This is a genomic window from Curtobacterium sp. ODYSSEY 48 V2, from assembly GCF_023712625.1.
Taxonomy (GTDB): domain Bacteria; phylum Actinomycetota; class Actinomycetes; order Actinomycetales; family Microbacteriaceae; genus Curtobacterium.
In genome coordinates this window covers 508,787-549,402 of the sequence record NZ_JAMAXX010000001.1, presented here as the reverse complement: position 1 = coordinate 549,402, position 40,616 = coordinate 508,787, and the positions used below count along the sequence as shown (strand labels likewise).

Here is a 40,616-nt window from a genome sequence, read left to right as displayed (position 1 = left end):
CGATCGCCCGCCTCCTGCCAATTCGGGCAATCCTCGATATGCAGCACCTGGATCTTCATACGCCCATTCTCCCGCGCAACTCGCGGCGGCTGGCCACCCCGCACCTTCTTGATCAACACGCCCTAGGAAGACGGGCCATTGGTGCTTGCAATCTCACATGAGGCACCCCTATCGATACAAGTCAAGGTAGAGCTCTCCTTCCCGAATGAGGGTTGGCGTTTTTTCGGCGGCTACTTCTTCCCAAGGCGGGCTCGTCGCAGTTCTGCGACGATGCGTGCCCGCTCGGGGTCTCTGGCCAGCGTGCGATCGTCGACGACGTCCACGATGTGCTTGACCAGCTCCACGACCTGCTTGCGCAGGAGGAAGCCGAGCACGGCGAGGACGACCGTGATGACGCCGGTCAGGATGGTGCCGCCGAAGGCCGTCAGCATGTCCACCGTGGTGTCGGTGATGGGCATGTTGCCTCCTTCGGGTTTGGCCGTGTGGCCAGCCCGCCCGTTGTGGGCGGGGGTCTAGAGCGTCGGAAGCCGACGCGAGCGCCCGGTGGGCGAGTGGTACCCCTATGCGGGAGCGGTCGGCTTGCTGTGTGCTCGCGCGTTGCGGGCATGGAAAAGGCCGGCCCTGACGGGACCGGCCTGTTCGTGGTGCTCGGGTGCTGCGCTGAGGGCAGAGTCGTTCCGAGCGGTTCCAGCCTACGATTCAGGCCGGACATGACGAAAGCCAGTCCGATGGACTGGCTTTTTGCGCGCACTAATGACGCGTGCCACAGCATAGCGGGTTTGGGAACATACCTGCAAGCATGCGGATCGGGGCGTGCCGCTCCTGCTCAGGAGCCGGCGTGGGGGCTTCGGCGTTCGACGAGGACGTTGTCGCGCCACTGTCCGGCCCACGGCCCGAACGTCATGAGGCCGATGCGTTCGCGGGTGCCGAGTTCGCGGAACCCGTGGCGGGCGTGGAGGGCTCGGGAGGCGGTGTTCTCGGGGAAGATCCCGGACTGGATGGTCCAGATGCCGGCTGCCTCGGTCGACGCGATCAGTGCGTCGAGGAGCAGGTGTCCGACGCCGCGGCCGCGCGCTGCGGCGGCGACGTAGACGGAGTGCTCGACGACGCCCCGGTACACCGGCCGGGCGGAGGTCGGAGAGACCGCCACCCAGCCGAGGACCTCGTCGCCATCGACGGCGACGAACCGATACTCGGGCAGCTTCCCGTCGTCGAATGCCTCCCAGGTCGGCGGTTCCGCCTCGAACGTCGCGTTCCCGGTGGCAATGCCCTACCGGTAGATCGCCTCGACAGTTGGCCAGTCGGCGGCGGTCATCGGCCGAATGGAGACCGGGGTGTCGTCGGTCATGGGTGCAGGAGCTCGTCCTGGATGCGAGCGGCGACGGCGTCGCGCATGGGGCGTACGTCGTCGGGGGACCAGGAGTCCGGGTCCGGGAACGACCACTGCAACACCGTCCCGCGGGGCGTCGCGGGAAGGTTCAGGCCGGGCTTCATCAGCACGACGACGTCGGCCTGATCCAGCAGCTCGGGCGTGACCTGCCGTGGGGTGCGGTTGCTGATGTCGAGGCCGAGTTCCGCGACGGTCACGGCGATCGACGGGTTCACCTCGTTGGCGGGGGCGACCCCTGCGGAGGTGGCGGTGTAGCGGTCGTCGGCGGCGAGTTCGAGAAGGGCTGCGCCGAGTTGGGAGCGGCCGGCGTTGTGCTTGCAGATGAACAGCACGGTGGGCTTGTCGGTCATGTGGGGTCCGGTTCAGTTCGTGCAGCAGGAGCTGCTGGCGGGCGGCGCGGCCGGCGCGGGCGCGGCGCAGCACGACAACCCCTCAGCCGCTTCGGTCGTCGCGGGAACACCGCAGGAGGATGAGCCGCCGACATCGGTGGTGCAGACGCCGGTCTCGGGGAGCACGAGCTGCACGTCGCGGGCGGCCTGGTGGTCGCCGGCGAGTTCCGCGGCAATGGAGCGGACCTGCTCGTACCCGGTGAGGAGCAGGAACGTGGGGGCGCGGCCGTAGGACTTCATGCCGGCGATGAAGAAGTTCGGCTCCGGGTGCGCCAGCTCCGCGACACCGTGCGGCGGAACGGAGCCGCAAGAGTGCAGGTTCGGGTCGATCAGCGGCGCGAGCGCCCGCGGTGCTTCGACAATGTCGTCCAGGCCCAAGCGGATCTCGCGGAGCATGTCGAGGTCAGGCCGGAACCCCGTCGCGTTCACCACAACGTCCACGATGACGGTGAACGGCTCCCCGGAGCGGCGGCCGGTGACGGTGACTTGGTCGCCGTCAGGACGGACGTCGTCGATCTCGAACGAGGCAAGCTGGTCGACCTGCCCGGACTCGACGAGCCCGTGCACATTCGAGCCGAGCTGCCCGCGTGCGGCGAGCCCGTCAGCGGCGTCCGCGCCGAGGCGCGCAGTGCCGGCGTTCCGGATCGCCCACAGCAGCGTCGTGCCCGGTTCGTCCTTCGCGAGGGCGGCGAGCTTGATGAGCGTGTTCGCGGCCGAGTGGCCGGCACCGACGACGAGGACCCGCTTCCCGGCGAATCGTGCCCGGTCGACACCGAGCACGTCGGGCAGAGCGTGCGCGATGCGGTCGCCGAGGTCGGCTGTGGGGTCGAGGCCGGCGGCGGTGAGCGGGTTCGGGGACGTGTACGTGCCGGAGGTGTCGACGACGGCGCGGGCGGTGACGTCCTCGACGCCGTCCGCGGTGTGGAGGCGGAGGAGGAATGGGGTGTCGGCGCGGCCGGCGGAGCGGGTGCGGTCCATGCCCTGCCGGGACACCGCTTCGACGCGGACCCCGTACCGGATCACCGGTGCCAGCTCGGGCGTCTGGGCGAGGGGTTCGAGGTACTGGGCGACGAGGTCGTGGCCGGTCGGCAGCGACGACCGGCGCGGCTCAGCCCAACCGGTGGGTTCGAGGAGCCGGCGGGCTGCGTCGTCGATGACGTACCGCCACGGGGAGAACAGCCTGGTGTGCCCCCACGCACGGACGGACGTGCCGACCTGGTCGCCGGCTTCGTAGACGACGACGGGCAGACCCTGCTCGAGCAGGTGCGCGGCCGCGGCGAGCCCGACGGGGCCGGCGCCGATGACGGCGACGGGCAGCCGGGTGAGGCGGTCCGCGTCGGCATGGGGTGGGACGGTGAGGGTGAGCGTCATGGTCATGGTCCTTCCGGTGGTCAGGCGGATGCTTCGGCGGGCAGTAGCTCGGCCAGGAGCGCTTGCACGCGGGTCTTGATCTCGTCGCGGATGGGGCGGACGTCGTCGATGCCCTTCCCGGCGGGGTCGGTGAGGTCCCAGTCCTCGTACCGCTTGCCGGGGAAGATCGGGCACGCGTCGCCGCAGCCCATCGTGATGACCGCGTCGGACTCGCGGACGGCGTCGGTGGTGAGGATCTTCGGCTGGTTTGAGGCGATGTCGATGCCGTCCTCCGCCATCGCTTCGATCGCGACGGGGTTGATCTGGTCCTTCGGCGCGGAGCCTGCAGAGAGGACCTGCACGCGGTCGCCACCGAGGGTCTGGGCGTAGCCGGCGGCCATCTGGGAGCGGCCGGCGTTGTGGACGCAGACGAACAGGATCGTGGGGGTCGCGGTCATGGCGGTGCTTTCGGTAGGCGTGGGCGTGGTCATCGGATGAGGGTGAGCCAGCCGGCGAGGGCTGTCAGGGTGACGGCGAGGACGGGGACGGTCAGGACGATGCCGGTGCGGAAGTACTGTCCCCAGCCGATGTGGATGCCCTTCCGGTCGAGCACGTGCAACCACAGCAGGGTCGCCAGCGACCCGATCGGGGTGATCTTTGGGCCGAGGTCGGAGCCGATGACGTTGGCGTAGATCATCGCCTCGTGGGTGAGCCCGGTCGCGCCGGCTCCGCCGATCGCGAGGGCGGCGATGAGGACGGTCGGCATGTTGTTCATCAGCGACGCGAGGATCGCGATCACGAATCCGACCCCGAGCGCGGTGACGAGGACCCCGTGGTCCCCGAACACGTCGAACAGGCGGGCGAGGTAGTCGGTGAGGCCCTGGTTCTGCAGCCCGTAGACGACGAGGTACATGCCGATCGAGAACAGCACGATCTGCCACGGCGCCTCTCGAATCGTCTTCCACACCGGAATCACCCGCCCCGACCCACCACCGGGGCCACCACTGCCGGCGGTGACGGTGGCGGTGCCGCCGGTGGTGACGAGGACTGGGGACGCCGCCTGGCGGGCGAAGAGGAACGCGGGCTGCCGGGCGGCGACGAGCACGATCACGACCGCGCCGACACCAGCGACCGCGGCGAGGGGAACCCCGAGCGGGTCCGCGGCGAAGTAACCGACCAGCAGCACGGCGAGGACCACCCATCCGGCGCGGAACGTCGCCCGGTCCTTCACCGCGGCGGTGGGCCGGGTGAGGGCGAGGACGTCGTACTGCTTCGGGATGCTCCTGCCGAAATAGGCCAGCAGCATCCCGAGGGACGCCAGCACGGACACGATGCCGACGGGCACCATGACGGCGGCGTACTCGGCGAACCCGAGGCTGAAGTAGTCGGCGGAGACGATGTTGACCAGGTTCGACACCACCAGCGGGAGGCTGCCGGTGTCGGCGATGAACCCGGTGGCGAGGATGAACCCTAGCGCCGCCTTCGCCGGCATGTTCAGCGCGCGGAGCATCCCGACGACGATCGGGGTGAGGATCAGCGCGGCCCCGTCGTTGGCGAACACGGCCGCGATGACCGCGCCGAGGCCGACGATCAGCACGAACAGCAGCCGACCGTTCCCGCGACCCCACCGGGCCACGTGGAGAGCGGCCCACTCGAAGAACCCGGCCTCGTCGAGGATCAACGAGATCAGCACCACCGCGACGAACGTCAGCGTCGCGTTCCAGACGATCCCGACTACCGTCGGCACGTCCCCGAGCCCGACGACCGTGGTCGCGAGAGCGATGACGGCACCGATGAGCGCGGTGTAGCCGATCGGGAAGCCCTTGGGCTGCCAGATCACCACCACGAGCGTCGCGACGAAGATCGCCGCAGCGACGACAGCCAGCACCATCAGACGCTCACCCCGGCTGGGTTCGCTGCCGCGGCGGCGCGCTCCCAGCCCTGCGCGGCGACCTGCACGGCATCCCACGGGGACCCGAGCGGCGGCGTGTAGCTGAGGTCCAAGTCGATGACGTCGTCGACCGACAGGCCGGCGTGCAGGGCGGTGGCGAACGTGTCGATCCGCTTGCTGATCTCCGCGGTGCGTTCCCCGACGATCTGCGCCCCGAGGAGCCGTCCGGACGTGTGGTCGCCGGTGACGCTGATCGTCAACGGCACTGCACGCGGGTAGTACCGCTTGTGGTCGTCCGCGACCGTGACACGGGTCAGCGGCGACACGTCCAGCGGGGCGGTTTCGTGGTGGCGGAGGCCGGTGCGGGCGGCGACGAGGTCGAACACCTTCACCACCTGCGTCCCCACCGAGCCCGCGAAGGTCCGGGACCCGCCGAGCATGTTCTCCCCGGCGACGCGTCCCTGCTTGTGCGCGGTTGTCCCGAGCGGCAGCCAGGTCGTCCCGAGCAGGCGGTGGTGTGTCACGACGCAGTCACCCGCTGCCCACACGTGCGGCACCCCGGTGCGCATCTGCTCGTCGACGACGATCGCGCCGGCCTGCCCGAGCTGCGCACCTGCCGCGACCGCGAGATCCGTCACCGGCCGCACCCCGACACAGACCACCACGAGCGCGAACGTTCCGGCGGCGTCCCCAAACGTGGAGGTAGTCGCGACGCTCCACTGCCCGCCGCCAGCGGGCGTGATTCCGGTGACGGTCGCACCGGTCAGCACCGTCGCACCGTGCCGACGGACCTCCTCGGTGACCAGGGACCCGAGTCCCGGGTCGAGGGTGGAGAGCACTTCCGGGCCGCGCTGGATCAGCGTCGTGTCGAACCCGCGGGCGACGAGCCCCTCGGTCATCTCGAGACCGATGTAGCCGGCGCCGACGACCGCGACGCGGCTGCCGGCAGGCAGGAGCTCCAGGGCGGCGACAACCTACTCGGCGTCGGTCATCGAGTGCAGCAGGTGGATGCCGGGCTTACCGAACGGGATCCCGGCCGGGCGGACCGGCTCCGCGCCGGTCCCGATCAGCAGCTCGTCGTAGGCGATCTGCTCCTCACCGGCCGGGCCGGTGACGGAGAGCAACTGGCGGTCGACGTCGACGGCGGAAGCCCAGGTGGAGGAGCGGACGGTCATCCCGGCGGCTTCGAGGTCTCCGCGGGTGCGGTGCGCGAGAGACGCTTCCGTAGCGACGTCGCCGGAGACCCAGTAGGGGATGCCGCAGATGGAGAAGTTCGGGAACTCGTCGGCGAGGACCACCGTCACGTCGGTCGACGGGTCCAGCTCACGGGCGCGGAGCGCTGCGGCGATGCCGGCGTCGCTGCCCCCAACGGCAACAAGGTGAGTCATCGGGTCGGTCCTTTAGATCGATCGGAAGTCGAGCAGGAACATCGAAGCACGTCGATATCGATGAACGCAAATATAGACCTGCATCGAAGGGCGTGGGATGATGGTGCGATGACGACGATCGAGCTGCTTCCCATCCAGGACGTCACCGCATGCTGCTCGCCTGTCACGACGGAAGCGATGACGCAGGAGTCCGCCGAAGTCCTCGCGAAGTCGTTGAAGGCGATCGCTGACCCTGCGCGGCTCCGGCTGATCTCGATGGTTGCCGCGCACGAGGGTGCAGAAGCGTGCGTCTGTGACCTGCAGGAACCGCTCGGCCTGTCTCAGCCGACCGTGTCGCACCATCTCAAGGTGCTCGTCGACGCCGGCATCCTGCACCGGGAGAAGCGCGGCACGTGGGCCTACTTCTCCCTCGTCCCCGGCGCCCTCGAATCAGTCGCGGCACTGCTCACCTCACCCACCCGCTGAGATCACCAAACTCACCTCGCGATGAAGCCTCCGCACGGTGAGGATGAAGACATGACCGACGAGCAAGAATCCAACCCAATTGCGGACGCCCGTGCACAGATCCGTTGGATGATGGAGGAGCAACGCAAGCAGCCGAAGGTGTTCACCGAGGTGAAGGACAGAGACCTTGTCACCTTGATGGACCGATTCGCTGGATCGCTTGAGTTCAACTCGATGCTCGTTGCTTCGCAACTGATCGCGGAAGTCAGCCGACGACAACTGTGGGATGCCGTCATCGAGCGGCGCACCGCCATGCTTGCTTTGGGACATCCTGACGAGGACCGAGCGACACTCCGAGATCGTGCGCAGCTGGAGCTGGACCACTTCCGGAACGAGCACTTCCCAGTCGACCCTGACATCTTCGGTGATGACGGAGCAAAAGCAGAGGCAGCTTGGAACGGCTACATCCAATTCTGATCGAACGATCGAAACCCGCGTCCAGCAAAGCGGTAGAGCATGGGACCGTGGCGGCGACCACTCCCAACGAGCCCGACGACGGAGACGGCACGCTGAGTCAGCGACCAGTACGACGTCGCGGGAGGTTCGCGTGGCGACGGTAGTGCTCGAGATCCGCTATCAATGGCCGGCGCATCAGGTCGACCACTCTGCGGTCCGCCGTCACTTCAACGCTCCCCGCCTGACCGTCGCCGGCGAGGAGAACGGGCCAGAGACGTTGCGGTTCCAACCCGATGCGACTCAACGGGCCACTCTGACGTGGGTCCTCGGGGACCGAACCATGTGGACGATTGAGCCACCCGGCGAGACGCTGCCGGAGCCTGCGGAGGCATGGGACGACTGGCAGAAGCAGGCGGACATGGCGCTGTGGATGTTCCGCGGCGATCTCGCCAGCAGAGGTAAACGTCACTCAGTGGTCTACGCCCTACTGACCGGTGAGGTTGTGTTTTACGCAGCGGACGGAAACACCATCATGCGGTACCCCCATGAACCAATCCCGGACGAGACGCCGGAACCCGACGGCTACGTCGCAAGTGAGCTCGGAAAGGCGTGGGCCGACAACTGGGAGTTCGGTTTCGAGCCCTTGTCCGGCGATGAACGCGACTACGTTGGCCTGATTTGGCAGGCAGATGAACATCGATGGCTGGATGCTGGCACGTACAAACCGGTCGACAAAGACGAATACCCGGAGCTAATCAGCTTCGCCGAGCAGGATCTCCAGCGCATCCGCCGCGCTGAAGAGATCGCAGATGAGTGGTACGAGGCGTACCTACTGGTCCTCATCAACCTGTTCCCTGGCGGAGTCAGCATCGAGCATCGACGACGGGCAGTTCGGCACGACGATCTGAGCGCCGGGCTGGCGTAACGCCGAGTAGGGACACACCACTCCTCGCGGGCGCCGAGGTAGCGAGCGGTCACGACGCCACCGCGTGGTCACTCAGGTCTGAGGAAGACCGGCGGGACTGCCAAATAACGTGTCCACCTCCGTATTTCAGGACACGTTGTGTGGCAGTTGGACACGTTCGTTGGCGGACGACAACAACGACGCCCTACTGCGGCATGTCGACGAACCGCGAGAACATCCCGTGGAACGCCACCGTGATGGTGTCCGTCGGGCCGTTGCGGTGCTTCGCCACGATGAGGTCCGCCTCACCCTGACGCGGGTTGTCCTTCTCGTACGCCGACTCACGGTGCAGCAGGATGACCATGTCGGCGTCCTGCTCGATGGAGCCCGACTCCCGCAGATCCGAGATCATCGGCTTCTTGTCGGCGCGCTGCTCGGGACCACGGTTCAGCTGCGACAGCGCGATGACCGGCACGCCGAGCTCCTTCGCCATGAGCTTCAGCGCACGCGAGAACTCCGAGACCTCCTGCTGACGGCTCTCGACCTTCTTGCCCGAGGTCATCAGCTGCAGGTAGTCGATGACCACGAGCTTGAGGTTGTGCTGCTGCTTGAGCCGGCGGCACTTCGCCCGGATCTCCACCAGGGTCATGTTGGGGGAGTCGTCGATGAAGAACGGGGCGTCGTTGATGCGCCCGCGGGTCTGCGCGATGGTCGTCCAGTCGCGGGAGTCGACGGTGCCCTTGCGCATGTTCTGCAGCGGCACGCTCGACTCGGCGGAGAGCAGGCGCATCGCGATCTCGGCGCGACCCATCTCGAGCGAGAAGAACGCGGCGGTCTGGTCGTGCTTGAGCGCTGCGGCGCGGCACAGGTCGAGGGCCAGGGTCGACTTGCCGAGCGCGGGTCGGGCGGCGACGATGATGAGCTGCCCGGGGTGGAAGCCGTTCGTCAGGGCGTCGAGGCCGCTGAACCCCGTCGGGACGCCGGTCATCTGCCCGTCGCGCCCCTTGGCGGCCTCGATCTCGTCGATCGCGGCGCCGATGGCGTCGGTCAGGGGCACGTAGTCCTCGGTCTGCACGCCGCCGGCGACGTTGTAGACCTCCGCCTGCGCGCTGTTCACGAGGTCGGTGACCTCACCCTCGGACGCGTAGCCCATCTGCACGATGCGGGTGCCCGCGTCGACCAGACGGCGGAGCACGGCCTTCTCGGCGACGATCGCTGCGTAGTACCCGGCGTTCGCCGCGGTCGGCACCATGCTCGTGACGCTGTGCAGGTACTCGGCGCCGCCGGCCCGGGAGAGCAGTCCGGTCTTGGTCAGCTCGTCGGTGACGGCGATCACGTCGGTGGGCTCACCGTGCGAGTACAGCGACAGGATCGCGTCGAAGATGACCTCGTGCTTCGGGATGTAGAAGTCCACCCCGCGCGCGGTCTCGATGACGTCGGCGACGGCGTCCTTCGACAGCAGCATGCCGCCGATGGTGGACTGCTCCGCGAGCAGGTCGTGCGGCGGCGTCCGCTCCGAACCCCGTTCGGACAGGTCCTGCGGGGACGGATCGAGATGCGCGATCGACACACGGACTCCCTCTTGTCGTGACGGTGCGGGCCTCGGCCCACACCGGCTTTCCTACCCCGGACGACCGACATCCCCTGCCCTCCGCCGAGTCGCTGGGCCAAGCTACGGGGACAGAGTTATCCCCAGCAAACGGCCCTGTGGATAACTCTGTGGAGAGGATGCGGAACACGCCGGACACGCATGTGCACAACTGTGGATGGACGTGTGGACAAGTCGGCATTCGAACACGTGTTCTTGCCCCGGAACTGGGCTTTTCCGCTCCACACCGTGTGTGGAGAACCGCGGTTCAAGTACACCTTGAAGGTTCCGATTCGGGGCGTTTCGACTGTGTAAAACGACTTGACAACGGGCCCTCCTGTGGGGAGCGTTCTCGGTTCGTTCCCAGCAAGCCCGGACGGGCGCGAGGGGTAACCGGCCAACGCAGCAACACCTGTCCCACAGCAACACCCGCGCGCGCGGCGAGCCGCGCGCACGACGAAGGGCGGGCCTCCCGGAGGAGACCCGCCCTTCGACGGTGGTGACGCTGCTTACTTGGCGGCGACGACCTGCAGGGAGATCACCGCGGTGATGTCCTCGCGCAGACGCACGGTGGCCTCGTGGTCACCGACGGTCTTGATGGTCGCGGGGACCTCGACCTTGCGCTTGTCCAGCGAACCGACGCCCTGCGCCTGGACCGCGTCGGCGACGTCCGCCGGGCGGACCGAGCCGAACAGGCGGCCGTCCTTGCCGGCCTTGACGGTCAGCTTGATGGTCGCGTTCTCGAGCTTCATCTTGAGGTCCTGGGCCTCTTCGATGGTGGCGAGCTCGCGAGCGGCACGGGCCGCACGGATCGACTCGACCTGCTTCTCGCCGCCCTTGGACCACGCGACGGCGAAGCCCTGGGGGATGAGGTAGTTGCGGGCGTAGCCGTTCTTGACGTCGACGACGTCACCGGCGGAACCGAGGCCGGAGACCTCGTGGGTGAGGATGAGCTTCGACATGGTGATCCTCCTGATCAGCGGCCGGAGCCGGCGTAGGGGAGGAGCGCCATCTCACGGGCGTTCTTCACGGCACGGGCGATGAGGCGCTGCTCCTGGACGGAGACGCCGGTGATGCGACGGGCGCGGATCTTGCCACGCTCCGAGATGAACTTGCGCAGGGTCGCGACGTCCTTGTAGTCGATGACGCCGACCTTGATCGACTTCGCGGGAGCGGCGTTCTTGCCGCCCTTGCCGCGAGGCTTCCGGCGGTCGCCGGTGCTCTTTCCAGCCATTGTTTGTCCTTAGAGAAGAAGAAGTTGTGTGTCCGTCAGACCGCTGAGGATCAGAACGGGGTCTCGTCGTCGTACGAGCCGCCGGGCTGGCTCCACACGTCGTTCGACTGTGCGTTGCCGCCCTGCTGGCCGCCCTGGGGCGACCACGGTGCGTCCGACTGACCGCCGCCGCTGTTGTTGTTCCAGCCGCCGCCGTTCCCGCCCTGGCCACCGCCGGAGGCGTTGCCGCCGCCGACCTGGCCACGACCGCCACCGGAGCCACCCGCAGCGCGGGTGATCTGGGCGGTCGCGTAGCGGAGCGACGGGCCGATCTCGTCGACCTCGAGCTCGATGCTCGTGCGCTGCTGGCCCTCACGGTCCTGGTAGGAGCGCTGACGGAGACGACCCTGCGCGATGACGCGCGAGCCCTTCGTCAGCGAGCCCGCCACGTGCTCGGCGAACTCGCGCCACACGCTCGCACGGAGGAACAGCGCGTCGCCGTCCTTCCACTCGTTCGCCTGACGGTCGAACGTGCGAGGGGTGGAGGCGATGGTGAAGTTCGCCACCGCGAGCCCGTTCTGCGTGTACCGCAGCTCCGGGTCTGCGGTGAGGTTGCCCACCACCGTGATGACGGTTTCGCCGGCCATGAGCTACTCGGCGCTCGCGGTCGCGTTCGCGGCCTTGCGGGCCGCGCGGGCCTCGTCGCGCTGCTTCTGCGCGGCGACCTGGGCGATCGCCTCTTCGGCGCGGAGGACCTTCGTGCGGAGCACGGCCTCGGAGAGACCGAGCTGACGGTCGAGCTCCTTGGCGGCCTCGGGCGTCGAGGTGAAGTCGACGACGGCGTAGATGCCCTCGGACTTCTTCGCGATCTCGTAGGCCAGGCGACGACGGCCCCAGACGTCCACGTTGTCGACGGTGCCACCGTCGTTGCGGATGACCGCGAGGAACTTGTCCAGGCTGGGAGCGACGGTGCGCTCGTCGATCTCGGGGTCGAGGATCGCCATCAGTTCGTACTGGTGCATGCGGAACCCACCTCCTTTGGTCTCGGCGGCTCCGGGCGGTTCCCGGAGCAGGAGGGTTGATGCATGTGTCCGGACGCGCAGGAGCGCGTGGACAACTCGAGTAGCTTAGCCCACGGCCTGGAGGCGCGCCACCGGTCGTGCAGAGCGGCCGGCGTCGTCAGGCGGTCGCGCCGTCAGGCGGTCGCGTCGCGCTCGGCCCACCAGGCGCGCAGGCGCTGCTCGGCCTCGTCGGCGCCGAGGGGACCTTCGTCCATGCGGACCTCGAGCAGGTGGCGGTACGCCTCGCCCACGGCACGCCCCGGCGGGATGCCGAGGATCCGCATGATGTCGTCGCCCGTCAGGTCCGGACGGATCGAGTCGAGTTCCTCCTGGTCGGCCAGCGCCGTGATGCGGTCCTCGAGGTCGTCGTACGCGAAGCCGAGCCGGTCGGCCTTCCGACGGTTCCGCGTCGTGACGTCCGAGCGGGTGAGCTCGTGCAGGCGCTCGAGCAGCGGGCCGGCGTCCCGGACGTAGCGGCGGACGGCGGAGTCGGTCCAGGCACCCTCGGTGTAGCCGAAGAACCGCAGGTGCAGCTCGATCAGTCGGGAGACGGCGGCGATGGTGTCGTTGTCGAACCGCAGCGCCCGCAGTCGCTTCTTCGCGAGCTTCGCGCCGACCAGGTCGTGGTGGTGGAAGCTGACGGCACCGCCGGGCTCGAGCTTGCGGGTGGCCGGCTTGCCGATGTCGTGCAGCAGGGCCGCGAGCCGGAGCACGGTGTCGGGGGCCTCGCCCGGGTGCCGCTCGGCCTCGTACCCGATGGCCTGGGACAGCACCGTCAGCGAGTGCTCGTACACGTCCTTGTGGTGGTGGTGCTCGTCGATCTCCAGCCGCATCGCGGGGAGCTCGGGCAGGAAGCGCTCGGCGAGCCCCGTGTCCACGAGCAGACGGATGCCGGGGACCGGCTCGGACGTGTTCAGCAGCTTCACGAGCTCGTCACGCACCCGCTCGGCCGACACGATGTCGATCGAGTCGGCGAGGTCCGTCATCGCGGCACGCACCTCGCCGGACACCGTGAAGCCCAGCTGCGCGGTGAAGCGTGCGGCGCGCATCATGCGCAGGGGGTCGTCGCGGAACGAGACGGGCGCCGCCTGCGGGGTGTGCAGGCGCCCGGCGAGCAGGTCCTCGACCCCGCCGTGCACGTCGACGAGCTCACGCTGGGGGAGGCGGAGCGCCATGGCGTTCACCGTGAAGTCACGGCGGAGCAGGTCGTCCTCGATGGTGTCGCCGAACGCCACCTCGGGCTTGCGGGTCTCGCCGTCGTACACGTCGCTGCGGTAGGTCGTGATCTCGACCTGCTCGCCGGCGACCCGGGCGGCGATGGTGCCGAACTGCCGACCGACGTCCCACGTCGCGCTCGCGATCGGCTCGACGATGCGCAGGACGTCGTCGGGGCGGGCGTCGGTCGTGAAGTCGAGGTCGGTGACGGCACGGCCGAGGAAGGCGTCGCGGACGGGGCCGCCGACCAGCGCCAGCTCGTGTCCGGCGTCGGCGAACGCCCGAGCGAGGACGGCGACGGGCTCGGTGGCTGCGAGTGCGTCGAGTCGTTCGACGGCCTGGGCAACGGACTGCATGACGGACCTCATCCTCCCAGATCGGTGCGCCGAGTTCTCCACACGGCCCGCGCGCACGGGATCGTCCCCGTCCGCCCCTCGTACACTCGTGCTCGGCCGGAACCGACCCTCGGGCCCTCCTGTATGCACATCCTCCGCTCCACGCTCGCCGCCGCTGCCACGGCCCTCGTCGCCGTCGGCCTCGTCGTCACGCCCGCAGGTCCGGACCCGGCGCACGCCGCCTCGGTCGACCGCACCACGACGCGCACCGCTGCTCCGGCCGCAGCCGACCAGGGGAAGACCACCGTGTCGATCGCCCCGGCCGACCGCGGGATCGTCCGACGGGACGAGGACCTCCAGGTCAGCGTCACGGTGACGAACGACACCGACACGGACGTCCCCGCCGGGTCGGTCGAGCTCGACATCTTCCGCTCCGAGAGCACGCGCGACGTCCTCTCCGACTGGCTGTCCGACACCACCACGACCGGTTACCTCGGCGCCCCGATGGACTCGGCGGACGTCCCGATCGTCCCGGCGCACCGCTCGGTGACCCAGACGGTGACCATCGTGCCGGGCAACGTCGCACTCGGCGGCTACTCGTCCTTCGGCGCCCGACGCATCGCGGCCGAGTACACCGCGGGCGACACCTTCGCCGTCGCCCGGTCCGCGATCACCTGGTACCCGGACTTCCAGCAGACCCCGGTCGGTGTCTCGGTCGCGATGCCGATCACCCTGCCGAGCACGGCTGACGGCGTGATCGGTGCCAACGACCTCGCGGCGGCGACCGCAGTGGACGGCACCCTCACGCAGCAGCTCGACGCCGCCGTGGACCACAACGTGGCCGTCGGCGTCGACCCGAGGATCATCGCCTCGATCCGGCTGCTCGGCGAGAACGCCCCGTCGAGTGCGCGCAACTGGCTCGACCGGCTCGAGGGGCTCCGGAACGAGACCTTCGCGCTGTCGTACGCCGACGCCGACGTCACCGGGCTGCGCCAGGCCGGCGCGGACGGGATCCCGGGCGTGATCTCGCTCGACCAGGCGGTCAAGGAGCAGAACTTCCCCGGTGCCAGCACGCCGACCCCGACCCCGACGGCCACCGGGACGCCGACGGCCTCGGCCAGCGCGGGTGCCCCCGTCGACGAGACCCCGGACGCGACACCGACCCCCTCGGACGACGCGACCGCCGGCACCCAGGACGGCACAGGTCAGGACGGCTCGGGGCAGGACGACACCGACGGCACGACCACGACGCTGCCGACCACCGCCAGCCTGCTGGACTTCCCGTACGCACTCGACGACGTCGCGTGGCCGGTCGAGAACACCGTGGCCACCGACGACCTGCCCGCACTCGCGAAGGCCGGCACCGAGACGACGATCATCGCGAGCGGCAACACCTCCGCCGGCCCGGACACCACCGTCTCCGCCGCCGAGCGCATCGGCGACCAGAAGGTCCTCGTCGCCGACCAGGGCATGTCTGCCCTGCTGCGGGACGCCGCCGACGCCACCGACCAGCGCGCCTACGACGCGGCCGTGGCGGAGCTCACCGCGACCCTGGCGACGGCGGCGCGTGCCGGTACCGCGCAGAGCCCCGTGCTCCTGACCCTCGGCCGCAGCTGGCCGACCGAGACCGGTCGACTGAGCGCCGTGCTCGACGCGCTCGAGGACACCCCGTGGGTGTCGCCCTCGGACCTGTCGACCGCGGCGAAGGCGACCGCCGGCTCGCTCACCCTGGCGCCGGCCGACGACGGCGACGCCCGCCTCGACCGCCTGCGGACCCTGGTGGACAGCGAACGCGAGCTCGTCGCCTTCGCATCGGCCGTCGACGACCCCGCGACCGTCACCGCCCCTGCGCGGCTCCAGCTGCTCGCCCTGGCGTCGAACGCCTGGCGGGACGAACCCGACGCCCTCACCACCGCCGTCGACCGGCAGGCCCGGTCCTGGACGCAGACCACCGACCAGGTGAGCATCCCCGACTCCAGCTCGCTGACGCTGCTCGGGGACCGATCGTCGCTGCCCGTGTCGGTCCGCAACCGGACGGACTACCCGGTCACCGTGCGCCTCAACGTCCAGCCGTCGAGCTCGGCGCTGCAGGTCGTGCGGAACGACATCGAGGTGAAGCTCCAGCCGCAGTCCTCCGCCCGCACGACCATCCCGGTCCGGTCGGTCGCGAACGGCACGGTCAACCTGACGATGTCCCTGACCACGCCGACCGGGGTCACCGTGTCGCAGCCCACCACGGTCGAGCTCAACGTGCAGGCGCAGTGGGAGACCGTGATCACCGCGGTGGCCGCGATCGGCCTCGTCGCGATCTTCGGCTTCGGGATCTTCCGCAGCATCCGGAAGCGCATCCGCCGCCGCAACGGCGAGCTCGACGACGAGGACGACGACGACCCGAACCGTCCGCTCGCGGTCCAGCCCGATGCCCCCGGCGCCCCTGCCCGATCGGGAGGCCCGTCCCACGTCGCACAGGCGGCGCCCGCCGCCGCCGTGGTCGGCACCACTGCCGCGTCCGGTCCCGCGCGCGTCGCACCGCAGCAGGCCGGTGCGCGCCCTGCGGACGCGACGGTGCGCGACGGCGGCGAGCCGCGCCTCCAGGCCGGCCGTCCGGACCAGGACGACACCCCGCCAGATCCCGAGGAGCCGACCATCAGCACGCAGCAGCAACCCGCCGTCGACGCGGAGCCCGCGGCCGAACGGAACCTCGGTCGGGCGAGCGCGATGCTCGCGGCGGGCACGATGCTCTCGCGGGTCCTCGGCTTCGGCAAGACGTTCGTGCTCGCCTACGCGATCGGCCAAGCGAAGTCGCCCGGCGCCGACGCGTTCGCGCTCGCGAACCAGCTGCCGAACAACATCTACGCGCTCATCGCCGGTGGTCTGCTCTCCGCGGTGCTCATCCCGCAGATCGTCCGGTCGATGCGGGAGAGCAGCGACGGCGGTACGGCCTACGTCAACAAGATCGTCACGCTCGGCGCGACGGTGTTCGTGGTGATCACGATCGTCGCGACGGTCCTCGCACCGTTCCTCGTGTTCGTCTACAGCCAGCAGGCGACCGGGGACGGCAAGGGCTTCACGCCGGCACAGACCGACCTGGCCGTGGCGTTCGCCTTCTGGTGCCTTCCGCAGATCCTCTTCTACGCGCTGTACTCGCTCCTCGGTGAGGTCCTCAACGCCAAGCAGGTCTTCGGCCCCTTCACGTGGGCACCGCTCATCAACAACGTCATCGCCATCGCCGGTCTCGTCGTCTTCATCGCGATGTTCGGCGGTCAGGACGTCAACTCCTCGGTCGACGGCTGGACACCGCTGAAGATCGCGGTGCTCGCGGGGAGTGCCTCGCTCGGCGTCTTCGCGCAGGCCGCGTTCCTGCCGTTCTTCTGGCGGCGCGCCGGCCTGTCGTTCCGCCCGGACTTCCGTTGGCGCGGCGTGGGCCTCAAGGCGACGGGTACGGCGGCCGGCTGGCTGTTCGCGATGATCCTCGTGACGCAGCTGGCGGGCATCGTGCAGTCGCGCGTCGCGTCGCTCGGTACGGGCGCCGCAGGCAACGCGGTGCTGCAGAACGCGTGGCTGCTGTTCATGCTGCCGCACTCGATCTTCGCGGTGTCGATCGCGACGGCGTACTTCACGCGGATGAGCCACGACGCCGGCCGCGGCGACCTCGACGCCGTCCGGCGCAACCTGTCGCTGTCCCTGCGGATCGTCGGACTGTTCACGGTGTTCGCGTCGGTGGCGCTGATCGTCGTCTCCGTGCCGTTCGGTCGCATGTTCGCCGGCACCTTCGAGCAGGCGCTCTCCATCGGCGCGGTGCTCCTCGCCTACATGCCCGGCCTGGTGCTGTTCAGCATGCTGTTCATCATCCAGCGCGTCTTCTGGGCGATGCACGACCACCGCACGCCGTTCCTCATGCAGTGCGTGCAGTCGGTGCTGTTCGTCATCGGAGCCCTGGCCGTCGCGACGTTCCCGCAGAGCATCGTCGGCGTCTCCATCGCGGCGTGCACGACGCTCGCCGGCACGGCGCAGACGATCATCGCGCTCGTGCTCGTCCGTCGTCGCCTGAACGGCATCGAGGGCCCCGTGGTCACCCGCTCCCACGTGCAGTTCGTCATCGCGGCACTCATCGCCGGCGTCGCCGGGGCGGCCGTCGTCACCGCCCTCGGGACCTTCTCGCCCGACGGCTTCGCCATGTCCGACCGGACGGGCGCGCTCGTCACCATCGCGCTGACCGGAGCCGTCATGGCGCTCGTGTACTTCGGCGCCCTGGTCGTGTCGAAGAACGGCGAGATCGCGAACGCGGTCGCGCTGCTCCGCAAGCGGCTCGGACGCTGACCGCCGATCGTCCGCACACCGGCTGTCCGCTCATCGGTTGTCCGCTCACCGGTGGGCCGGAATGTCCCGCCGCTACCATGTGTTGACCCGGTCAGCACTCAACGGAAGGGCAGCGAGGCATGCGCCAGCTCATCATCATCGGTTCCGGTCCCGCCGGGTTCACCGCCGGCATCTACGCCGCGCGCGCGGAGCTCAAGCCCCTGATCGTCGCGTCCAGCGTCGAGACCGGCGGCGAGCTCACCAAGACCACCGAGGTCGAGAACTTCCCGGGCTTCCCCGAGGGGATCCAGGGCCCGGACCTCATGATCAAGATGCAGGAACAGGCCGAGAAGTTCGGCGCCGAGGTCCTGTACGACGACGCGGTCTCGGTCGACCTGACCGGTGAGGTCAAGAAGGTCACCGTCGGGTCCGGCGAGACGTACGAGGCCCTCTCGGTCATCTACGCGACCGGATCGGCGTACCGCCACCTCGGTCTCGCCGACGAAGAGCGTCTGTCCGGCCACGGCGTCAGCTGGTGCGCCACGTGCGACGGGTTCTTCTTCCGGCAGAAGAACATCGCCGTCGTCGGCGGCGGCGACTCCGCGATGGAAGAGGCCACGTTCCTCACCCGGTTCGCCGACAAGGTGACGGTCATCCACCGCAAGGACAGCCTGCGCGCGTCGAAGATCATGCAGGACCGTGCGATGAACGACCCGAAGATCGAGTTCGCGTGGAACAAGGAGGTCACCGGCATCACGGGTGACTCCTCGGTCGAGGGCGTCACCCTCCGCGACACCGTCACCGGGGAGGAGTCCTCGTTCCAGCTCGACGGCCTGTTCATCGCGATCGGCAACGACCCGCGGACGCACCTCATCCACGGGCAGATCGACCTCGCTCCCGAGGGCACGATCGCGGTCCAGGGTCGTTCGTCGAAGACCAACCTGCCCGGGGTCTTCGCCGCGGGCGACGTCATCGACCCGACCTACCGCCAGGCGATCACGGCAGCCGGTTCCGGTACCGTCGCCGCCCTCGACGCGGAGAAGTACCTCGCCGAACTCGACGACGCGCTGGTCGACCAGGCCGAGGGCGTCACGCCCGAGGGCCCGGCGATCATCGACGTCGAGGCCGCACGGGCCTGACCCAGTCCGGAATACCGCAGCGGCCCAACCGTTGCACCAACTGAACTTCTCGAAGGAGCACACATGTCCAACGCCAAGGCCGTCACCGACGCCACCTTCTCGGACGAGGTCCTCAAGTCCGACAAGACCATCCTCGTCGACTTCTGGGCCGAGTGGTGCGGCCCGTGTCGCGCCGTGTCCCCGATCCTCGACCAGATCGCCGCGGAGCACGCCGACAAGATCGAGATCGTCAAGCTCAACGTCGACGACAACCCGCAGTCGGCCATGAACTACCAGATCACGTCGATCCCGGCGATGAAGGTGTTCAAGGGCGGCGAGGTCGTCAAGACCGTCATCGGCGCCAAGCCGAAGCCGGCGCTCGAGGCCGACCTCGCCGAGTTCCTGGCGTAGTCCGACCGACAGACCGCGAACGGCCCCGCTCTCCTCGGAGGGCGGGGCCGTCGCCGTTCCCGGATGCCGGCTGCGCGCGCCAGGGCCACAGCTTCAGGATCGGCCCCCGCCTCCCACCGCGGATCCGGCAACGCATGTCGTAGTGTGGCGGGAATGTCCCACTGAACGGAGCACACGATGACGAACGGCAACAGCCTCGACCCCTGGTACGACTCCTACGCCCAGCGCACCGCCGGGCTGAGCGCCTCCGAGGTCCGAGCCCTGTTCGCCGTGGCATCGCGGCCCGAGGTGGTCTCACTCGCCGGCGGCATGCCGTACGTCTCGGCGCTCCCGCGAGAGCTCGTCACGGGGTCCATCGACCGCGTGATGACCGAGGACGCCGCGATGGCGCTGCAGTACGGCGGTGGGCAGGGCCTGCGCTCCCTCCGTGAGCACATCGTCGACGTGATGAGCCTCGAGGGCATCCGTGCCAGCGCCGAGGACGTCGTGGTCACCACCGGCTCGCAGCACGCGCTCGACCTCGTCACGCGGCTCTTCATCGACCCGGGCGACGTCGTGCTCGCCGAGTCGCCGTCGTACGTCGGCGCCATCGGGGTCTTCCGCTCGTACCAGGCGGAGACCGTCCACGTGACCACCGACGAGCACGGCCTGGTCCCCGAAGCGCTGCGCGAGGCGATCGCGAACCTGCGCACGCAGGGCAAGCGGATCAAGTTCCTCTACACGATCCCGAACTTCCACAACCCGGCGGGTGTCACGATGAGCCGTGAGCGCCGCATCGAGGTCCTCGACATCTGCCGCTCGAACGGCATCCTCGTGCTCGAGGACAACCCGTACGGCCTGCTCTGGTTCGACGAGCCCGCTCCGCAGGCGATCCGGTCGATCGACGACGAGGGCGTCGTGTACCTCGGGTCCTTCTCGAAGACCCTGGCTCCAGGCTTCCGTGTCGGTTGGGCCCTCGCCCCGCACGCCATCCGCGAGAAGCTCGTGCTCGCCAACGAGTCGGCCGTCCTCGCGCCGAACTCGTTCGGTCAGTACGTCGTCAACGCCTACCTGGACGCCGCAGACTGGAAGGGGCAGGTCGACACCTTCCGGGGCCTCTACGCGGAGCGCAGGGACGCGATGATGGCCGCTCTGGGGGAGTTCCTGCCGGACCTCACCTGGACGAAGCCGAACGGTGGGTTCTTCGTCTGGCTGACGCTGCCCGACGCCCTCGACTCGAAGGGCATGCTGCCCCGTGCCGTGAAGGAACTCGTCGCGTACACACCGGGGACCGCCTTCTACGCCGACGGCCGTGGCGGCGGCAACATCCGCCTGTCCTTCTGCTACCCGACCCCCGATCAGATCCGGGTCGGCGTCAAGCGCCTGGCCACCGTCATCAACGACGAGCTCGAGCTCCTCGAGACCTTCGGACACACAACCCGTCCGAGCGCGGTGTCCGAGTCGCGCTCCACCGTCGTCGCGCCGCCGCCGAACGTGTCCTGATCAGCACTTTCATCATTCGCTCTTCCCGGAGGACCCTCGCATGGCCGAGCTCACCCGTCGTCACGTCGTCGTCGTCGCGGGAGGGATCTCGCACGAACGAGACGTCTCCCTGCGGTCAGGGCGACGCGTCGCCGACTCACTGACCGGTTACGGCTGGACGGTCGACCTGCGCGATGCCGACGCGTCGCTCCTGCCCGCGCTGCGCGAGTCACGCCCGGACGTCGTCTGGCCGGCCCTGCACGGCGCTTCCGGCGAGGACGGCGCGCTGCGGGGCATCCTGGAGGCGCTGGACATCCCGTTCGTCGGCTCCCGTTCCACGTCAGCCCGGCTGGCATGGGACAAGCCCACCTCGTCCGCGCTCGTCGCGCGGGCCGGTGTGCGGACCCCTCGGTCGGTCACGTTGTCGCACGACGTCTTCCGCGAGCTCGGTGCCGTGGGCGTCCTCGACGCCATCGCCGCGGAACACCCGGTGCCGCTCGCCGTGAAGCCGGCACGAGGCGGGAGCGCACAAGGGGTCACGCTCGTCGAGGACGCACACGATCTCCCGCGTGCAATGGTCAGCGCGTACACCTACTGCGACGACGTCGTGGTGGAACAGCTCATCCGCGGCACCGAGGTCGCCGTCGGGATCATCGACACGGGTGACGGCCCCGTGGCGCTCTCGGCGGTCGAGATCGTCCCGAAGAGCGGGACGTACGGGTTCGAGGCGCGCTACAACGCGGGGGAGACGACCTTCTTCACGCCCGCCCGACTGTCGGGCGACTTCGCCTCCGCCGCCGCAGACGCAGCCGTGTCAGCGCACAAGGCGCTCGGTCTCCGCCACATCTCGCGCGTCGATCTGATCATCGATGCGGCAGGGACGCCGTGGTTCCTCGAAGCCAACGTCCTCCCGGGTCTGACCGAGACCTCCCTCGTTCCGCAGGCGCTGAGTGCCTCCGGCTTCGACCTCGGTTGGACCTACGCGGAGCTCGCCGAACAGGCCATCCGCGACCACCGCAGCTGACCAATGTCAGTACGACGCAGGGGCAGTGTTCCACGTGGAACACTGCCCCTGCTCGTTGTGGCCGTCCCGTTGGGCGCTGCCGCGATCGTCGGCGAGGTTGCTCATGCTGTGGCATCGATGACTGCGCGGCGCGCGCTCGGCACGATTCCGACTCGCACCGCAGGGAGGACAGCGGGCACCGGAGCGGTGACGGCCATCGTCGTCCTCGGTTTCGCGAATGCAGGCCCCGACCCGAACGCGGTGAACCGATGGCGCGCCCGTATCGCCGTGCGCACCGCGCGGCGGTACGAAGCAGCGGGTGACACCGCCATCATCGTGTGCTGCGGCGGAGCGGTGCGCGGGGCGTTCCCTGAGGCTGATCTGCTCGAGAATGCGGTGCGCCGGCTCGGGTGGACCGGTGCGGTCAGGAAGGACCGCGACAGCGTCTCCACATGGGAGAACATCGCGAACGCGAGGCCGATGATCGCCGCCGCAGACCGCGTCGTCATCTGCTCGAACGGACTCCACGCCGCGAAGGGGCGAACGTACCTCCGCCGCCAGGACGCGCACCTCGCGTCGAAACTGGCCCCAGCGCTGGACTATCGCGTCGGAGAGATGCTCTGGGCGAAGCCGGTCTTCGCCGCCGTCGGAATCTGGAAGCTCCTCCGGACCCGCCGTTCCACGTGAAACACTCCGACGAGTGGTCGCCGGATGCACTGTCGCCCGTCGTGGGACGGTTGACGAGGACGTCTCCGGGGAGCGCACCGAACCAGGTGATCCGGACGCGGGGAACAGAGCCGGCGTGCGTTCGTCATCTCCATCGGGCGAGGGGCGCGGAGGCCGATCACGCTCACCAGCGCGGTAGGGCTACTGCATCGCCGGTTCCCAAGCGGAGATTGCGCCGATCGGTCCCTCTGCTGCTGACCGGGTGCGGACGGCTCTCGCACGACGGTCGTCGTCGAGGTGCACCGCGCCGCCGATTCTCCAACCTCGACCCTTCGTGCAGCCCCGAGCCTCGCATTGTTTCAGGAGCGGACTCAGGGCGCCTCGTGCACCACGGGCAAGCCGGTCGTGAATTGGTGCATCCGGAGCACAGGTGCCGCACATCGCTCCGGTCCTGGTCGACCCCGACGGTGGCCTCCGGGCGTCGCAGGATGCATCGGGTTCGCGCTCGCACCGCCGAACGGCTTGGCTCGAGCCTCACCTGAGCCGATGCCGTCGGTCGCAGCGATCCTCGTCCTCCTCGATGAACCCCCGCCAGCCCAGAGACGGTATCCCGCGGCCCGGTTCACTCCGCGCGCGTCGCGGGCCGAGCGGGGGAGATCGGCGCTGCAGAACGATCAGTGCGGACGAGTTCGAGTAGAGCGAGCCCCTTCCGATCCTGATGCAGCGCAGCCACGGGATGCGGGCCATCCGCACGACACCCTTCGCAGGTCGCCTCCCGTGGATGGCCCGGGCATCTGCATCCTCATCCCGGACGTCCCGCTACCGTCACCAGGCGGCGAGGTAGGCATCACCTGGCGCCGTCGAGGTCGTCGCACCACCACCGACCGTCCGCGGCGCCCGACGGTGCTGCCGACGGCCAGGGAGCCGTGCCACCCGTAGCCGCAGACGGACCGCTCGGTGTCACACCTTGCGCACATCCGGGTTGGGCCGACCTACTCAGTTCGAAGTCCACAGCGCCAGCTCGCTCGTACCGCCAGCGTGAGGACGAAGGATGCGCTGCCCGCTTACGGTGTGAGGTCGGGTCTCAGCACCAAGCCACGCGGCCGTCGTCCGCCCGAGGTCCGGCGTCGCACCCGTTCCGGGTGTTCTGATCGAACGCCGTCACAAGCATCGCTGCGCCGCCGCCGTCGCCGTTGCCAGGGAGGCCGAGCACCAAGCCGTTTCTGTCGCGCACGACCACTCGTTGGATGGGCGCACAGCCGGTACCGCGAACACGAGGATCGTGGTCGAGGTCGAGGTCGACGACCGACGCACTCGGAGGACAAGAGGGAGAGAGACCATGGAGCAGTGATGCTGCCAGCACGTCCGGTGGCCCTTCATCGCGTACCGACCATGCGATCCGCGTACTGCCGCCCGCTCACCCCAGCTGCACTCCGCGAGCCGTACGCCGGCGCAGACTCCGATCGGTAGCACCGGAAGAACTCGGCGACGTACGCAGCCTTCTCCAGCTTGCAGGGACCACCGGCAGGCAAGCAGGCACATCGGCACATCGGCACATCGGCACATCGTCGAGATGTGCAGGCCGCGAGAGCCCGAGCACCCTCGGGAGACGAGACGGCTGACCCGAACAACCGGATCCAGACGTTTCACGTGGAACACTGCCTCAGACGGCCTTGGCGAACGCGCGAGCGCAGCTGTCGCCCTCGACGCCTCGTCAACGCCGCCGTACGCCCCGCAGGCGGCCGAACAGGTCCGACCGGGGACTGGATGACGGGGACGCACAGTACGCTCCGCACACGGCCAAAGGGCGCCATCCCTGCACCAACGACGGCCTCCGAGCGCGTCTAGCCAGCGATGTCGCTGATGCCCAGCTCGCCGAGGATGCGGTTGAGATCATCGCCGTTCGCGAAGTCGATCGTCACCGAGCTCTTGCGAGCACCAACCGCGATCTTCACGCGTGTGTTCAACCGATCACCGATGCGCTCGGCGAGGTCGTTGAAGTGCGCCTGTCGCTTCGTCGGCTCCGCCTTCGGCTTCACCGGCGTCTTGGCCGACAACTGCTGCGCGATCGCCTCTGCGGCCCGGACGGAGAGGTCCTCGTTGACGATCTTCTCGGCGAGGTACTCCATCGCCTCGGCGTCCGGTGCCGCGAGGACGGCACGTGCGTGTCCCGCGGACAGCACACCGGCAGCGACGCGGCGCTGGACGGGGGAGGGCAACCGGAGCAGACGGATCGTGTTCGTGATCTGCGGACGCGACCGGCCGATGCGCTGCGCGAGCTGCTCCTGCGTGATCCCGAAGTCCGCGAGCAGCTGCTGGTACGCCGACGCCTCTTCCAACGGATTGAGCTGTGCACGATGCAGGTTCTCGAGCAGCGCGTCCCGAAGCATCGCGTCATCAGGGGTGTCCTTGACGATCGCGGGGATGGTCGCGAGCCCGAGCTCCTTCGTGGCACGCAGACGACGCTCACCCATGATGAGCTCGTACTGCGCCTCGGTGCCTGATGCGCCGGCGATCGGACGGACGACGATGGGCTGGAGCACACCGATCTCGCGGATCGAGTGGACGAGCTCCTGGAGCTCCTCCTCGCGGAACTCCTTGCGCGGCTGCTGTCCGTTCGGCACGACGTCGAGCGGATTGAGGTTCGCCAGACGTGCGCCGGGAACGGCGACGAGGTCCTCAGCGGTCGCACCGGCGGAGGGTGCCGAGGCCGGGGAGCCGCCCGTCGGGAAGAACACGTCGACGGGCCGGTCCTGCTGGTCCGACGCCGTCGGGATCAGGGCGCCGATGCCTCGTCCGAGTCCAGTTCGCTTGGGTGCCATCAGTCCTGCGCTCCTCGTGCTGCGATCTCGGCGGCTGCCTCGAGGTACGAGAGCGAGCCCGACGAGTTGACGTCGTACGACACGACGCTCTGTCCGTAACTCGGTGCTTCGCTGACGCGCACCGACCGGGGGATCACGGCCTTCAGCACCTGCTCGCCGAAGTGCTCACGGACGTCCGCTGCAACCTGGTTGGACAGGTTCGTGCGTCCGTCGAACATCGTGAGCAGGATCGTCGACACCCGGAGGTTCGGGTTGAGGTGGCGTTCGATCAGCTCGATGTTCCGCAGGAGTTGGCTGAGGCCCTCGAGCGCGTAGTACTCGGTCTGGATCGGGATCAGCACCTCCTGCGCGGCGACGAATGCGTTGATCGTCAGGAGGCCGAGGGAGGGCGGGCAGTCGATGAAGACGTAGTGGTACGGCTCCTCGAGCGACGACAGGTACTGGTCGAGCGCCGTGCGCAACCGCTGCTCGCGCGCCACGAGGGAGACGAGTTCGATCTCCGCACCCGCCAGGTGGATGGTCGCCGGGACACACCAGAGCGTCTCGGACTCTGGCGATCGCTGAACAGCATCGGCGATCGGCGCCTCGTCCACGATCACGTCGTAGACGCTGGTCACTTCGGCCTGGTGCTCGACCCCGAGCGCGGTCGAAGCATTGCCCTGCGGATCGAGGTCGATCACCAGGACACGGGCACCACCGTGCGCGAGGGCAGCCGCGAGGTTCACCGTGGTGGTCGTCTTCCCGACGCCACCCTTCTGGTTCGACACGGTGAACACGCGAGTCTTCGCGGGGAGCGGGAACTGCTGCGTGGCGATCGCTCGCCGCCGCCGGTTGAGGTCAGCGATCTCGCGAGCCAGGGGCGTCGACGAGTCGTAGTCGGTCGATGAACTCAACGAAGACCTCTTCCCCGGGTCAGTGTTCCACGTGGAACGTCGGGCTCTCTGGTCCAGCACAGCCGGACCCAGCCGCGGCGTCAGTCAACTGTAGCCCGGAAGACTCGCGTGGTCTCCTCGACCACACCGTCTCCGAGCTCGAGCACCTCGACATCGGCCAGGCGCTTCCGGAGGATCACCTTCCGAGCCTTCTCGATCTCTTCGTCGACCCGCGCACCCTTCATCAGGATGAGCTGACCGCCCGACCGCACCAGCGGGACCGTGAGCGGGATGAGCTTCGACAGCGCACTCACCGCACGAGCCGTGACCTGGTCGACGACGACCGAGTCTGCGACGTCCTCGGCCCGCCCGCGGAGGACGGTGACGTTCCCCAGCCCGAGTCGCTCGGATTCGGCGTTCAGCCAGTCGCAGCGACGCTCCATCGGTTCGATGAGCGTGAACGAGACGTCGGGACGGGCGATCGCGAGCACCAGGCCAGGCAGCCCCGCTCCGGAACCGACGTCCGCGACGCGACCATCGGCCTCCAGGAGCGGCGCGAGCAAGGCAGAGTTGAGGATATGTCGCGTCCAGAGACGGGGGAGTTCGAGGGGTCCGATGAGGCCCAGTTCCTCGCCGCGACGAGCGAGCTCGGCCGTGAAGGACCGTGCGACCTCGATCCGGTCGCCGAACAGCTGCGCAGCGGCAGCCGGCTCCCGCTCGAGGACCGGCGTGACCTCGTCGGTCATCGCGTGACGACCGTGTGGCGGTCTCGTCCCTCGCCCTCGGACTCCGAGTGGAAGCCCTTCTCGGCAACCAGGTCGTGCACGAGCTTGCGCTCGTAGGACGACATCGGGGGGAGCGCCGCCGACGTCGAACCGCTCTCGATGCGCTCGACAGCCGTGTCGACCAGACGCTGGAGCTCCGTCGCTCGGGCGTCACGCGAGCCACCGACGTCCAGGATGAGGCGGCTGAACTCGCCGGTCTCGGCCTGCACGGCGATGCGGGTCAGCTCCTGCAGGGCCGACACCGTGTCCGGCTTCGAGAGCACCCGCAGTGCGCCGCCCTCGTCGCTCACGGACAGGTACACCCGTCCGCCACGCTCCTCGATCTCGATGTCCCCGTCGAGGTCGCAGATGTCGAGGAGTTCCTCGATGTAGTCCGCCGCGATGTCCGCTTCGTCGCGGACCTCGTCGGTCTCGGTCTCCGCCGCGGCGTCGACGGTGGGTGCGGTGTCCTGCTCGGTCACTTACTTCTTCCCGTTCTTCTTGGAGCGGTTCTTGCCGACGGGCTGCTGACGCTGCGTGGTCACGCGGACGGGCTCGACCTCGACCGCGGTGGAGCCAGCGCCGGCCTCGGCGAGCACCGGGGTGCCGCGACGCTGGGCCTTCTTGGCCAGGCGGGCCTCACGGGCGAGTGCGGCCTCGGAACCCGGGGTCGGCATGCTGCGGATGACGAAGTACTGCTGCGCCATCGTCCAGATGTTGGAGGCCAGCCAGTAGAACATGACGCCGAGGGGGAAGCTCAGACCCGAGATCACGAACACCAGCGGGAGGATGTACAGCATCATCTTCTGCTGGCGGTACATCGGCGACGCCTTGGTCTCCGGCGACATGTTCTTCGCCACGAGCTGCAGCTGGGTGACGAACTGCGACGCGGTCATCACGACGATCATGAAGCCCGCGATGACCCGGACCTCCCACCCGGAGGCGTTCGTGAAGGTCTCGTGCAGGGGAGCGCCGAACAGCGCCGCGTTGCCGAAGTCCTGCGCCAGGGTGTTCGTGAGCAGACCGATGCCGGTCTTGTTGATCTGCGCCTCGTGCAGCACCGAGTACAGCGAGAAGAAGATCGGCATCTGGATGAGCAGCGGCAGGCAGGAGCTCAGCGGGTTCGTCCCGGTCTCCTTGTAGAGGGCCATGGTCTCGCGGCTCATGGCCTCACGCGAGAACTGGTCCTTCTTGCCCTTGTACTTGTCCTGGATCTTCTTCAGCTGCGGCGCCACCTCGAGCATGCGTCGCTGCGACTTGATCTGCCGGACGAAGATCGGGATGAGCGCGGCCCGCACCACGAAGGTGAGGAAGATGATCGACAGCACCCAGGTGATGCCGGCCGACGGGTCCATGCCGATCGACTCGAAGATCCAGTGGAAGGCCACGAGGATCGCCGAGACCACCCACTTCAGTGGCCAGAGGATCGTTCCGATGAAGTCCATGAGGACGGTCACGCCTTTCGAGTGCGCTGGGGGAGCAGGACCGGACGACGGGCATCGCCGGACGGCTGGGGGTGCAGCTGGGACGGGGGGAGCACGAACCCGAACCGGGTCAGGCGGTAGGGGCGGCGGCGACCACGCACGTCGTCGATCCCGCCTGCGGCCCACGGGTTGCACCGCGCGATCCGCCAGGCCCCCATCGCCGACCCGCGCACGACGCCGTACTGCTGGATGGCCTCGAGCGCGTACCGTGAGCACGACGGGTGGTAGCGGCAGACGTTCCCGTACAGGGGAGAGATGACCGCGCGGTAGGCGCGCAGCACGACGACGCACACGTTGCGCGGGAGCAACGCGACGACCCAGGCCAGTCGGTTCAACGCCAGCCGGGTCCACTGGATGCGGTTCATGCTGCCTTCTCCACCCCGCGCGCGAAGGAGCGCGAGACGTCTCCGAGCAGGCTAGGCCATCCGGCCTGCGCCGCGGCTGGCAAGGCCCTGATGACCACGTCGTGGCCGGTCGGCACCTCGGTCAGCAGATCGTGGGCGATCGCCTTGAACCGACGTCGCACCGTGTTGCGGGTGACGGCGTTGCCGACCGTCTTCGCGACGATGAACCCGAAGCGGGTCGGGTCGTCCGGACCGGGCTCGGCCCCGACGGGTCGACGGACCGGTAGTCCTCACCGCGGACGATGCGGTTGGCGCGGGCCAACACGATCGCTACCGGGTTCCGATTCGGGACCGGATCAGGCGCTGCCCCGAGGGGCGCAGCCCGATCAGGCGCTGAGCTCGGTGCGGCCCTTGCCGCGGCGCGCGGCCAGGATGGCGCGGCCGGCACGGGTGCGCATGCGGGCGCGGAAGCCGTGCTTCTTGGCGCGACGACGGTTGTTCGGCTGGAAGGTGCGCTTGCTCATGATGATCTCCACACGGCTGCGCTCGAGGACGGGCTCAGCGCGAGCCGACACGTATGTCTGGACAGCCGCTCGACGAGGCCGAACGACACGATGGGCGCGACCAGGTGGCCGCAGTCAACTGGTTAACGGTACGTGACAGCGGCGGTGAGGTCAAACGGCGACGACGGGCGCCCTCGTCCGAGGTGAGCGCACGATCATCATCCACATTGGGGAAAACGTGCGTTCGGTACGACTCGGTCGGACCCTTTACAGTGGTGTGATCGATCGGCCCGTTCCGCGGAGCGACGGGGGAGTCACCTCACCGTCCGCAGCCGGGCCACCGTGGACAGGACTGTGGACAACCCTGTGGATCACCGCCACGGCGTGACGGCGGTCCGGCCCGTGGATCGGCCGCGCCGGACACCACTCGCGGAGCGGCACCGACCCGGCGCGCCGGAGTCCCGCCGTTCCGGGCACCGAGCACCGAGCACCGAGCACCACGGCACGGGACCGGCGCCACGACACCAGCACACCGACACCAGACCAGGAGACCAGCGCGAATGACGATGCCGGCCGACCCCGTCGAGGACCTCTGGTCCTCCGTCCTGGGCCTCCTCTCCGAGGACGACCGCATCACCCCGCAGCTGCACGGCTTCCTCAACCTGGTCGAACCGAAGGGCGTGCTCGCCGGCACCCTCTACCTCGAGGTCCCCAACGACCTGACACGGGGCATGCTCGAGCAGCGGATCCGCGTCCCGATCACCGAGGCCGTGTCGCGGGTCGGTGACGACTCGGTCGCGAACTTCGCCATCACGGTGAACCCGGACATGGCGTCGGAACCGCGGGTCGAGGCGGTCGTCCCGAGCCACGTCCCCGAGTACGCGGAGCCGGTGCAGGCGCCGGTGGAGCAGAGCGCGGCACCCCGCCAGTACATCGAGGCACCGTTCGTCCCGAGCCAGATCGACTCCCCGGGCACCGGTGGTCGCCCCGAGTCGCGACTCAACCCGAAGTACAACTTCGACAACTTCGTCATCGGCTCGTCGAACCGCTTCGCCCACGCCGCCGCGGTCGCGGTCGCCGAAGCTCCGGCCAAGGCGTACAACCCGCTCTTCATCTACGGCGACTCCGGTCTCGGCAAGACGCACCTCCTCCACGCGATCGGCCACTACGCCGAGAGCCTCTACCCGGGCATCCGTGTCCGGTACGTGTCGAGCGAGGAGTTCACCAACGACTTCATCAACTCGATCGCGAACAACCGGTCGAACCAGTTCCAGCAGCGCTACCGCGACATCGACATCCTGCTGATCGACGACATCCAGTTCCTGCAGGGGAAGGACTCCACGCAGGAGGCCTTCTTCCACACGTTCAACACGCTGCACGACCACAACAAGCAGGTCGTGATCACGTCGGACGTCGCGCCGAAGCACCTGACCGGCTTCGAGGACCGGATGCGCTCACGGTTCGAGTGGGGCCTCATCACCGACGTGCAGGCGCCGGACCTCGAGACGCGCATCGCGATCCTGCGCAAGAAGGCGCAGTCCGACCACCTGCAGGTCCCCGACGACATCCTCGAGTTCATGGCGTCGAAGGTCTCGAGCAACATCCGTGAGCTCGAGGGGACGCTCATCCGCGTCACGGCGTTCGCGAGCCTGAACCGGACGGCCGTCGACATGGCCCTGGTGCAGACGGTCCTCAAGGACCTGATCACCCTCGACGACGACAACGTGATCGCGCCGACGGACATCATCAACCACACCGCGGAGTACTTCAAGCTCTCGGTCGACGACCTGTACGGCTCGTCCCGGTCGCAGGCGATCGCGACCGCGCGGCAGATCGCCATGTACCTGTGCCGTGAGATGACGAGCCTGTCGCTGCCGAAGATCGGGCAGCTGTTCGGCAACCGCGACCACACCACGGTCATGTACGCGAACAAGAAGATCACCGAGCTGATGAAGGAACGACGGTCGATCTACAACCAGGTCACCGAGCTGACGAGCCGCATCAAGCAGGACCGCCGCTACCGCTGACGCGGACGCGAGCAGGACGCGGACGCGAGCAGCTGACGGACGGGAGGCACGGTGCGACTCGGCACCGTGCCTCCCGTCCGTCGTCTCCCCTCGACCCGACATCCGTCGCACCGGTGTCCGACCGGGAGGCCCGCCCCACGGCCTCGGAGAGGCCCACCTCGGCGCGCATCCACCATCTGAGACGGTTCCATGCGCCGAGTTTCCCCCAGTGTGGAAAGCCTGTGGATAACTGTGGAGGACACGCGGTCCGGTTGTTCACAGTTCTGTACCCACCTGTGGAGACTGGGGATGGAAGCGGATAGATGAGATTTGTTCATCCAGACGCTGCCAACACGGGACTCACAACTCACACGTGTGTAGTTCCCTGTGGAGAAGCGGGATGCACAGAGTTATCCACACTGTGCACAGGCGTTAACACCATTGATCCTGGTTAACGATGAAGTTCCGCGGGCCAACCTTGTGGACGGCGGGATGACAAGAAATCCGGGCCCTGCTCCGCTGTGCCACAATGGGGCGGCCGGACAGTCCGCACCGATCGACAGGGGTCCCAGCTGTGAAGTTCGAGGTCAACCGGGACGTCTTCTCCGAAGCCGTCTCCTTCGCGGTGAAGCTCCTCCCACAGCGCACGACCCTCCCGATCCTGTCCGGAGTCCTCATCCACGCCGAGGGCGATCGGCTCACGCTGTCGTCGTTCGACTACGAGGTCTCGGCGCAGACCTCGATCACGGCGCAGATCGACGAACCGGGCACCGTGCTCGTCTCCGGCCGTCTGCTCAACGACATCTCGAGCCGACTGCCGAACGCCCCGGTGACCTTCACCACCGAGGACACGAAGATCTCCGTCACCTGCGGATCGGCGCACTTCACGCTGCTGTCCATGCCGGTCGAGGAGTACCCGACGCTGCCGGAGATCGGTGAGCAGACCGGGGTCGTCCCCGGCGACGCCTTCTCCGAGGCCGTGTCCCAGGTGGCCGTCGCCGCGAGCCGCGACGACGTCACCCCGGTCATCACCGGTGTGCAGCTCGAGGTCGGCGACAACGACCTGTCGCTCATCGCGACCGACCGCTACCGCGTCGCGGTCCGCACGATCGCGTGGGACTCCGGTCGTGTCGGATCCGACCCGCTGCACGCGCTCGTCCCCGCCCGCACCCTGCAGGAGGTCGGCCGCACGTTCGGGTCGGCGTCCACGGTGTCGGTCTCGATCAGCGGGTCGTCGGACCGCGAGCTCATCGCGTTCCACGCCGACGACAAGACCGTGACCTCGCTGCTCATCAAGGGCAACTACCCGCCGGTCCGCCGGCTCTTCCCCGAGACGGTGAACGACCACGCGGTGATCAACACCGCTGAACTCGTCGAGGCCGTCCGACGGGTCTCCCTCGTCCTGGAGCGCGAAGCGGCGCTCCGGTTCTCCTTCTCGGTCGACGGGCTCACGCTCGAGGCGATCGGATCCGAACAAGCGCAGGCGTCAGAGTCGATCAGTGCGTTGCTGACCGGGGAGGAAACGGTGGTCTCGCTGAAGCCCGCCTTCCTCCTGGACGGGTTGAACGCGGTGCACTCCGAGTTCGTCCGCATCTCCTTCACCAAGACGGAGAACCCCAACAAGCCGGGTCCGGTGCTCATCACCGGGCAGACCTCGCAAGAGGCCGCGGCGACGGACGGATACCGGTACCTGCTGCAGCCCAATCTCCTGCTGCGATAGCGCAACAGCCGTACCACTGCGCTGACGCGCCTCTGGCCACCAGCGCGACGACGAACAGAAGAGGAAATCATGCACATCGGTCTTGTCGGCCTCGGTCGCATGGGCAACAACATGCGTGCCCGTCTCCGCAACGCAGGCATCGAGGTCACCGGGTACGACGCGAACCCCGCCGTCTCCGACGTCGCGGACCTCGGCGCCCTGGCAGCCGCACTGCCCGAGGGCAAGAAGCTCGTGTGGGTCATGGTCCCGCACGGCAAGATCACCGACGACGTGATCACGGACCTCGCCGGCGTCCTGGGCGAGGGCGACCTCGTCATCGACGGTGGCAACTCGAAGTGGCTGGACGACACGATCCACGCCGAGCAGCTCGACGCCAAGGGCATCCGGTACATGGACGCCGGTGTCTCCGGTGGTGTCTGGGGCAAGGACAACGGCTACGGCCTGATGGTCGGTGGCGCCCCCGAGGACGTCGAGTTCGCCATGCCGGTCTTCGACGCGCTCCGTCCCGAGGGCCCCCGCGAGGAGGGCTTCTCGCACGCCGGCCCCGTCGGCGCCGGTCACTACGCCAAGATGGTCCACAACGGCATCGAGTACGCGATCATGCAGGCGTACGGCGAGGGCTACGAGCTCCTCGAGGCCAAGGACATCATCAAGGACGTCCCCGCGGTCTTCGCCGGGTGGCAGCGCGGCACCGTCGTGCGCTCCTGGCTGCTCGACCTGATGGTCCTCGCGCTGAACGAGGACCCGAAGCTCGACGCCATCGAGGGTTACGTCGACGACTCCGGCGAGGGCCGTTGGACGGTGGAGGAGGCCATCGAGCACGCCGTGCCGATGCCGACCATCTCCGCGTCGATCTTCGCGCGCTTCGTCTCGCGTCAGGGCAGTGCGTCCCCGACGATGAAGGCCGTCGCGGCCCTGCGCAACCAGTTCGGCGGTCACGCCGTGAAGAAGGCGTAGTTCAGGTCACCACCTGAGCTCGTCCCGGCCCGCGTGCACGTCGACCACCTGCAACTCACCGACTTCCGGAACTACCGGGAGGCGGACGTCGACCTCGCACGCGGGCCGAACCTGTTCGTCGGGCGGAACGGACAGGGCAAGACCAACCTGGTCGAGGCGATCGGCTACCTCTCGACCCTCGGGTCGCACCGGGTCCCGACCGACGCCGCCCTCGTCCGTCAGGGCTGCGACGCCGCGATCGTGCGCGCTCGACTGGCGCACGAGGACCGCAGCATCCTGGCCGAGGTGCAGATCAACCGCACCGGGTCGAACCGCGCGCAGGTCAACCGGGCCGCGATCAAGCCCCGCGAACTGCCGCGGTACTGCACCAGCGTGCTCTTCGCCCCCGAGGACCTGGCCCTCGTCCGCGGTGAGCCCTCGGGCCGTCGGCGCATGCTCGACGAGCTGCTCGGCCAGATCGCACCCCGGATGCAGGGCGTGCTCGCCGACTACGACCGGACGCTCAAGCAGCGGAACACCCTGCTGAAGTCGGCACGGGCGAGCGGTGCGCGGTCCGGCTCCCTCGCGACGCTGGACGTCTGGGACGACCGGCTCGTCGCGTTCGGTTCCGAGATCATCGCGGCCCGCGACCACCTCACCCGTCGGCTCGCGCCGTTCGTCACGGAGGCCTACGCCACCGTCGCGGGCGAACGGCACGAGGCGACCATCTCGGGTGTGCTCAGCGTGCGCGGCGGTGACCCCGAGGACGCTGCCGCGACCGACCCGGTGCTCGGGACGCCGGACGAACCGGTGTCCGTCGCCGCTGCGGCCGAGGCCTTCCGTGGTGCGCTCGAGCGTCGGCGTCGGGACGAACTCGACCGCGGACTGACCCTCGTCGGACCGCACCGCGACGACGTGCTCTTCCAGCTGAACGGGTTACCTGCGCGCGGGTACGCCAGTCACGGCGAGTCGTGGTCGTTCGCCCTCGCGATCAAGCTCGCCGGCGCCGCGGTGCTCCGGGCGGAGTCGACGCTCGGCGACCCGATCATCATCCTCGACGACGTGTTCGCCGAGCTCGACGAGTCACGGCGTGAACGGTTGGCGGGGGCGGTCGCCGACTACGAGCAGGTGCTCATCACCGCCGCGGTGCTCGGGGACGTGCCCGACCAGCTCGCCGCCCACACCGTTCGGATCGAGGCGGGCACGATCGTGACGGACGAGGCTCGCGCCTGATGCCCAAGCCGTGGAAGCCCTCCGAGCCCTCGCGGGTGTACCGGCACCTGCGCGCCGTGTTCGGCGACCCGTCCCTCCGCACCGTCGACGCCCGACGTCGCCGGTCCCGCGAGCTCGACGCCGACACGGTCCCGTACGGCAAGGGTCGCGAACCCCGGGGGCTCGGCGACGTGGTCGGCGCGCTGGCCCAGGAACTCGGGTGGTCGGAGCCGTTGGCGCGCTCGGAGCTCTTCGTCGACTGGCCCGCCGTGGTGGGCGACGAACTCGCGAAGCACTCGCGCCCGATGACGATCGACGACGGCACGCTCGTCATCCGCTGCGACTCGACGGCGTGGGCGACGCAGCTCCGTCTGATGCGCGCGACCGTGACGACGACGATCGCCGAGCGGCACCCGGGAGCGGGCGTGCAGTCGATCCGGGTTTCCGGCCCGGACGTCCCCACCTGGAAACGCGGTCCCAGGACCGTCCAGGGGCGTGGTCCTCGCGACACCTACGGTTGACGCGACGAAATCGTCCTCGGGGATGAAGAACACCCGTCCAGCGGGCGGATGAGCCCCGTGGAGAGGGGCTCCTGCGGTAGACTGGCGAGTGCAGTGTGCGGGCGTTCCGCGCGCAGGCAGGAGCAATCCCGACATGGCATCAGAATCTGACGACGACCGGACGATCCCGCAGGACGAGACCGAGCAGGCTCCACCGACGGAACCATCGTACGGCGCAGACCAGATTCAGGTGCTGGAGGGGCTCGAGGCGGTCCGCAAGCGCCCGGGCATGTACATCGGCTCGACGGGTCCGCGCGGTCTCCACCACCTGGTGCAGGAGATCGTCGACAACTCCGTCGACGAAGCACTGGCCGGCTACTGCGACACGATCGACGTCACCATCCGCGAGGACGGCGGCGTCCGCGTGGTCGACAACGGCCGTGGCATCCCGGTCGACACCCACGCGGCCGAGGGCGTCTCGACGCTCCAGGTCGTCCTCACCGTCCTGCACGCCGGCGGCAAGTTCGGTGGCGGCGGGTACGCGGTGTCCGGTGGTCTGCACGGCGTGGGCTCCTCCGTCGTGAACGCCCTGAGCTCCGAGCTCGACGTCGAGGTCCGCCGCCAGGGCCACGTCTGGCGCCAGAGCTACACCGACGGCGTCCCGGTCGCCCCCGTCTCGAAGGACGAGGAGACCGACGTGACCGGCACCACGATCACGTTCTGGCCGAACGCCGACATCTTCGAGACCGTCGAGTTCGACTACGAGACGCTGCGCACGCGCTTCCAGCAGATGGCCTTCCTCAACAAGGGCCTCCGCATCAACCTCACCGACGAGCGCACCCCGGACGAGGGCGAGGAGTCGCGCCGTGACTCCTTCCGCTACGAGCGCGGGCTGCCCGACTACGTCGAGTACCTCAACGCGCAGAAGAAGGCGGACCTCGTCCACCCCGACGTCATCGCGATCGAGGCCGAGGACACCGAGCGCAAGATCGCGCTCGAGATCGCCATGCAGTGGAACACCTCCTACCAGGAGAGCGTCCACACCTTCGCGAACACGATCAACACGCACGAGGGCGGCACCCACGAAGAGGGCTTCCGTGCGGCCCTGACGAGCCTGGTCAACCGGTACGCCCGCGAGACCAAGATCATCAAGGAGAAGGACGACAACCTCACGGGTGACGACATCCGCGAAGGGCTGACCGCCGTCATCTCCGTGAAGCTCGGCGAGCCGCAGTTCGAGGGCCAGACGAAGACCAAGCTCGGCAACACCGAGGCGAAGTCGTTCGTGCAGCGCGTCGTCGGCACCGAGCTCACCCACTGGTTCGAGAGCAACCCGTCCCAGGCGCGCGACGTCGTGCGGAAGGCGATCCAGGCGTCGCAAGCCCGGCTCGCCGCCCGCAAGGCCCGCGAGACCACCCGGCGCAAGGGGCTGCTCGAGTCGGGCGGCATGCCCGGCAAGCTCAAGGACTGCCAGTCGAAGGACCCGACGCTGTCGGAGATCTTCATGGTCGAGGGCGACTCCGCCGGTGGTTCCGCCGTGCAGGGTCGCAACCCCATGACCCAGGCGATCCTGCCGCTGCGCGGCAAGATCCTCAACGTCGAGAAGGCCCGCCTCGACCGCGCCCTGGCCAACCAGGAGATCCAGTCGATGATCACGGCGTTCGGCGCCGGCATCGGCGAGGACTTCGACCCGGACAAGGCCCGGTACCACAAGATCGTGCTGATGGCCGATGCCGACGTGGACGGTCAGCACATCACGACGCTGCTGCTCACGCTGCTCTTCCGCTACATGCGTCCGCTCATCGAGCGCGGGTACGTGTACCTCGCACAGCCGCCGCTGTACCGCCTGAAGTGGTCGAACGCGGCACACGAGTACGTGTTCAGCGACCGGGAGCGCGACGCCCTGATGCAGGCGGGCATCGCCGCCGGCAAGCGCATCCCGAAGGACAACGGGATCCAGCGCTACAAGGGTCTGGGCGAGATGGACTACAAGGAGCTCTGGGACACCACGATGAACCCGGACACCCGCACGCTCCTGCAGGTCACGCTCGAGGACGCCGCCGCGGTCGACAGCGTCTTCGCGACGCTGATGGGTGAGGACGTCGAGTCGCGACGCCAGTTCATCCAGCAGAACGCCAAGGACGTCCGCTTCCTCGACATCTAGTACCGGCCTGGAGGCGCGGTGCCAGCCGCGTCGACCAGTCCCGACCCCCTGTGGTCGCGCCCGGCGCGACCGACGGAACCAGTGCCTCCCGGCCGACGACCGGAGGGCCACCAGAAAGGTGACCAAGCCACATGGCTGACGACAACGAGAACGGCGCCGACGAGCAGCCCGAGATCGTGCACGGCGAGGTAGGCGACATCGTGGTCTCCGGCGACCGCATCTCGCAGGTCGACCTGCAGCTCGAGATGCAGCGGTCGTACCTCGACTACGCGATGTCCGTCATCGTCGGACGTGCGCTGCCGGAGGTCCGTGACGGCCTGAAGCCGGTCCACCGCCGCGTCATCTACGCGATGTTCGACGGCGGCTACCGGCCGGACCGGGCGTTCTCGAAGTGCTCCCGCGTCGTCGGCGACGTCATGGGCCAGTTCCACCCGCACGGCGACAGCGCGATCTACGACGCGCTCGTCCGCCTCGTGCAGCCGTGGTCGCTCCGGTACCCGCTCGCGCTCGGCCAGGGCAACTTCGGGTCCCCGGGCAACGACGGCGCCGCGGCCCCGCGGTACACCGAAACCAAGATGGCACCGCTCGCCATGGAGATGGTCCGGGACATCGACGAGGACACCGTCGACTTCCAGGACAACTACGACGGCCGCACGCAGGAGCCGTCGATCCTGCCGGCGCGCTTCCCGAACCTGCTGGTCAACGGGTCGGTCGGCATCGCGGTCGGCATGGCCACGAACATCCCCCCGCACAACCTGCGCGAGGTCGCCGAGGGCGCCCAGTGGGCGCTCGCACACCCGGACGCGACGCGCGAGGAGCTCCTCGGCGCGCTCATGCAGCGGATCAAGGGCCCGGACTTCCCGACCGGCGCGCAGATCCTCGGCACGAAGGGCATCCAGGACGCCTACCGCACCGGTCGTGGCTCGATCACGATGCGCGCGGTCGTCAACGTCGAGGAGATCCAGGGCCGCACGTGCCTGGTCGTCACCGAGCTGCCGTACCAGGTGAACCCGGACAACCTGGCGATCCGCATCGCCGAGGGCGTGAAGGACGGCAAGCTCGCCGGCATCGCGGACATCCGCGACGAGACCTCCGGCCGCACCGGTCAGCGCCTGGTCATCGTGCTGAAGCGCGACGCGGTGGCGAAGGTCGTGCTCAACAACCTGTACAAGCACACGCAGCTGCAGGAGAACTTCGGCGCGAACATGCTCGCCATCGTCGACGGGGTGCCGCGCACGCTGTCGCTCGACGGCTTCATCTCGGCGTGGGTCGACCACCAGATCGACGTCATCGTCCGCCGTACCCAGTACCGGCTCCGCGAGGCCGAGAAGCGCGCGCACATCCTGCGCGGCTACCTCGCGGCGCTCGACGCCCTCGACGAGGTCATCGCGCTCATCCGTCGGTCGCCCGACGTCGAGGAGGCGCGGACCGGCCTGATGGACCTGCTGTCCGTCGACGAGATCCAGGCACGCGCGATCCTCGAGCTGCAGCTCCGCCGCCTGGCCGCCCTCGAGCGCCAGAAGATCCACGACGAGGCCGAGGAACTCGAGCGCAAGATCGCCGACTTCCAGGACATCCTGGCGTCGGAGACCCGGCAGCGCACGATCATCGGCGACGAGCTCGCCGAGATCGTCGACCGCTTCGGGGACGACCGTCGCAGCGAGATCATGCTCGGCTACGACGGTGACATGTCCATCGAGGACCTCATCCCGGAAGAGGAGATGGTCGTCACCATCACCCGCGGCGGGTACGTCAAGCGCACGCGGAGCGACAACTACCGGTCGCAGCACCGCGGCGGTCGCGGCGTCAAGGGTGCGCAGCTCCGCGCGGACGACATCGTCGAGCACTTCTTCGTCACGACGACCCACCACTGGCTGCTCTTCCTCACCGACCAGGGTCGCGTGTACCGCGCCAAGGCGTACGAGCTGCAGGAGGCGAGCCGTGACGCCAAGGGGCAGCACGTCGCCAACCTGCTCGCCATGCAGCCCGACGAGCAGATCCAGCAGGTGCTCGACATCCGCGACTACGAGGCGGCGCAGTACCTCGTGCTCGCGACAGAGCAGGGTCTGGTCAAGAAGACCGCGCTGACCGAGTACGACACCAACCGCACCGGCGGCATCATCGCGATCAACCTCCGCGAGGGCGACAAGCTCCGCCAGGCACTGCTCGTCGACGAGACCGACGACCTGCTGCTCGTGTCGAAGCACGGCATGTCGCTCCGCTTCACGGCGACCAACGACACCCTCCGTCCGATGGGCCGGTCGACCTCCGGCGTGAAGGGCATGTCCTTCCGCGGCGACGACGCACTGCTCGCCGCACGTGTGGTGTCGGACGACGGCTACGTGTGGGTGATGACCGAGGGCGGCTACGCCAAGCGCACCTCGGTCGACCAGTACCGGGTGCAGGGCCGCGGTGGTCTCGGCATCAAGGTGGCCAAGCTGGCCGCCGATCGGGGCGACCTCGTGGGGGCGCTCATCGTCGGCGAGGACGACGAGGTGCTCGTCGTGCTGCAATCGGGCAAGGTGGTAAGGTCTGCCGTGTCCGAGGTGCCCGCCAAGGGTCGCGACACGATGGGTGTGGTCTTCGCGAGGTTCGCGGAGAACGACCGGATCATCGCGGTGGCCCGGAACAGCGAGCGGAACCTGGATGACCAGGACGACGCCGACCCCGAGATCGAGCCTGCGGGCCCGGTGGAGACGGTGAGCCC

36 protein-coding genes and 2 pseudogenes (1 of these 38 cut by a window edge) are annotated in these 40,616 nt (G+C 68.7%); 16 read left to right on the top strand and 22 right to left on the bottom strand.

The genetic code is table 11. From position 1 onward, the window contains the following. Positions 1–230 precede the first annotated feature (230 nt). The 8 genes and pseudogenes from M3666_RS02690 to M3666_RS02655 all read right to left on the bottom strand — a co-directional run. The gene (locus M3666_RS02690) at positions 231–458 is read right to left on the bottom strand and encodes a hypothetical protein (protein WP_175325514.1); all 228 of its coding nucleotides are present in this window, start codon (positions 456–458) and stop codon (positions 231–233) included. 368 nt (positions 459–826) lie between these two features. After that, positions 827–1,348: pseudogene (locus tag M3666_RS02685) on the bottom strand (N-acetyltransferase family protein). Beyond that, complete coding sequence (locus M3666_RS02680) at positions 1,345–1,740, bottom strand: low molecular weight phosphatase family protein (protein ID WP_175325516.1); 396 nt, start codon at positions 1,738–1,740, stop codon at positions 1,345–1,347. Before M3666_RS02680 ends, M3666_RS02685 begins: the two are co-directional and overlap by 4 nt. Positions 1,741–1,752: 12 nt before the next feature. After that, positions 1,753–3,150 (bottom strand): FAD-dependent oxidoreductase, encoded by a 1,398-nt coding sequence (locus tag M3666_RS02675; protein ID WP_251154404.1) that lies wholly within the window; start codon positions 3,148–3,150, stop codon positions 1,753–1,755. Between the two features lie 20 nt (positions 3,151–3,170). After that, positions 3,171–3,587, bottom strand: a complete 417-nt coding sequence (locus M3666_RS02670) for an arsenate reductase ArsC (RefSeq protein ID WP_175325518.1) — start codon at positions 3,585–3,587, stop codon at positions 3,171–3,173. A 29-nt stretch (positions 3,588–3,616) separates the two neighbouring features. After that, positions 3,617–5,020 carry an arsenic transporter gene (locus M3666_RS02665; RefSeq protein ID WP_175325519.1) on the bottom strand — a complete coding sequence of 468 codons (1,404 nt, stop codon included), beginning with the start codon at positions 5,018–5,020 and terminating at the stop codon, positions 3,617–3,619. Further along, positions 5,020–5,460 (bottom strand): hypothetical protein, encoded by a 441-nt coding sequence (locus tag M3666_RS02660; protein ID WP_251154419.1) that lies wholly within the window; start codon positions 5,458–5,460, stop codon positions 5,020–5,022. Before M3666_RS02660 ends, M3666_RS02665 begins: the two co-directional genes overlap by 1 nt. A 30-nt stretch (positions 5,461–5,490) precedes the next feature. Continuing rightward, a pseudogene (locus tag M3666_RS02655) lies at positions 5,491–6,408 on the bottom strand (FAD/NAD(P)-binding oxidoreductase); the annotation flags it as partial. A 108-nt stretch (positions 6,409–6,516) separates the two neighbouring features. Between M3666_RS02655 and M3666_RS02650 the strand changes: the two are divergent. From M3666_RS02650 to M3666_RS02640, 3 genes are all read left to right on the top strand, one after another. After that, a complete protein-coding gene (locus M3666_RS02650) occupies positions 6,517–6,873 on the top strand; it encodes a helix-turn-helix transcriptional regulator (RefSeq protein ID WP_058724395.1) in 357 nt (118 codons plus the stop codon). A gap of 51 nt (positions 6,874–6,924) precedes the next feature. After that, the gene (locus M3666_RS02645) at positions 6,925–7,329 is read left to right on the top strand and encodes a hypothetical protein (RefSeq protein ID WP_175325521.1); all 405 of its coding nucleotides are present in this window, start codon (positions 6,925–6,927) and stop codon (positions 7,327–7,329) included. 130 nt (positions 7,330–7,459) lie between these two features. Further along, complete coding sequence (locus M3666_RS02640) at positions 7,460–8,233, top strand: hypothetical protein (protein WP_251154403.1); 774 nt, start codon at positions 7,460–7,462, stop codon at positions 8,231–8,233. Between the two features lie 184 nt (positions 8,234–8,417). On the opposite strand, the gene dnaB is transcribed toward M3666_RS02640, so the two are convergent. From dnaB to M3666_RS02610, 6 genes are all read right to left on the bottom strand, one after another. Beyond that, positions 8,418–9,782: a replicative DNA helicase gene (gene dnaB, locus M3666_RS02635; protein ID WP_066657525.1), complete on the bottom strand. Its 1,365-nt coding sequence runs from the start codon at positions 9,780–9,782 to the stop codon at positions 8,418–8,420. Between the two features lie 527 nt (positions 9,783–10,309). Next, positions 10,310–10,762 carry a 50S ribosomal protein L9 gene (rplI, locus tag M3666_RS02630; RefSeq protein WP_058728351.1) on the bottom strand — a complete coding sequence of 151 codons (453 nt, stop codon included), beginning with the start codon at positions 10,760–10,762 and terminating at the stop codon, positions 10,310–10,312. A 14-nt stretch (positions 10,763–10,776) separates the two neighbouring features. Continuing rightward, the gene (gene rpsR / locus M3666_RS02625) at positions 10,777–11,034 is read right to left on the bottom strand and encodes a 30S ribosomal protein S18 (RefSeq protein ID WP_017887834.1); all 258 of its coding nucleotides are present in this window, start codon (positions 11,032–11,034) and stop codon (positions 10,777–10,779) included. A gap of 50 nt (positions 11,035–11,084) precedes the next feature. Next, positions 11,085–11,660 (bottom strand): single-stranded DNA-binding protein, encoded by a 576-nt coding sequence (locus M3666_RS02620; RefSeq protein WP_209684775.1) that lies wholly within the window; start codon positions 11,658–11,660, stop codon positions 11,085–11,087. A 3-nt stretch (positions 11,661–11,663) separates the two neighbouring features. Continuing rightward, positions 11,664–12,035: a 30S ribosomal protein S6 gene (rpsF, locus tag M3666_RS02615; RefSeq protein WP_058728349.1), complete on the bottom strand. Its 372-nt coding sequence runs from the start codon at positions 12,033–12,035 to the stop codon at positions 11,664–11,666. Positions 12,036–12,208: 173 nt separating this feature from the next. Further along, positions 12,209–13,645 carry a CCA tRNA nucleotidyltransferase gene (locus M3666_RS02610; RefSeq protein WP_251154402.1) on the bottom strand — a complete coding sequence of 479 codons (1,437 nt, stop codon included), beginning with the start codon at positions 13,643–13,645 and terminating at the stop codon, positions 12,209–12,211. Positions 13,646–13,768: 123 nt separating this feature from the next. On the opposite strand from M3666_RS02610, the gene M3666_RS02605 reads away from it, so the two are divergent. The 6 genes from M3666_RS02605 to M3666_RS02580 all read left to right on the top strand — a co-directional run bounded on the left by M3666_RS02605 (position 13,769) and on the right by M3666_RS02580 (position 22,603). Further along, positions 13,769–17,944 (top strand): DUF6049 family protein, encoded by a 4,176-nt coding sequence (locus M3666_RS02605; protein WP_251154401.1) that lies wholly within the window; start codon positions 13,769–13,771, stop codon positions 17,942–17,944. A 119-nt stretch (positions 17,945–18,063) separates the two neighbouring features. Next, entirely contained in the window at positions 18,064–19,062 is a 999-nt protein-coding gene (gene trxB, locus M3666_RS02600; protein WP_251154400.1) for a thioredoxin-disulfide reductase, read from the top strand. Positions 19,063–19,125: 63 nt separating this feature from the next. Further along, the gene (gene trxA / locus M3666_RS02595; protein WP_022832611.1) at positions 19,126–19,452 is read left to right on the top strand and encodes a thioredoxin; all 327 of its coding nucleotides are present in this window, start codon (positions 19,126–19,128) and stop codon (positions 19,450–19,452) included. Between the two features lie 177 nt (positions 19,453–19,629). Continuing rightward, a complete protein-coding gene (locus M3666_RS02590) occupies positions 19,630–20,934 on the top strand; it encodes a PLP-dependent aminotransferase family protein (RefSeq protein ID WP_209684773.1) in 1,305 nt (434 codons plus the stop codon). A gap of 40 nt (positions 20,935–20,974) precedes the next feature. After that, positions 20,975–21,937 carry a D-alanine--D-alanine ligase gene (locus M3666_RS02585; RefSeq protein WP_251154399.1) on the top strand — a complete coding sequence of 321 codons (963 nt, stop codon included), beginning with the start codon at positions 20,975–20,977 and terminating at the stop codon, positions 21,935–21,937. 117 nt (positions 21,938–22,054) lie between these two features. Further along, a complete protein-coding gene (locus tag M3666_RS02580) occupies positions 22,055–22,603 on the top strand; it encodes a YdcF family protein (protein ID WP_251154418.1) in 549 nt (182 codons plus the stop codon). A gap of 1,823 nt (positions 22,604–24,426) precedes the next feature. Here M3666_RS02580 and M3666_RS02575 read toward each other — a convergent pair. From M3666_RS02575 to rpmH, 8 genes are all read right to left on the bottom strand, one after another. Next, a complete protein-coding gene (locus tag M3666_RS02575; protein ID WP_251154398.1) occupies positions 24,427–25,404 on the bottom strand; it encodes a ParB/RepB/Spo0J family partition protein in 978 nt (325 codons plus the stop codon). Beyond that, positions 25,404–26,297: a ParA family protein gene (locus M3666_RS02570; protein ID WP_066657539.1), complete on the bottom strand. Its 894-nt coding sequence runs from the start codon at positions 26,295–26,297 to the stop codon at positions 25,404–25,406. The genes M3666_RS02575 and M3666_RS02570 overlap by 1 nt, the downstream gene beginning before the upstream one ends. An 80-nt stretch (positions 26,298–26,377) precedes the next feature. After that, positions 26,378–27,022 (bottom strand): 16S rRNA (guanine(527)-N(7))-methyltransferase RsmG, encoded by a 645-nt coding sequence (gene rsmG, locus M3666_RS02565; protein ID WP_251154397.1) that lies wholly within the window; start codon positions 27,020–27,022, stop codon positions 26,378–26,380. Continuing rightward, positions 27,019–27,522 carry a R3H domain-containing nucleic acid-binding protein gene (locus M3666_RS02560; RefSeq protein WP_251154396.1) on the bottom strand — a complete coding sequence of 168 codons (504 nt, stop codon included), beginning with the start codon at positions 27,520–27,522 and terminating at the stop codon, positions 27,019–27,021. Before M3666_RS02560 ends, rsmG begins: the two co-directional genes overlap by 4 nt. Continuing rightward, complete coding sequence (gene yidC / locus M3666_RS02555) at positions 27,523–28,485, bottom strand: membrane protein insertase YidC (protein WP_066658860.1); 963 nt, start codon at positions 28,483–28,485, stop codon at positions 27,523–27,525. It lies immediately after the preceding gene. Positions 28,486–28,493: 8 nt separating this feature from the next. Further along, entirely contained in the window at positions 28,494–28,889 is a 396-nt protein-coding gene (gene yidD, locus M3666_RS02550; RefSeq protein WP_251154395.1) for a membrane protein insertion efficiency factor YidD, read from the bottom strand. Next, the gene (locus tag M3666_RS16980) at positions 28,886–29,092 is read right to left on the bottom strand and encodes a ribonuclease P protein component (RefSeq protein WP_374109567.1); all 207 of its coding nucleotides are present in this window, start codon (positions 29,090–29,092) and stop codon (positions 28,886–28,888) included. Before M3666_RS16980 ends, yidD begins: the two co-directional genes overlap by 4 nt. 162 nt (positions 29,093–29,254) lie before the next feature. Beyond that, positions 29,255–29,392: a 50S ribosomal protein L34 gene (gene rpmH / locus M3666_RS02540; RefSeq protein WP_043595303.1), complete on the bottom strand. Its 138-nt coding sequence runs from the start codon at positions 29,390–29,392 to the stop codon at positions 29,255–29,257. A 539-nt stretch (positions 29,393–29,931) separates the two neighbouring features. Between rpmH and dnaA the strand changes: the two genes are divergently transcribed. The 7 genes from dnaA to gyrA all read left to right on the top strand — a co-directional run. Further along, complete coding sequence (gene dnaA / locus M3666_RS02535; RefSeq protein ID WP_066651121.1) at positions 29,932–31,398, top strand: chromosomal replication initiator protein DnaA; 1,467 nt, start codon at positions 29,932–29,934, stop codon at positions 31,396–31,398. 553 nt (positions 31,399–31,951) lie between these two features. Next, a complete protein-coding gene (gene dnaN / locus M3666_RS02530; protein ID WP_066651122.1) occupies positions 31,952–33,097 on the top strand; it encodes a DNA polymerase III subunit beta in 1,146 nt (381 codons plus the stop codon). Between the two features lie 69 nt (positions 33,098–33,166). Further along, positions 33,167–34,054 carry a phosphogluconate dehydrogenase (NAD(+)-dependent, decarboxylating) gene (gnd, locus tag M3666_RS02525; protein ID WP_066651124.1) on the top strand — a complete coding sequence of 296 codons (888 nt, stop codon included), beginning with the start codon at positions 33,167–33,169 and terminating at the stop codon, positions 34,052–34,054. Between the two features lie 33 nt (positions 34,055–34,087). Beyond that, on the top strand, positions 34,088–35,266 hold the full coding sequence (gene recF, locus M3666_RS02520; RefSeq protein ID WP_251154394.1) for a DNA replication/repair protein RecF: 1,179 nt from the start codon (positions 34,088–34,090) through the stop codon (positions 35,264–35,266). After that, positions 35,266–35,766 (top strand): DUF721 domain-containing protein, encoded by a 501-nt coding sequence (locus M3666_RS02515; RefSeq protein ID WP_066651128.1) that lies wholly within the window; start codon positions 35,266–35,268, stop codon positions 35,764–35,766. Before recF ends, M3666_RS02515 begins: the two co-directional genes overlap by 1 nt. Positions 35,767–35,899: 133 nt before the next feature. Then, on the top strand, positions 35,900–37,909 hold the full coding sequence (gyrB, locus tag M3666_RS02510; protein WP_245172033.1) for a DNA topoisomerase (ATP-hydrolyzing) subunit B: 2,010 nt from the start codon (positions 35,900–35,902) through the stop codon (positions 37,907–37,909). A gap of 131 nt (positions 37,910–38,040) precedes the next feature. Next, positions 38,041–40,616, top strand: the 5' portion of a protein-coding gene (gene gyrA / locus M3666_RS02505) for a DNA gyrase subunit A (protein WP_066651131.1). The gene runs 88 nt beyond the window's last position; only the first 2,576 of its 2,664 coding nucleotides appear in the window; its start codon is at positions 38,041–38,043; the stop codon falls past the right edge of the window.

What these genes read in the sequence shown, in the direction of transcription:
- gyrB (WP_245172033.1), top strand. Translation starts at nt 35,900, where the DNA reads ATGGCATCAGAATCTGACGACGACCGGACGATCCCGCAGGACGAGACC.
- M3666_RS02580 (WP_251154418.1), top strand. Translation starts at nt 22,055, where the DNA reads ATGACTGCGCGGCGCGCGCTCGGCACGATTCCGACTCGCACCGCAGGG.
- M3666_RS02680 (WP_175325516.1), bottom strand. Translation starts at nt 1,740, where the DNA reads ATGACCGACAAGCCCACCGTGCTGTTCATCTGCAAGCACAACGCCGGC.
- M3666_RS02645 (WP_175325521.1), top strand. Translation starts at nt 6,925, where the DNA reads ATGACCGACGAGCAAGAATCCAACCCAATTGCGGACGCCCGTGCACAG.
- M3666_RS02590 (WP_209684773.1), top strand. Translation starts at nt 19,630, where the DNA reads ATGACGAACGGCAACAGCCTCGACCCCTGGTACGACTCCTACGCCCAG.
- M3666_RS02670 (WP_175325518.1), bottom strand. Translation starts at nt 3,587, where the DNA reads ATGACCGCGACCCCCACGATCCTGTTCGTCTGCGTCCACAACGCCGGC.
- rpsR (WP_017887834.1), bottom strand. Translation starts at nt 11,034, where the DNA reads ATGGCTGGAAAGAGCACCGGCGACCGCCGGAAGCCTCGCGGCAAGGGC.
- rpmH (WP_043595303.1), bottom strand. Translation starts at nt 29,392, where the DNA reads ATGAGCAAGCGCACCTTCCAGCCGAACAACCGTCGTCGCGCCAAGAAG.
- M3666_RS02650 (WP_058724395.1), top strand. Translation starts at nt 6,517, where the DNA reads ATGACGACGATCGAGCTGCTTCCCATCCAGGACGTCACCGCATGCTGC.
- M3666_RS02515 (WP_066651128.1), top strand. Translation starts at nt 35,266, where the DNA reads ATGCCCAAGCCGTGGAAGCCCTCCGAGCCCTCGCGGGTGTACCGGCAC.
- M3666_RS02610 (WP_251154402.1), bottom strand. Translation starts at nt 13,645, where the DNA reads ATGCAGTCCGTTGCCCAGGCCGTCGAACGACTCGACGCACTCGCAGCC.
- gnd (WP_066651124.1), top strand. Translation starts at nt 33,167, where the DNA reads ATGCACATCGGTCTTGTCGGCCTCGGTCGCATGGGCAACAACATGCGT.
- M3666_RS02575 (WP_251154398.1), bottom strand. Translation starts at nt 25,404, where the DNA reads ATGGCACCCAAGCGAACTGGACTCGGACGAGGCATCGGCGCCCTGATC.
- M3666_RS02620 (WP_209684775.1), bottom strand. Translation starts at nt 11,660, where the DNA reads ATGGCCGGCGAAACCGTCATCACGGTGGTGGGCAACCTCACCGCAGAC.
- yidC (WP_066658860.1), bottom strand. Translation starts at nt 28,485, where the DNA reads ATGGACTTCATCGGAACGATCCTCTGGCCACTGAAGTGGGTGGTCTCG.
- trxA (WP_022832611.1), top strand. Translation starts at nt 19,126, where the DNA reads ATGTCCAACGCCAAGGCCGTCACCGACGCCACCTTCTCGGACGAGGTC.
- rsmG (WP_251154397.1), bottom strand. Translation starts at nt 27,022, where the DNA reads ATGACCGACGAGGTCACGCCGGTCCTCGAGCGGGAGCCGGCTGCCGCT.
- rpsF (WP_058728349.1), bottom strand. Translation starts at nt 12,035, where the DNA reads ATGCACCAGTACGAACTGATGGCGATCCTCGACCCCGAGATCGACGAG.
- M3666_RS02660 (WP_251154419.1), bottom strand. Translation starts at nt 5,460, where the DNA reads ATGCTCGGCGGGTCCCGGACCTTCGCGGGCTCGGTGGGGACGCAGGTG.
- dnaA (WP_066651121.1), top strand. Translation starts at nt 29,932, where the DNA reads ATGACGATGCCGGCCGACCCCGTCGAGGACCTCTGGTCCTCCGTCCTG.
- M3666_RS02675 (WP_251154404.1), bottom strand. Translation starts at nt 3,150, where the DNA reads ATGACGCTCACCCTCACCGTCCCACCCCATGCCGACGCGGACCGCCTC.
- rplI (WP_058728351.1), bottom strand. Translation starts at nt 10,762, where the DNA reads ATGTCGAAGCTCATCCTCACCCACGAGGTCTCCGGCCTCGGTTCCGCC.
- M3666_RS02585 (WP_251154399.1), top strand. Translation starts at nt 20,975, where the DNA reads ATGGCCGAGCTCACCCGTCGTCACGTCGTCGTCGTCGCGGGAGGGATC.
- yidD (WP_251154395.1), bottom strand. Translation starts at nt 28,889, where the DNA reads ATGAACCGCATCCAGTGGACCCGGCTGGCGTTGAACCGACTGGCCTGG.
- M3666_RS02605 (WP_251154401.1), top strand. Translation starts at nt 13,769, where the DNA reads ATGCACATCCTCCGCTCCACGCTCGCCGCCGCTGCCACGGCCCTCGTC.
- M3666_RS02665 (WP_175325519.1), bottom strand. Translation starts at nt 5,020, where the DNA reads ATGGTGCTGGCTGTCGTCGCTGCGGCGATCTTCGTCGCGACGCTCGTG.
- trxB (WP_251154400.1), top strand. Translation starts at nt 18,064, where the DNA reads ATGCGCCAGCTCATCATCATCGGTTCCGGTCCCGCCGGGTTCACCGCC.
- M3666_RS02690 (WP_175325514.1), bottom strand. Translation starts at nt 458, where the DNA reads ATGCCCATCACCGACACCACGGTGGACATGCTGACGGCCTTCGGCGGC.